At 64.3% G+C, this 55,517-nt stretch carries 54 protein-coding genes (2 of these 54 only partly in view); 29 read left to right on the forward strand and 25 right to left on the reverse strand.

Features of this window, described 5'->3' with window-relative positions:
- Positions 1–565, forward strand: partial view of a YebC/PmpR family DNA-binding transcriptional regulator gene (locus BMI85_RS14815; protein WP_078522874.1) — the 3' portion only. The gene continues 176 nt to the left of window position 1, outside the view; 565 of the gene's 741 nt are visible here — the last part of the coding sequence; the start codon falls outside the window, past its left edge; the stop codon is at positions 563–565.
- Positions 566–759: 194 nt separating this feature from the next.
- On the forward strand, positions 760–1,191 hold the full coding sequence (locus BMI85_RS14820; protein ID WP_078522873.1) for a peptidylprolyl isomerase: 432 nt from the start codon (positions 760–762) through the stop codon (positions 1,189–1,191).
- 50 nt (positions 1,192–1,241) lie between these two features.
- Here the strand turns inward: BMI85_RS14820 and BMI85_RS14825 are convergent, their stop codons facing one another.
- Positions 1,242–2,144 (reverse strand): Stf0 family sulfotransferase, encoded by a 903-nt coding sequence (locus BMI85_RS14825; protein ID WP_078601815.1) that lies wholly within the window; start codon positions 2,142–2,144, stop codon positions 1,242–1,244.
- A 207-nt stretch (positions 2,145–2,351) separates the two neighbouring features.
- Here BMI85_RS14825 and BMI85_RS14830 point away from each other — a divergent pair, with 207 nt between their 5' ends.
- Complete coding sequence (locus BMI85_RS14830) at positions 2,352–3,125, forward strand: transglutaminase family protein (RefSeq protein ID WP_078601816.1); 774 nt, start codon at positions 2,352–2,354, stop codon at positions 3,123–3,125.
- Positions 3,126–3,135: 10 nt separating this feature from the next.
- On the opposite strand, the gene BMI85_RS14835 is transcribed toward BMI85_RS14830, so the two are convergent.
- Together BMI85_RS14835 and BMI85_RS14840 are read right to left on the reverse strand one after the other, a co-directional pair.
- Positions 3,136–3,471 carry a cupin domain-containing protein gene (locus BMI85_RS14835; RefSeq protein ID WP_078601817.1) on the reverse strand — a complete coding sequence of 112 codons (336 nt, stop codon included), beginning with the start codon at positions 3,469–3,471 and terminating at the stop codon, positions 3,136–3,138.
- A gap of 135 nt (positions 3,472–3,606) precedes the next feature.
- On the reverse strand, positions 3,607–4,461 hold the full coding sequence (locus BMI85_RS14840; protein ID WP_078601818.1) for a LysR family transcriptional regulator ArgP: 855 nt from the start codon (positions 4,459–4,461) through the stop codon (positions 3,607–3,609).
- 95 nt (positions 4,462–4,556) lie between these two features.
- Here BMI85_RS14840 and BMI85_RS14845 point away from each other — a divergent pair, with 95 nt between their 5' ends.
- On the forward strand, positions 4,557–5,168 hold the full coding sequence (locus tag BMI85_RS14845; RefSeq protein WP_078601819.1) for a LysE/ArgO family amino acid transporter: 612 nt from the start codon (positions 4,557–4,559) through the stop codon (positions 5,166–5,168).
- Between the two features lie 54 nt (positions 5,169–5,222).
- Positions 5,223–6,128, forward strand: a complete 906-nt coding sequence (locus tag BMI85_RS14850; RefSeq protein ID WP_078601820.1) for a DMT family transporter — start codon at positions 5,223–5,225, stop codon at positions 6,126–6,128.
- A gap of 117 nt (positions 6,129–6,245) precedes the next feature.
- Here the strand turns inward: BMI85_RS14850 and choV are convergent, their stop codons facing one another.
- From choV to BMI85_RS14870, 4 genes are read right to left on the reverse strand one after another with little or no spacing between them, the layout of a single operon-like run.
- The gene (gene choV, locus BMI85_RS14855) at positions 6,246–7,298 is read right to left on the reverse strand and encodes a choline ABC transporter ATP-binding protein (RefSeq protein ID WP_078601821.1); all 1,053 of its coding nucleotides are present in this window, start codon (positions 7,296–7,298) and stop codon (positions 6,246–6,248) included.
- The gene (gene choW / locus BMI85_RS14860) at positions 7,295–8,131 is read right to left on the reverse strand and encodes a choline ABC transporter permease subunit (protein WP_075775542.1); all 837 of its coding nucleotides are present in this window, start codon (positions 8,129–8,131) and stop codon (positions 7,295–7,297) included. The genes choV and choW overlap by 4 nt, the downstream gene beginning before the upstream one ends.
- 18 nt (positions 8,132–8,149) lie before the next feature.
- On the reverse strand, positions 8,150–8,791 hold the full coding sequence (locus tag BMI85_RS14865) for a hypothetical protein (protein WP_078601822.1): 642 nt from the start codon (positions 8,789–8,791) through the stop codon (positions 8,150–8,152).
- Positions 8,792–8,826: 35 nt separating this feature from the next.
- Positions 8,827–9,771 carry a choline ABC transporter substrate-binding protein gene (locus BMI85_RS14870; protein WP_078601823.1) on the reverse strand — a complete coding sequence of 315 codons (945 nt, stop codon included), beginning with the start codon at positions 9,769–9,771 and terminating at the stop codon, positions 8,827–8,829.
- A gap of 116 nt (positions 9,772–9,887) precedes the next feature.
- On the opposite strand from BMI85_RS14870, the gene betI reads away from it, so the two are divergent.
- The 3 genes from betI to betA all read left to right on the forward strand — a co-directional run bounded on the left by betI (position 9,888) and on the right by betA (position 13,677).
- Positions 9,888–10,469, forward strand: coding sequence for a transcriptional regulator BetI (gene betI, locus BMI85_RS14875; RefSeq protein WP_078542703.1), 582 nt, complete (start codon positions 9,888–9,890; stop codon positions 10,467–10,469).
- Positions 10,466–11,917, forward strand: a complete 1,452-nt coding sequence (betB, locus tag BMI85_RS14880) for a betaine-aldehyde dehydrogenase (protein ID WP_078601824.1) — start codon at positions 10,466–10,468, stop codon at positions 11,915–11,917. The genes betI and betB overlap by 4 nt, the downstream gene beginning before the upstream one ends.
- 104 nt (positions 11,918–12,021) lie before the next feature.
- The gene (betA, locus tag BMI85_RS14885) at positions 12,022–13,677 is read left to right on the forward strand and encodes a choline dehydrogenase (RefSeq protein ID WP_078601825.1); all 1,656 of its coding nucleotides are present in this window, start codon (positions 12,022–12,024) and stop codon (positions 13,675–13,677) included.
- 1 nt (position 13,678) lies between these two features.
- Here the strand turns inward: betA and BMI85_RS14890 are convergent, their stop codons facing one another.
- Positions 13,679–14,062, reverse strand: coding sequence for a DoxX family protein (locus tag BMI85_RS14890; protein ID WP_078601826.1), 384 nt, complete (start codon positions 14,060–14,062; stop codon positions 13,679–13,681).
- Positions 14,063–14,142: 80 nt separating this feature from the next.
- On the opposite strand from BMI85_RS14890, the gene BMI85_RS14895 reads away from it, so the two are divergent.
- A complete protein-coding gene (locus BMI85_RS14895; RefSeq protein ID WP_078601827.1) occupies positions 14,143–14,793 on the forward strand; it encodes a thermonuclease family protein in 651 nt (216 codons plus the stop codon).
- 71 nt (positions 14,794–14,864) lie between these two features.
- Entirely contained in the window at positions 14,865–15,110 is a 246-nt protein-coding gene (locus tag BMI85_RS14900; RefSeq protein WP_078542708.1) for a YdcH family protein, read from the forward strand.
- Between the two features lie 60 nt (positions 15,111–15,170).
- Here the strand turns inward: BMI85_RS14900 and BMI85_RS14905 are convergent, their stop codons facing one another.
- Positions 15,171–16,565 carry a helix-turn-helix transcriptional regulator gene (locus BMI85_RS14905; protein ID WP_078522857.1) on the reverse strand — a complete coding sequence of 465 codons (1,395 nt, stop codon included), beginning with the start codon at positions 16,563–16,565 and terminating at the stop codon, positions 15,171–15,173.
- Positions 16,566–16,800: 235 nt separating this feature from the next.
- Between BMI85_RS14905 and BMI85_RS14910 the strand changes: the two genes are divergently transcribed.
- The 6 genes from BMI85_RS14910 (at position 16,801) to BMI85_RS14930 (ending at position 22,857) form a co-directional block, all read left to right on the forward strand.
- The gene (locus BMI85_RS14910; RefSeq protein WP_078522856.1) at positions 16,801–18,333 is read left to right on the forward strand and encodes an acyl-CoA carboxylase subunit beta; all 1,533 of its coding nucleotides are present in this window, start codon (positions 16,801–16,803) and stop codon (positions 18,331–18,333) included.
- 8 nt (positions 18,334–18,341) lie between these two features.
- Positions 18,342–18,863, forward strand: coding sequence for a DUF6497 family protein (locus BMI85_RS14915; RefSeq protein WP_246832571.1), 522 nt, complete (start codon positions 18,342–18,344; stop codon positions 18,861–18,863).
- A gap of 484 nt (positions 18,864–19,347) precedes the next feature.
- On the forward strand, positions 19,348–19,689 hold the full coding sequence (locus BMI85_RS21150; RefSeq protein ID WP_108722403.1) for a hypothetical protein: 342 nt from the start codon (positions 19,348–19,350) through the stop codon (positions 19,687–19,689).
- Positions 19,690–19,752: 63 nt separating this feature from the next.
- Complete coding sequence (locus BMI85_RS14920) at positions 19,753–20,145, forward strand: hypothetical protein (RefSeq protein WP_078601828.1); 393 nt, start codon at positions 19,753–19,755, stop codon at positions 20,143–20,145.
- Between the two features lie 349 nt (positions 20,146–20,494).
- Positions 20,495–20,701: a hypothetical protein gene (locus BMI85_RS14925; protein WP_078571734.1), complete on the forward strand. Its 207-nt coding sequence runs from the start codon at positions 20,495–20,497 to the stop codon at positions 20,699–20,701.
- A 152-nt stretch (positions 20,702–20,853) separates the two neighbouring features.
- The gene (locus BMI85_RS14930; protein ID WP_078547480.1) at positions 20,854–22,857 is read left to right on the forward strand and encodes an acetyl/propionyl/methylcrotonyl-CoA carboxylase subunit alpha; all 2,004 of its coding nucleotides are present in this window, start codon (positions 20,854–20,856) and stop codon (positions 22,855–22,857) included.
- 95 nt (positions 22,858–22,952) lie between these two features.
- On the opposite strand, the gene BMI85_RS14935 is transcribed toward BMI85_RS14930, so the two are convergent.
- Complete coding sequence (locus BMI85_RS14935; RefSeq protein WP_078601829.1) at positions 22,953–23,429, reverse strand: DUF4174 domain-containing protein; 477 nt, start codon at positions 23,427–23,429, stop codon at positions 22,953–22,955.
- A 178-nt stretch (positions 23,430–23,607) separates the two neighbouring features.
- On the opposite strand from BMI85_RS14935, the gene BMI85_RS14940 reads away from it, so the two are divergent.
- The 5 genes from BMI85_RS14940 to BMI85_RS14960 all read left to right on the forward strand — a co-directional run bounded on the left by BMI85_RS14940 (position 23,608) and on the right by BMI85_RS14960 (position 29,036).
- Complete coding sequence (locus BMI85_RS14940) at positions 23,608–24,537, forward strand: hypothetical protein (protein WP_078601830.1); 930 nt, start codon at positions 23,608–23,610, stop codon at positions 24,535–24,537.
- Entirely contained in the window at positions 24,509–26,638 is a 2,130-nt protein-coding gene (gene scpA, locus BMI85_RS14945; protein WP_078601831.1) for a methylmalonyl-CoA mutase, read from the forward strand. Before BMI85_RS14940 ends, scpA begins: the two co-directional genes overlap by 29 nt.
- Positions 26,639–26,869: 231 nt before the next feature.
- The gene (locus BMI85_RS14950; protein WP_078601889.1) at positions 26,870–27,556 is read left to right on the forward strand and encodes a TerB family tellurite resistance protein; all 687 of its coding nucleotides are present in this window, start codon (positions 26,870–26,872) and stop codon (positions 27,554–27,556) included.
- Positions 27,556–28,563, forward strand: a complete 1,008-nt coding sequence (locus BMI85_RS14955; RefSeq protein ID WP_078601832.1) for an endonuclease/exonuclease/phosphatase family protein — start codon at positions 27,556–27,558, stop codon at positions 28,561–28,563. Before BMI85_RS14950 ends, BMI85_RS14955 begins: the two co-directional genes overlap by 1 nt.
- A 44-nt stretch (positions 28,564–28,607) precedes the next feature.
- Positions 28,608–29,036, forward strand: a complete 429-nt coding sequence (locus BMI85_RS14960; RefSeq protein WP_078571740.1) for a hypothetical protein — start codon at positions 28,608–28,610, stop codon at positions 29,034–29,036.
- Here the strand turns inward: BMI85_RS14960 and BMI85_RS14965 are convergent.
- From BMI85_RS14965 to BMI85_RS14980, 4 genes are read right to left on the reverse strand one after another with little or no spacing between them, the layout of a single operon-like run.
- Positions 29,033–30,583 (reverse strand): Ppx/GppA family phosphatase, encoded by a 1,551-nt coding sequence (locus BMI85_RS14965; protein ID WP_078601833.1) that lies wholly within the window; start codon positions 30,581–30,583, stop codon positions 29,033–29,035. The genes BMI85_RS14960 and BMI85_RS14965 overlap by 4 nt on opposite strands.
- A 39-nt stretch (positions 30,584–30,622) precedes the next feature.
- Entirely contained in the window at positions 30,623–32,788 is a 2,166-nt protein-coding gene (locus BMI85_RS14970) for an RNA degradosome polyphosphate kinase (protein ID WP_078601834.1), read from the reverse strand.
- Between the two features lie 50 nt (positions 32,789–32,838).
- Positions 32,839–33,513 carry a DnaA/Hda family protein gene (locus BMI85_RS14975; RefSeq protein WP_078542719.1) on the reverse strand — a complete coding sequence of 225 codons (675 nt, stop codon included), beginning with the start codon at positions 33,511–33,513 and terminating at the stop codon, positions 32,839–32,841.
- Positions 33,514–33,515: 2 nt separating this feature from the next.
- A complete protein-coding gene (locus tag BMI85_RS14980; protein WP_078601835.1) occupies positions 33,516–34,658 on the reverse strand; it encodes an AI-2E family transporter in 1,143 nt (380 codons plus the stop codon).
- Positions 34,659–34,895: 237 nt separating this feature from the next.
- Between BMI85_RS14980 and proS the strand changes: the two genes are divergently transcribed.
- The 5 genes from proS to BMI85_RS15005 all read left to right on the forward strand — a co-directional run bounded on the left by proS (position 34,896) and on the right by BMI85_RS15005 (position 39,173).
- Positions 34,896–36,233 carry a proline--tRNA ligase gene (proS, locus tag BMI85_RS14985; protein WP_078601836.1) on the forward strand — a complete coding sequence of 446 codons (1,338 nt, stop codon included), beginning with the start codon at positions 34,896–34,898 and terminating at the stop codon, positions 36,231–36,233.
- On the forward strand, positions 36,220–36,738 hold the full coding sequence (locus BMI85_RS14990) for a hypothetical protein (RefSeq protein WP_078542722.1): 519 nt from the start codon (positions 36,220–36,222) through the stop codon (positions 36,736–36,738). The genes proS and BMI85_RS14990 overlap by 14 nt, the downstream gene beginning before the upstream one ends.
- Before the next feature lie 146 nt (positions 36,739–36,884).
- Entirely contained in the window at positions 36,885–38,177 is a 1,293-nt protein-coding gene (locus BMI85_RS14995) for a lipoprotein-releasing ABC transporter permease subunit (RefSeq protein WP_078601837.1), read from the forward strand.
- Positions 38,170–38,853, forward strand: coding sequence for an ABC transporter ATP-binding protein (locus tag BMI85_RS15000; RefSeq protein ID WP_078601838.1), 684 nt, complete (start codon positions 38,170–38,172; stop codon positions 38,851–38,853). The genes BMI85_RS14995 and BMI85_RS15000 overlap by 8 nt, the downstream gene beginning before the upstream one ends.
- The gene (locus tag BMI85_RS15005; protein ID WP_078601839.1) at positions 38,850–39,173 is read left to right on the forward strand and encodes an ArsC/Spx/MgsR family protein; all 324 of its coding nucleotides are present in this window, start codon (positions 38,850–38,852) and stop codon (positions 39,171–39,173) included. The genes BMI85_RS15000 and BMI85_RS15005 overlap by 4 nt, the downstream gene beginning before the upstream one ends.
- A 91-nt stretch (positions 39,174–39,264) precedes the next feature.
- On the opposite strand, the gene BMI85_RS15010 is transcribed toward BMI85_RS15005, so the two are convergent.
- The 5 genes from BMI85_RS15010 to phaC all read right to left on the reverse strand — a co-directional run bounded on the left by BMI85_RS15010 (position 39,265) and on the right by phaC (position 45,034).
- Complete coding sequence (locus tag BMI85_RS15010; RefSeq protein WP_075775516.1) at positions 39,265–39,471, reverse strand: cold-shock protein; 207 nt, start codon at positions 39,469–39,471, stop codon at positions 39,265–39,267.
- 228 nt (positions 39,472–39,699) lie between these two features.
- Positions 39,700–41,649 carry a threonine--tRNA ligase gene (thrS, locus tag BMI85_RS15015; protein WP_078601840.1) on the reverse strand — a complete coding sequence of 650 codons (1,950 nt, stop codon included), beginning with the start codon at positions 41,647–41,649 and terminating at the stop codon, positions 39,700–39,702.
- Between the two features lie 300 nt (positions 41,650–41,949).
- Positions 41,950–42,498: a polyhydroxyalkanoate synthesis repressor PhaR gene (gene phaR, locus BMI85_RS15025; RefSeq protein WP_078522837.1), complete on the reverse strand. Its 549-nt coding sequence runs from the start codon at positions 42,496–42,498 to the stop codon at positions 41,950–41,952.
- 150 nt (positions 42,499–42,648) lie between these two features.
- A complete protein-coding gene (locus BMI85_RS15030; protein ID WP_078542726.1) occupies positions 42,649–43,098 on the reverse strand; it encodes a phasin, PhaP in 450 nt (149 codons plus the stop codon).
- Positions 43,099–43,240: 142 nt separating this feature from the next.
- Positions 43,241–45,034 carry a class I poly(R)-hydroxyalkanoic acid synthase gene (gene phaC, locus BMI85_RS15035; RefSeq protein WP_078601841.1) on the reverse strand — a complete coding sequence of 598 codons (1,794 nt, stop codon included), beginning with the start codon at positions 45,032–45,034 and terminating at the stop codon, positions 43,241–43,243.
- 110 nt (positions 45,035–45,144) lie between these two features.
- Here phaC and phaZ point away from each other — a divergent pair, with 110 nt between their 5' ends.
- Entirely contained in the window at positions 45,145–46,455 is a 1,311-nt protein-coding gene (phaZ, locus tag BMI85_RS15040) for a polyhydroxyalkanoate depolymerase (protein WP_078601842.1), read from the forward strand.
- Positions 46,456–46,584: 129 nt separating this feature from the next.
- Positions 46,585–47,364, forward strand: a complete 780-nt coding sequence (locus tag BMI85_RS15045; RefSeq protein WP_078601843.1) for an NERD domain-containing protein — start codon at positions 46,585–46,587, stop codon at positions 47,362–47,364.
- Here BMI85_RS15045 and BMI85_RS15050 read toward each other — a convergent pair.
- The 6 genes from BMI85_RS15050 to pepN all read right to left on the reverse strand — a co-directional run bounded on the left by BMI85_RS15050 (position 47,350) and on the right by pepN (position 54,818).
- A complete protein-coding gene (locus BMI85_RS15050) occupies positions 47,350–48,060 on the reverse strand; it encodes an alpha/beta hydrolase (RefSeq protein WP_078522832.1) in 711 nt (236 codons plus the stop codon). The two genes, BMI85_RS15045 and BMI85_RS15050, sit on opposite strands and share 15 nt — an antisense overlap.
- A 97-nt stretch (positions 48,061–48,157) precedes the next feature.
- Positions 48,158–48,901 (reverse strand): alpha/beta hydrolase, encoded by a 744-nt coding sequence (locus BMI85_RS15055; RefSeq protein WP_078601844.1) that lies wholly within the window; start codon positions 48,899–48,901, stop codon positions 48,158–48,160.
- A 72-nt stretch (positions 48,902–48,973) separates the two neighbouring features.
- Positions 48,974–49,945 (reverse strand): DUF808 domain-containing protein, encoded by a 972-nt coding sequence (locus BMI85_RS15060; protein ID WP_078542732.1) that lies wholly within the window; start codon positions 49,943–49,945, stop codon positions 48,974–48,976.
- Between the two features lie 143 nt (positions 49,946–50,088).
- A complete protein-coding gene (gene gatB, locus BMI85_RS15065; RefSeq protein ID WP_078571756.1) occupies positions 50,089–51,606 on the reverse strand; it encodes an Asp-tRNA(Asn)/Glu-tRNA(Gln) amidotransferase subunit GatB in 1,518 nt (505 codons plus the stop codon).
- 86 nt (positions 51,607–51,692) lie between these two features.
- Positions 51,693–52,106 (reverse strand): hypothetical protein, encoded by a 414-nt coding sequence (locus BMI85_RS15070; RefSeq protein WP_078547441.1) that lies wholly within the window; start codon positions 52,104–52,106, stop codon positions 51,693–51,695.
- 141 nt (positions 52,107–52,247) lie between these two features.
- Positions 52,248–54,818 carry an aminopeptidase N gene (pepN, locus tag BMI85_RS15075; RefSeq protein ID WP_078601845.1) on the reverse strand — a complete coding sequence of 857 codons (2,571 nt, stop codon included), beginning with the start codon at positions 54,816–54,818 and terminating at the stop codon, positions 52,248–52,250.
- A gap of 515 nt (positions 54,819–55,333) precedes the next feature.
- Here pepN and BMI85_RS15080 point away from each other — a divergent pair.
- Positions 55,334–55,517 carry the beginning of a malate synthase G gene (locus tag BMI85_RS15080; RefSeq protein ID WP_078601846.1) on the forward strand. The gene runs 1,982 nt beyond the window's last position, so 184 of the gene's 2,166 nt are visible here — the first part of the coding sequence; the start codon lies at positions 55,334–55,336; the stop codon falls past the right edge of the window.

Raw genomic sequence — 55,517 nt, forward strand, 5'->3', positions numbered from 1 at the left:
GTCGATGCCGAAAGACGTGATCGACCGCGCGATCAAGAAATCGCAAGCGGGCGATGGCGATGACTATACCGAGATCCGCTACGAGGGCTACGGCCCCGAGGGCATCGCGGTGATCGTCGAGGCGATGACCGACAACCTCAACCGCACCGCGTCGAACGTGCGCTCCACCTTCACCAAGAACGGCGGCAATCTGGGCACCACCGGCTCGGTGTCCTTCATGTTCGACCGGATGGGCGAGATCATCTATCCCGCCTCCGTGGGCGATGCCGAAACCGTGCTGATGGCCGCGATCGAGGCGGGCGCCGAAGACGTCGAGAGCGATGACGAAGGCCACTGGATCTATTGCACGATGGAAGACCTCTCGGATGTCTCCGACGCGCTGGAGAAGGAACTGGGCGAGGCCGAGGAAGCCAAGCTGATCTGGAAACCCCAGAACCGCACCGAGGTCGATCTGGAGACCGCGCAGAAGCTGATGAAGCTGATCGACACGCTCGAAGACGATGACGACGTGCAATCCGTCACCGCCAATTTCGACGTGCCCGAAGAGGTCGCAGCGCAGCTGTAAGGCCCAATGCCCTGAAAATCGTCAAAAGCGCCCTCCGGGGCGCTTTTTGCGTCCCAAACGGCCCAAAACCACCCGAATTCCGGCCCCCCGGTTTACATTCCGGGTCAGAACCCCCAGTTTGTCGCGTGACGCTCCGAGCACCCGCGTAACCCCGTGGCCTCGGCAAATTCATCTCCCCGCGAAAGGATATCACCATGACCCAAGCAAAGGCTGGCGACACCCTGCATCTTCACTACACCGGCAAGCTGGACGACGGCTCCGTCTTCGATAGCTCGGAAGGCCGCGACCCGCTGTCCTTCACGCTCGGCTCCGGCCAGATCATCCCCGGCCTCGACAAGGGCGTGACCGGCATGGAAGAGGGCGAAAAGCGCACCGTGCGCGTCGAGCCCGCAGAGGCCTATGGCGAGCATCACCCCGAGCGCATGCAGTCGGTCGACCGCGCGAACATCCCCGACGACATCCCGACCGAGCCGGGCACCCAGCTTCAGGTTCAGACCCAGGACGGTCAGACCGTGAACGTGACCGTCGCCGAGGCGAACGAGAAAGAACTCGTCCTCGACGCGAACCACCCGCTCGCCGGCAAGGCGCTGACCTTCGACGTGGAACTCGTCAAGATCGACGCGTAAGCCTGCGTTTGCTTCCAGAGCTTGAGAAGGCGCCCTCGTGGCGCCTTTTTTCATGCGCGCGAGCGTGCGCCGCGTCGCAGGAGCCTGCTCAGGCCGCCAGTTCGTTTCGCGCTGCGGGTGCCGTGACCTTCCTGCGCATTGCGGGCCCGGCACAGCGCGAGCAGGTCCGCATCGCTGCTCTCCGGATCGGCCCCCAGATAGGCGGCAAGTTTCGTCCGCAGAACGGTGAGATCCGCGGTCTTGGTCACCTTAGTGTGGTCCGTGCGCAGGGGCGTCTCGAAATCACCCCAGCCGAAAAACTGCCAGATGGCCTGAAACTGTCGCTCCGGGTCTTCGATCAGGTCTTCATAGGTGAGGGCGAAAACGGGCTGGTCGAGTTGCGCGAGAACCGCATCGAGATGGGCTTCGTCCTGATCGATCCGAAAGATTTCGTGGGCAAGGTCCGCCCCGGTGATCTCGTCGACCGGATCGCCGCTGCCGGCTTTGTGGTTCGGCGTGCGTTGCGCCTCTCCGGCTTTCACATGGGCGACGCCGCTCTTTCGATGCACGAGACGCGAGACCGCCTGCGCGACGCGGTCGCTGCGAGAGATGCGCAGATAGGCGCTCGACCCGAAGATATTTGCATAGGCGTCGATGAACTGTGCGTGAGCCGCCACCGGCTCCAAAGCCTCATAGGCCGGTTTGCCGAAAAAGGCTTCCGCGATCGGAGCAAGCTGGTTCGACATCACGTTGATCGCCGAGGTTCCGTTTTCGCCACGCCCCATTTCAGCCGCGGCGAAGAAATCCGCAGGCGTGATCTCATTGCGGGGTTTGCTGCGCATCAAAAGCAGGAAAAATTCGCCCGCTTTTCCCAAACCCGCGCGTTGCAGATAGTCGCAAAGCAGCGAGCTGCCGGTCCTCTGGGTGGAAAAGACGAGCAGGCAAGCCGGTCTGTAGCTATCGTTGGGCGCCATTACTCACCTTTTTGTCCCGGGGCGTTTTCGCACCTGTATCATGGACGGTCTCGAGGCGCACGACCAGCCCGGTCCAGCGGGTTCGGCTTTCCGGCGTGCGATAGGGAACCAAACCCTCGGCGCCCCCCTTTCCCCACCGACGTGTCTCTGTTACGCGGCGCGCTCCATCCCAGTGACACCACCTGAATCCCGAGAGAAGGAGCCGCCATGCGCATTTCGGTCGACGTGCAGATGCAATACCAGTTCCCGCAGCCGAATACGGTCGCGCTGGTGCTCGAAGCGGCGCAGGCTCCGGGGCAGGAAATCGTCAGCGCGTCGATGAATCTCGGCGATGCGAGCGTGGGCCGCATCGCGGGCGATTGCGGCGTGGGCGAGCGGATCTGGGCGCAGGTGGGCACGCAGATGACGCTGCATTATCAGGCGCTGATCGACATCACGCGTCCGGCGATCGACCTCACCCAGATGCGGGCGGCACAGCTGCACGAACTGCCCGCCGAGGCCGCGCCCTATATCCGGCCCTCGCGCTACGTGCAGTCGGACAAGTTTGTCTCCTTCGTGAGCAAGCGCTTCGGCGATCTGCAGGGCGGGGCGAAAGTCGCCGCAATCCGCGACTGGATCGAGAAGAACCTGTCTTACGTGCCCGGCGCGTCGGACAGCGACACCAACGTGCTCGAGACCTTCGCGGGCCGGGCAGGGGTGTGCCGCGACTACGCGCATCTGTTCTGCGCGATGGTGCGCGCGGCTCAGATCCCGGCGCGCATGGCGTCCTCCTACGGGCCGGATGTGTGGCCGCAGGATTTCCACGCCGTGGCCGAGGTCTGGCTCGATGGCGCGTGGCACCTCGTCGATGCGACCGGCATGTGCGGGGCCGAGAATATGGCGCTGGTCGCGGTGGGGCGCGATGCCTATGACGTGGCCTTCATGGAATCGCAGGCCCCCGCGATGCTGATCAACCAGAGCGTCTCGGTGGTCCGGGTCTGAGCGTGGTCCCTCAGGCTTTCAGCGGATAGCGATCGGCCTCCTCGAAGGCGTCGATCACTTTCGTCCCCGCCTTGAGCCGCGCCGAATGTTCCGCGCCGGCGGGGATTTCATAGCTCTCGCCGGGGCGATAGACCCGGGTCTCGCCTGCGATGGTCAGCTCCGCCTCGCCTTCGAGCACCGTACCCCACTGGCCCTTATGGGCATGGGCCGGCAGGTCGAAATCGGTGAGGAAGTGCAAGAACACCACCAGCCCCGTCTCCGATCGGATCGCGTGGCTGCGTACCTGATCTTCGGGAAAGGGCAGGTCGAGGGCGGGGAAGGCCTGAATGAAATCGGGTAGCTCCATGGGCGTCTCTCCTCCTGACAAGCCTGCGGGACATCCATCACTATGCGCGCCGCGCAGGCCGCGGGCAACGCGCGCTCAGGCCGGGGAGCCGCTCTGGCCGGAACGAGCCGCGCGCAACGCCCTGTAATCGGCCCCTTACAACAACACCGCTTTCGCCGCCTGCCGCAGCGCTTTGGTCAGCGGCGCGAGCGGGGCTTTCAGCCGCCTCGCGCTTTGCCAGTAGAGCGGCACGTCGATCGGCGCCGGGCCCAGCCGTTCCAGCGCGCCGCTTTCCAGATGCGCGCGCACCAGCGCCTCGGGGTTCAGCCCCCAGCCCATGCCGCGCAGACAGGCCTCCACGAAACCTTCGGTCGAGCCGATACGATGCGCGCGCAGCCCCATCGGCATGCCCGCGATCATCGAGGCCCAGCGGTCCTGCAGCCGATCCTTGGCGTTGAACTGCAGGGCAGGGGCCGCGCGCAAGGAGTGCCGGTCGATCCGGTCCGGGAAATAGCGCGCGACGAAATCCGGGCTCGCCGTCGCGATATAGCGCAGCCGCCCGAGGCTCACGCTGTCGCAGCCCGCAATCGGCCCCTCATCGGCAGTGATCGCGCCCGCGACCTCACCGCGGCGCAACAGCCCCGCCGAATGGTCTTGATCGTCGATCACCAGATCGAAACGCACACCCTCGACCTCGGCCAGCGCGGGCAGCACCCAAGTCGCGAGGCTGTCCGCATTCACCGCGATGCGCAGAACCGGCGGGGTCTCGGAGGGCGCAAGCTCGGTTTCCAGAAGCGCCACCTCGCGCAGATGGGCGATCAGCCGCGCGCCATCCTCGGTCGCGCGGCAGGGCGTGGCGCGGATCACCAGAACCGCGCCCATGCGTTCCTCCAACTGGCGGACCCGTTGCGAGACGGCCGATTGCGATACCCCGAGCCGCGCGCTGGCGGCCTCGAAGCTTCCGGTCTCGATCACGGTGGCGAGCGCATCCAGCGCGGCATAGTCGAACATAAGTTTTACTTATACAGAGTTAGTTTAATTAAGTTGAACTTATACGCACGCCCCGGCACTGAGAAGCGTCTCTGAGCAGACTGGGGGTGAGGCGGATGGAATTGGTGGCATTCTGGGCAGGGTTGAAGCTGGGGCTCGGGCTGATCGTGGCGATCGGCGCGCAAAACGCCTTCGTGCTGCGTCAGGGGCTGCGGCGCGAGCATGTCTTCGCGGTGGCGCTGTTCTGCGCGCTCTCCGATGCGGTGCTGATCGCGCTTGGCGTGTCGGGCTTCGCTGCCGCCTCCACCGCGCTGCCATGGCTGCCGGAGACGCTGCGCTGGGGCGGTGTCGCTTTTCTTAGCTGGTATGCGATCCGCTCCGCTTTGGCGGCGATCCGCGGCGGCGAGCATCTCGACCCGAGCGCAGGCAGCGCGCCGTCCTTACGCGCCGTCCTCGTGACGGTGGCCGCCTTCACCTGGGCGAACCCGCATGTCTGGCTCGATACGGTGGTGCTGCTGGGCGCGGTCTCGGCGCAGTTCGCGGGCGCGCGGATCAGCTTCGCCTCGGGCGCGATCTTGGCCTCCTTCGTGTTCTTCTTCGCGCTGGCCTATGGCGCGCGGCTTCTGGCGCCGCTTTTCGCCAAGGAGAGCGCATGGCGGGTGCTCGATGCGCTGATCGCGGTGCTGATGGGCTCGATCGCCTGGAAGCTCGCGGCGGGCGCATTATAACCGACACAAAGCCGCCCCTTGCGCGCGGTGCCGAACCAGCGTCCAAGAGGTGTCATGACCGCGCAAGACAAACCCAACAAACCGCTGATCGGCATCCTGTGGATGCTCGCCACCACCGCCTGTTTCGTGATGGTGAACATCATCGTTCACTGGCTGGGCGATCAGGTGCCCGCCGCGCAATCGGCCTTCGTGCGCTTCATGTGGGGGCTGATCTTCTTCGCGCCCGCGTTGGCCCGCATCCTGCGCCAGAAGTTTCCGCCTCAGGTCTGGGCGCTGTTCGGGGTGCGCGGGGCGCTGCATGCGGTGGCGGTGGGGCTTTGGTTCTTCGCGATGAGCAATATCCCGATCGCCGATGTCACTGCGATCAACTACCTCAACCCGATTGTGGTGACGGTGGGCGGTGCGCTCCTGCTGGGTGAGGGGCTGGCTTGGCGACGCGTGACGGCGGTGATCGTCGCACTGATCGGGGCGCTGATCATCCTGCGCCCGGGGATGCGCGCGATCGAGCCGGGCCATCTCGCCCAGCTTGGCGCGGCGCTGTTCTTCGGCGGCGCCTATCTCGCGGCGAAGCGGCTGACGGATTACGTGCCCGCCGGCACGGTGGTCGCGATGATGACGCTGGTGGTGACCGTCGCGCTCGCCCCGGTGGCGATCTGGAAATGGGAGCCGATCACGCTGTCGGAGACGCTCTGGCTGGGCGCGGTGGCAGTGTTCGCCACGGGTGGGCATTATTGCATGACGCGGGCCTTCGCCGCGGCGCCTGTGACGGTGACGCAGCCGGTGATCTTCCTGCAGCTGGTCTGGGCGGCGATTGCGGGCTGGACGATTTTCGGCGAGCGTCCCGACCCTTACGTGATCCTGGGCGGTGCGATCATCATCGGCGCGGTGAGCTACATGACCTTCCGCGAGGCGCAGCTCAAACGCCGGGTGACGCCGCCTCCGCCTGCCACCAAGATCTGATAGCGCGGCGCTTTCCTGCAAATGTCGGATGCCTCCGGCGGGGATATTTGAGCCAAGCCGAAGGGGCGCGCGCGCCTTGGTTTCGGCTTGGTCAAAATATCCTCCGCGAAGCGTCCCTCAGCTCGCCTCGGCGCTGCGCTGGGGGTCGATGAGCCGCGTGATGACGCCCTCGCGGGTCACGACACGGCCATCGGTGAGCGGCACGGCGGGCTCGTAGCGCAGCCGCTCCATCACGTCGCGCACGGGCGCGTCGGCGGGCATGGGCGCGCCGGTGGCGTCGCCGGTGGGCGTGCCGACCGGGTCGGCGATGTCTTCTGCGGTCAGCACGCCGAGCGGGTTCATATGGGCCACGAAATCGGCCACATAGCCGTTGGCGGGCTTGGCGATGATGTCGCGCGCGGTGCCGCATTGCACGATCCGCCCGCCTTCCATCAGCGCGATCCGGTTGCCGATCTTGAAGGCTTCGTCGAGGTCGTGGCTGACGAAGATGATCGTGCGCTTGAGCTTGTTTTGCAGCTCCAGCAACTCGTCCTGCAGCTTGGTGCGGATCAGCGGGTCGAGCGCGGAGAAGGGCTCGTCCATCAGAAGGATCGGCGCGTCGGTCGCGAAAGCGCGGGCGAGGCCCACGCGCTGCTGCATGCCGCCCGACAGCTCTGCCACCTGACGGTCGGCCCAGTCCGACAGGCCCACCAGTTCCAGCTGGGTGTCGACCTTCTTGCGGCGTTCCGCCTTGCTCATGCCGGCGAGTTCGAGGCCGAGGCCCACATTCTCGCGCACGGTCCGCCAGGGCAGCAGGCCGAATTGCTGGAAGACCATCGCGATCTTGTTGAGGCGCATTTTGCGCAAGGTCGCGGGGTCGGCATGGGTGACGTCGACGAGACGCTCGCCGTCATGCACCTCGACCTGACCGCGCACGACCGGGTTCAGCCCGTTCACCGCGCGCAGCAGCGTCGATTTGCCCGAGCCCGAGAGGCCCATCAGCACGAGAATCTCGCCTTCGGGCACCTCGACCGAGCAGTCATGCACGCCCAGCACCTGATCGGTACGCTCCTGAATCTCGGGGCGCGAGAGCCCTTCATCCATCAGGGGCAGCGCCTCTTGCGGGCGGTCGCCGAAGACGATGGAGACATTGTCGAATTTGACGGCGGTTTTGGCTTTGGTCTGGGTCATTTCGAACCTCCGCGGCGCAGCATGCGGTCAAGGATGATGGCGACGACGACGATCACGAAGCCGGACTCGAAGCCGAGCGCCGTGTTGACGGTGTTGAGCGCGCGCACGACTGGCACGCCGAGGCCGTCAGCGCCGACAAGCGCGGCCACCACGACCATCGAGAGCGAGAGCATGATCGTCTGGTTCAGACCGGCCATGATCTGCGGGGTGGCATAGGGCAGTTCGACCTTCCACAAGAGCTGGCTCTTGGTGGCGCCGAAGGATTGGGCGGCCTCGGTCAGCGTGTCCGGCGTCGAGGAGACGCCCAGATGGGTCAGGCGGATCGGCGCGGGCAGCACGAAGATCACGGTCGCGATCAGGCCCGGCACCATGCCGATGCCGAAGAAGACGATGGCCGGGATCAGGTAGACGAAGGCCGGCAGCGTCTGCATCAGGTCCAAGACCGGCTGCAGCACCGAATACAGGCGCGGACGGTGGGCGGCGGCAATGCCGATCGGCACGCCGATGCCCATGCAGACCACGCAGGCGGCGATCACGAGGGTGAGGCTCTCGGTGGTTTCCTCCCAGTAGTCCTGGTTGAGGATGAACAGGAAGCCCACGATCACGAGAAGGGAGATCTTCCAGCTGCGCTGCAGCAGGTAGGCGATCACCGCGAAGGCGAGGATCACGAGAAGGGGCGGGGGGCCTTGCAGCACCCAGAGCGTTGCGTCGATCAGCGCTTTGAGCGCCACGGAGAGCGCGTCGAAGAGCGGCGCGGCGTGGTCCTGCAGCCAGTCGATCACGATCTTGGCCGTCTTGCCCACGGGGATTTTGGTTTCGGTCAACCAGTTCATAACTGTCCTTGCGAGTTGTTATTTCTGGCGCGTTTCGATGCGGTCGAAGGCGACTTGCGATTGTGCCTTGCCGGTTTCGGGGTCGAGCTTGGTGACGCGCAGGACCAGCCCGGCCTTGGGGGAAAATTCCTTGAGGAAGGCGGTGCGCAGCTTGCCCATCGCGATCCGTTCGACGACCTGCCAGACATCGTAGCGGCACGCGCCGATCTGCACCGAGCCGGTGCCGCGATAGGCGTAGGAGATGGTGCCGCGATCCTTGGTCTCGCCGTCGACTTTCAGGCTCACCGGGGTGCGCCAGTTGCCCAGCTGCGGCAGTTGGTCGAGCCGCGTGGGGTCGTCGTCATAGATGAGCGCGAAGCTGCGCCCGTCCATTTCCTGCAGGCTCACCGCCAGCGGATGGTCGTAGCGCTCGCGCTTGGGCGGCCGGCCAAGCTCGGGATCGTCGACCCGGTAGGAGGTCAGCGTGCCGTTCTCGTAGCGATAGGCCTGCGCCATTTTCGGGCTGTTGCGGGTAAGCGTGACGCCCGCCGCGTGCAGGGCCTCGGCATCTGGGCAATCCGCGGCGCGCGCCGGGGTGAGGGGCGCTGCGATCATCCCCGCGAAGAGAAGGGCCGCGCCGGTGAGGGCGCGGACCGAGGGGAAGCGGGGGCGGAGGGTCATGCCCTGTCGCCCGCGCGAATATTTCGCCCAAAGGCTCACGAGTTCAGCGCTTTCTCGACCGCTGCCTGCGCGTCGCCGCCGTCCTTCGCGGTCACACCGTCGAGCCAGGCTTTCCAGGCATCGGGATTGGCTTTGAGCCAAGCCTTCGCGGCGTCCTTGGGATCGTCGCCATCGTCGAGGATCTTGCCCATGATCTCGTTTTCCATCCCGAGGGTGAACTTCAGGTTGGAGACGAACTTGCCCGGGTTCGGGCATTCGTCGACATAGCCCGCGCGGACGTTGGTCATGACCGTCGCACCGCCGTAGTCGGGGCCGAAGAAGTCATCGCCGCCCGAGAGATAGGTGATGTCGAAGTTGGAGTTCATCGGGTGGGGCTCCCACGCGAGGAAGATGATCGGCTTGTCGGCCTTGTCGGCGCGCGCGACCTGCGCGAGCATGCCCTGCTCGGAGCTTTCCTTAAGATCGAAGTCCTTCAGACCGAACGCGTCCTTGTCGATCATGTCGAGGATCAGCGCGTTGCCGTCATTGCCCGGCTCGATGCCGTAGATCTGGTTGTCCAGTTCGTCGGCATGCTTGGCGATGTCGGAGAAATCCTTGATGCCGGCCTTGGCGCCGGCGGCGTTGGTCGCGAGCGTGTATTTCGCGCCCGTCAGGTTGGTGCCGAGCGTTTCGACCGTGCCGTCCTTGGTGTAGGGATCCACGTTGGCGGCCATCGAGGGCATCCAGTTGCCGAGGAACACATCGACATCGCCCTTCGAGAGCGCCTCGTAGGTCACCGGAACCGAGAGCACCTTGGTGTCGGTCTCGTAGCCGAGCGCTTCGAGGATCGTGGTCGCGACCGCGGTGGTCGAGGTGATGTCGGTCCAGCCGACATCGGAGAAGGTCACTTTCGAGCAATCGGCGGCCTGTGCGGGTGCGGTACCTGCCAGTCCGAGCGAGAGCGCAGCCCCCATTGCGAGGAGCGTGGAACGAAGTTTCATGCTTTTTTCTCCCTGTGCAGCGTTAAGAAAAACCGCGGGATGCGGTTGTTGATTGACGAGTCAATAAACATGTTCTAGCTCGACATGCAAGCAAGCCACCCGGAAGGAGGCCGAACATGCCGAAGCTTGGAGCAGAGCCTATACGGCGCGCAGCCTTGGTCAAAGCCACTATTGAGACAGTGGGCGAGGCGGGATCGCTCGACGTGACGGTCGCGCAGATCGCGCGGCGCGCAGGTATGTCCTCGGCGCTGGCGCACCATTATTTCGGGTCGAAAGACCGGATTTTCCTCGCCGCGATGCGGTCGATTCTGTCGATCTATGGCGCGGAAGTCCGTGGCGCGATGGCGATGGCGCAGACCCCGCACGAGCGTGTTCGCGCAGTTGTGATGGGCTCTTTCGCGGCTGGCTCGTTCCGTCACGAGGCGATCGCCGCGTGGCTGAACTTTTACGTTCTCGCGCAGTCGAGCGCCGAAGCCCGGCGCCTGCTGCATATCTATCAGCGCCGTCTGCGCTCCAACCTCATGCACGGGCTGCGCCCTTTGGTCGGCGACCGTGCGGGCTCCGTGGCCGAGGGTTTGGGCGCGATGATCGACGGCGTCTACATCCGCGCGGCGCTGGTCGCGGGCGAACCCGACCGCGAGGCCGCCTGCGAACTGGTGCTGGCGCATCTGGAAAAAGAATTGGAGGTCCACCAATGAGGGCACAGCCGAAAGCAAGCCATTTCGTGAATGGCGACTGGATGGAAGACACGGACGGCGACGAGCTGATCGTCACCTATCCCGGCACCGGCGAGGTGATCGCCAAGCTGCACGCGGCGACCCCTGCGGTGATCGACGCCGCGATTTCCGGGGCAGTTGAGGCGCAGAAGGACTGGGCCGCACTGCGCCCGGTCGAGCGCGGTCGCATCCTGACCCGCGCCGTCGCGATCATCCGCGAGCGCGGTGAGGAACTGGCGCTGCTGGAAACCCTCGACACCGGCAAGCCGATTCAGGAAACGCGCGAGGCCGACTGGCCCTCGGGCGCCGAGGCGCTGGAATATTTCGCAGGTCTGGCGCCGACGCTGACTGGCGAGACGATGCCGCTGGGCGGTGATTTCGCCTATACGATCCGCGAACCGCTCGGCGTCTGCGCAGGGATCGGCGCGTGGAACTATCCCAGCCAGATCGCCTGCTGGAAATCCGCGCCCGCGCTGTCGACCGGCAACGCGATGGTGTTCAAGCCTTCCGAGATGACGCCGCTGGGCGCGCTGAAGCTCGCGGAGATCTTCATCGAAGCCGGGATGCCCGCGGGGATCTTCAACGTGGTGCAGGGCTTCGGCCGGGTGGGGGCGGCGCTCTCGACCGATCCGCGTATCGCGAAAGTCTCGCTGACGGGCTCGGTGCCGACGGGCGCGAAGGTCTATCAGGCGGCTTCGGCGGGCATGAAGCACGTCACGATGGAGCTTGGGGGCAAATCCCCGATGATCGTGTTCGACGATGCCGATATCGAGAGCGCGATCGGGGCTGCGATGCTGGGGAATTTCTATTCTTCGGGTCAGATCTGCTCGAACGGGACGCGGGTCTTCGTGCAGAAGGGCATCAAGGAGAAATTCCTCGCCCGGCTGAAAGAGCGCACCGAGACCATCGTCGCGGGCGATCCGCTCGATGAGGCGACGCAATTCGGCCCGCTGATCTCGCAGGCGCAGTTCGACAAGGTCATGTCCTATGTCGAGAGCGCGAAATCCGAGGGCGCGCGGCTGGTCTGCGGTGGCTCTGCGGGCAACGAGGGAACGCTTTTCGTGCAGCCCACGGTCTTCGCCGATGTCACCGACGACATGACCATCGCGCGGGAAGAAATCTTCGGCCCCGTCATGTCGGTGCTGGATTTCGAAACCGAGGAAGAGGCGATCGCGCGGGCCAATGACACGCAGTTCGGCCTCGCCGCGGGTGTGTTCACCGGCGATCTGGCGCGCGGCCACCGCGTCGTCGGCCAGCTTCAGGCGGGCACGACCTGGATCAACGCCTATAACCTGACGCCGGTGGAGATGCCCTTCGGCGCGGTCAAGCAATCGGGCTTCGGGCGCGAGAATTCCCGCGCGGCGGTGGAGCATTATACGCAGCTCAAATCCGTCTATGTCGGCATGGGACCGGTCGAGAGCCCGTACTGAGTTCGAATTTGACGAGGCTTGGGGGCGCTGCCCGTTGCCGGTTGGTCCTCGGACCGATGGCGCACCAACCGGCGCCCCCGGGATATTTCCGCCAAGGGGAAGATATGAGTGTTTCGGCAGAATTTGTGATCGTAGGCGCGGGCTCGGGTGGCTCGGCGCTGGCGTATCGGCTCGTGGAAGCGGGGCGCGACGTGGTGGTGATCGAGCATGGCGGCTCGGATGCGGGGCCGTTTATCCAGATGCCCGGCGCGCTGAGCTATCCGATGAATATGGGGATCTACGACTGGGGCTTTCAGTCGGAACCCGAAGAGCATCTGGGCGGGCGCCGTCTGGCGACCCCGCGCGGCAAGGTGCTGGGCGGCTCGTCGAGCATCAACGGCATGGTCTATGTCCGGGGCCACGCGCGCGATTTCGACCATTGGGAGAAAAGCGGCGCGACTGGCTGGGGCTATGCGGATGTGTTGCCCTATTACAAGCGGATGGAGCATTGGCATGGCGGCGAAGAGACCGAATGGCGTGGCCGTTCGGGGCCGCTGCATGTGACGCGCGGACCGCGCGCCAACCCGCTGTTCGACGCTTTCGTCGCGGCGGGCAAGGCGGCGGGCTATCCGGTGACCGAGGATTACAACGGCCAGCAGCAGGAAGGCTTCGGGCCGATGGAGGCCACGATCTACAAGGGGCGTCGCTGGTCGGCGGCCAATGCCTATCTGCGCCCGGCGCTGAAGACCGGCAAGCTGCGGATCGTGCGCGGTCTGGCGCGGCGCGTGGTCTTCGACGGCAAGAAGGCTGTCGGCGTCGAGATCAAGCGCAAGGGGCAGATCGAGGTGGTCCGGGCGAGCTCGGAGGTCGTGCTGGCGGCCAGCTCGATCAATACGCCGAAGCTGTTGATGCTGTCGGGCGTGGGCCCGGCAGAGCATCTGCGCGAACATGGTGTCGAGGTGCTGGCGGATCGCCCCGGCGTGGGTGCGAACCTGCAGGATCACCTTGAGATCTATATGCAATTCGCCGCGAAGCAGCCGGTGACGCTGTTCAAATACTGGAACCTCTACGGCAAGGCGCGGGTGGGCGCGCAGTGGCTCTTCACCAAGGGCGGGCTCGGCGCGTCGAACCAGTTCGAGAGCTGTGCTTTCATCCGCTCGGATGCCGGGATCGATTACCCGGATATCCAGTATCACTTCCTGCCGATCGCGGTGCGCTATGACGGCAAGGCTGCCGCCGAGGGCCACGGCTTCCAGGCGCATGTCGGGCCGATGCGCTCGAAATCGCGTGGGCATGTCCGGCTCAGCTCGGGCGATCCCGAGGCCAAGCCCGAGATCAAGTTCAACTACATGAGCCATCCCGACGATTGGGCCGAGTTCCGCAAATGCGTGCGGCTCACGCGGGAGATTTTTGCGCAAGGACCGATGGCCGCGCATGTAAAGCACGAGATCCAGCCGGGAGCTGCGGTCGAGACGGATGAGCAGATCGACGCTTTCATTCGCGAACATGCCGAGAGCGCCTATCACCCCTGCGGCACCGCGAAGATGGGGGCGGCGGACGATCCGAGCGCCGTCGTCGACCCTGAAGGCCGCGTGATCGGGGTGGAGGGGCTGCGGGTCGCCGACAGCTCGGTCTTCCCGCGGATCACCAATGGCAACCTGAACGCGCCTTCGATCATGGTGGGCGAGAAGATGGCCGATCACCTGCTGGGCCGCGCGCCGCTCGCGCGCGAGAACCTCGAGCCGTGGGTGGCGCCGAACTGGCAGGTGGCGCAGCGCTGATCTAACGGTTCTTGCGGCGCGGGAGGCTGAGGGCATAGCGTCCCGGCCCCTGCGCCGCGAGGATCAAGAGCCCGCCGGCGATCGCCCAGTTCTTCACGAAGATCGTCACCTGCCACGGGTCGGCGCGCAGCTGCCAGTGAAACCAGCTGGTGAAGATGCAATAGGCGGCAAGGATGAGGGCCCAAGCCCGCACCTTCGGGCCGAAGATCAGGCCGAGCGCCGCGATCAGGTTGAACAGCGCCACAGGCCAGACCAGCCAGCCGGGCAGGCCAAGCCAGCCGATCATCTCCTCGACCATTTGCGGATCGGTGACTTTCTGCACCGCGCCGCCGAAGAACAGCAGAGCGATCAGGATGCGGCCGATCAGGTTGAGTGCGTCGGACATGTGGGGCTCCCAAGTTTCGCGTTTACCAATCGGCTACGAAATCTGTTGCGTGCGAGATCAGTTCCGCCGATATCTGGGGCATGTTAAGGATTTGTTCACTCCTCGTTCTTCTGGCGGTGCCCGCCGCATCGCAGCTCTCGGCGGCCACGGTGACCGGTCTGCCGCGCGTCGTCGATGGCGATACGCTGGTGGTCGCGAATACGCGGGTGCGGCTTTTCGGGATCGACGCGCCGGAGGCGAAGCAGAGCTGCAAGACGGCGCAGGGTGTGCGCTGGGCCTGCGGCCGGGCGGCCACGGCGGAGCTGCAGCGGCTTGTGGGGCAGGGGGTGCGCTGCTCGGGCGATGAGGAAGATCGCTACGGGCGGCTGATCGCGGTCTGCCGGGCAGGCGGGCGCGACCTGAATGCCGAGATGGTCGCGCGCGGGGCGGCCTTCGCCTATCGGAAATATTCGCGCGATTACGTGTCGCAGGAGGAGCGGGCGCGGCGCGCGGGCCTCGGTGTCTGGCAGGGCGCGGCGCAGCGCCCCGCAGAGGTGCGGGCAGCGGCCAAAGTTCAGAATCCGCCGGGAAATTGCGCGATCAAAGGCAATATTTCCGGGCGCGGACGGCTCTATCATCTGCCGGGCACGCGCGCTTATGCCGCCACGCGGATCAACGAGGCCAAGGGCGAGCGGTGGTTCTGCTCGGAAGCCGATGCAAAATCGGCCGGATGGCGTCGCGCGGGCGGCTGATTTGATGCGCATCAAGGTGGGACGAGTCGCGCTGGCCTAATGTCGACCCGACAGCAAGGAAAGGGAGCGACATGGCCAATACGCCGCACACGCTGCAAGAAGAATTCCCGACGAAACTCGATCGGATTCACGAGTTGAAAATCTCCAACGCGCATTTTGCAAAATTGTTGGACGATTACGACGCGCTCAACGATCGCGTGCACCGGGCCGAGACGAATGTGGAGCCGATGGACAGCTTGGCCGAGACCGACCTGCGCAAGCAACGCGCCGCAGTGAAGGACGAAATCGCGCGGATGCTGGGCACCGCCGACGCCTGAGTTGTAGGGTAACGAGTGATTTGGTGGGACGCCTCGAGGCTTCGGCCCCGGGGCGTTTTTCTATGCGATGTCGTAGGGCAGAAGGCCGCGATGGTCGGGGTCGACATGCAGGCGGCGTTCCAGCGGCGGAACCGAGCGCTGGTGGCAGTCCTTGCGCTCGCAGATCCGGCAGGAGATCCCGATCGGCTGGTAGGCCTTCGGATTGCCGAGCTCCATATCGTCGGCATAGACGAGCCCTTTCGCGTGGCTCACCTCGCAGCCCAGACAGATCGCGTAGCGCCGCACAGGCGCGGTGAAGCTGCCACCCGACTTCGAGACGTCGCGCGCGAGGCAGAGATAGCGAACGCCATCGGGGGTCTCGGCGAGTTGGCGCAGAAATTTCGTGGGTGTCTCAAAGGCTTGGTGGACGTTCCAGAGTGGGCAGGCGCCGCCGAACCGGGCGAATTGCAGTCGCGTGGCAGAGTGACGCTTGGTGATCGTGCCGGCCTGATCGACGCGGACGAAGAAGAAGGGGATGCCCTTCGCGCCGGGCCGCTGAAGGGTCGAGAGGCGGTGGGCGACCTGCTCGGTCGAGGCGGTGAAAATATCGCAGAGCCGCTCCAGATCGTGGCGGGTGTCCTGTGCCGCCTCCAGAAAGGGGCGATAGGGCAGAAGCGCCGCGCCCGCGAAGTAATTGGCCAGACCGATCTTGGCGATGGCACGGGCGGTGTCGGACTGAAAACGCGCGAGGTCGAGCGTGGCCTCCAGCAGGTCGTTCTGGGTCATCAGCGCGACCTGATGGAGCAGTTGGAACGCCTGCGTCGGGCGGCCCGCATGGGCGTTGATCAGAAGGCGATTGCCATCGCGCTCGCGCAGCTGCGAAATGTCGGAAAACTGCACGTCGATGCCCCGTTTCGCGAGGGTGTCGATCGCATGAGGAATCGGCTCCAACCTATTGCCATCGCGGCAGGAATAGCGCTCGGCGGCGCGGTCGACGGCATCGATGTAATTGTCGCAATAGTGGAAGAAGTCGCGGACCTCCTCCCAGGGGGAGACCACCGTTTGCGCGCCCTCGCGGCCCAGGGCTTCGTCGAGCGAGGCGAGGCGTTCATGGGTTTGGCGATAGGCGCGGTGCAACTCGAGGAAAGACCGGGCGAGGGCGGGTGCATTGGACGCCGCGAGCCGCAGATCTGCCAAGGGCGGCGCGCCATCGGAGAAGATCGGATCGGCCAGCGCCTCGCGCATGTCCGAGACCAGCCGCTCCGCATCGCCTGCCGATAGCTCGGTCACGTCGAGGCCAAACTCGCTCGCCAGCGCCAGCACGACTTGCGCCGAGACCGGGCGGTGGTTGTTCTCCATCTGGTTGAGATAGGGCAGCGACACGCCGAGCCGCTCGGCGAAGGCTTTCTGGGTCAGGCCGAGCCGCGTGCGGGTTTCGCGTAGTTTCACACCGGCATAGAGTTTCTGAGTCGCCATCTGCCCCTCCCTTTGCAAATGAATTTGTAGCTTTGCAAAAATCCTGCGTCAAATTTTCCCGGGTCAGAAACGGCGCCACGCCGTCAATCGGCAATACGCTTCGATCAGCAACGAACTTCGCAGTTATGCAATTCGCTATCCGTTGCTTGCCAATTATTTGCAAATTTTCTCGAATCCCCTTTGTAAGATTGTTGCGTTCGGAATAGTGTGCCGGGAAATTATGCGGAGGACCCTCATGAGAGACATCCTGAAGGAGCTGGAGCATCGGCGCGACGAAGCCCGCCTTGGTGGCGGCGAGAAACGCATCGAGGCGCAGCACAAGAAGGGCAAGCTGACCGCGCGCGAGCGGATCGAATTGCTGCTCGACGAGGGCTCTTTCGAAGAGTTCGACATGTTCAAAACCCATCGCTGCACCGATTTCGGGATGGAAGAGAGCAAGCCCTATGGCGACGGCGTCGTCACCGGCTGGGGCACCGTGAACGGGCGCATGGTCTATGTGTTCAGCCAGGACTTCACCGTCTTCGGCGGCTCGCTGTCGGAAACCCATGCCGAGAAGATCTGCAAGATCATGGATATGGCGGTGCAGAACGGTGCGCCGGTGATCGGGATCAACGATTCGGGCGGTGCGCGGATTCAGGAAGGCGTGGCGTCGCTTGCGGGTTATGCGGACGTGTTCCAGCGCAACATCATGGCCTCGGGCGTGGTGCCGCAGATCAGCCTCATCATGGGCCCCTGTGCTGGTGGCGCGGTCTATTCGCCCGCGATGACGGACTTCATCTTCATGGTGAAGGATACGTCTTACATGTTCGTCACCGGCCCCGACGTGGTGAAGACGGTCACGAACGAGCATGTGACGGCCGAGGAGCTGGGCGGCGCGTCCACCCACACCAAGAAAAGCTCGGTCGCCGACGGCGCCTATGAGAACGACGTCGAGGCGCTGTTCGAGACCCGCCGCCTGATCGACTTCCTGCCGCTGTCGAACCGCGAGAAGGCTCCCGTACGGCCCTTCTTCGACGAGGTGGACCGGATCGAGGCGTCGCTCGACACGCTGGTGCCGTCGAACGCGAACACCCCCTACGATATGAAGGAACTGATCCTGAAGATCGCGGATGAGGGGGATTTCTTCGAGATCCAGAAGGATTTCGCAGGCAACATCATCACCGGTTTCATCCGTCTCGAAGGGCAGACGGTCGGCGTGGTCGCGAACCAGCCGATGGTGCTGGCGGGCTGTCTGGACATCGATTCCAGCCGCAAGGCGGCGCGCTTCGTGCGCTTCTGCGATGCGTTCGAAATCCCGATCCTGACGCTTGTCGACGTGCCGGGCTTCCTGCCGGGCACCAGCCAGGAATATAACGGCGTCATCAAGCACGGTGCGAAGCTGCTGTTCGCCTATGGCGAGGCGACCGTGCCGAAGGTCACCGTCATTACCCGCAAGGCTTACGGTGGCGCTTACGACGTTATGTCCTCCAAGCACCTGCGCGGCGATTTCAACTACGCCTGGCCGACCGCGGAAATCGCGGTGATGGGTGCCAAGGGCGCGGTCGAAATTCTCTACCGTTCGGAGCTGGGCGAGCCTGAGAAGATCGCCAAGCGCACCGCCGATTATGAGGACCGTTTCGCGAACCCGTTCGTGGCGGCCGAGAAGGGCTTCATCGACGAGGTGATCCAGCCGCGCTCGACACGTCGCCGGGTGGCCCGTGCCTTTGCGGCGCTGCGCTCGAAGAAGCTGTCCAACCCGTGGAAGAAGCACGACAACATCCCGCTCTGAGGAGGCGCATGACGGGCAGGCCGAGGATCACGACGCTCTTGCCCGGCGCTCTCGCCGGGATGGTGCTGGCGTCTCCGGCGCCGGCTCAGGAGCTGCGGGAGGTGACCCCGGTGCCCGATTACGGGGCGGTGATGCATCCGGGCAATCTGGGTGAGGATCTGGGGCCGGGCGATGGGCCGGAGGGGACGAAGGGCGATGCGATCCCGGTCCCGTCGGGGCAAAAGGTCTGGTGGATCGACGTGATCCATAACGAGGCCGGGCCGGACGGGCTGACCTATCGCTTTCGCTTCCTTGCGCCGCAGATCGGAGGGCGCAGTCCGCTGTCCTCCGATATCGCGCTGAAGGATATCGAGGCGCTGTGCAACGGGTGGGTGGTGCCGCGCCTGCCGCAGCCCGGTCCGGAGCCCGCGCAGGTGATGGTGAGCCTGTCGGACCAGATCGTGCCGTTCGGCGATGCCGCCCCCGAGGTGGTGCAATATTTCGACAGCTTTTCCGTCGAGGACGGAAACTGCGTTTGGGAGTTTTTCTGATGGCTTTGGCCGGAACCGCAGATCACAGCTTGGAGGGCATAATGCCGGGGCGCGCGCAAGCGCAGCCGCTCACGGCTAAATCGCGCTTTCGTGAGCGGGATTTGCAGGCTAACCTGCCCTTGGGGAAAGCAATTTTGGTCCCCGCATTGAAACGGGTCGTGCCGGACCTCGCCGAGATCGGGGCGGGCGCCCCCTTGGACAGGAGAACGACATGTCGAAAGCTCTCATCGCGCTTGGCCTCGTGGCCTTCGTCGCAGCCTGCGCACCCAAGCCTGAGCCCGCGCCGGTGGCCGTCACCACCGAGCCGACCTACACCGGCAAGTACAAATAATCTGCGTGCGGGGCGGGGCGGCAGCCGTCGCCTTGCCCTCGCGATCCCTGCGGGAGCCGTGGCGCTGTGTGATACGCCATACGGTTACCTAGCGGCAATTATCCTTCCAGAGTACGCTCTTAGCCATTCCAACAATGAGTGGGGGAGAGTGAAATGGTCCGAATTTCTCTGGGCGCGGTTGCCTGCGCGGCTTTGCTTGTGGGCTGTGCGCCCAAGCCGGAGCCTGCACCTGTCACCGTGGAGCCGGTCTATACCGGCAAATATGGCGGCCCCGTCGCCAGTGGCGGCTCGTGCCGACCGACTGGGCGGCTCGTCGACTCGCAATACCCGGCGTCCGTGCCCGACTGTCCGCTCGAATGCGGACCGCTCGAGACCGCGACTGCCGCAACAGCGCAGCGACCGGCACAATGTGTGCCCGAGCCGCGCGGCGGATCAATGCGTCAGCCGACGGGAACGCCTCGCTCGACAACTCCGAACGACCCGACGCGCGGGTAACAGTGTTGCACCGCTAACGCTCAGCACGCGCCGTCCCAGCAACTTTAAAGGGGAGGGCGCGTCATGCTGAAGCATCGCGGTTTCCCGTCGCGGTTACCCTCGACGGATTATCAATTCACCATTCGCCGTGCCAACAAGAAGGGCGCGACGAAGCTCATCCGGCGTGAACGCTTTGCCGATCGCGGCCACGGCGATCGCAAGGCCGATGCGGGCTTCATGGCCGCGCTCTGGGCGCAGTTCGGCGAAGAGCCGTTCGAGCGCGGCAATCTCGATGCGGGCCGGTTGAGCTGGCTCTTCGGGCGCGAGGTGGTGGCCGCCGAGGATCCGTTCGATCCCGAAAGCTACGAGGCGCTTCTGAAAATCGACGTGAAACGCGCGGAAGCCTCCTTCCCGGAGGTCTTCGCCGATCCCGACGCCTTCGCCTTCGATGATGACGAGGATGAGGATTGGGCATGATTTCGCTGATGTCCTGCGCGAAATGGCGGCATGCCGCCGAACCTCATGGTTGCAGGGATTTCGCCTTTGCAATCGCCGGTGCGCGCGGTCACATTGAGCGGGCAAGCCGTACTGTCCCCAACACCCGCGGCTTGTTTAATATCCCTACCCCTTCCCTATTCCTGCGGCCTGATCTTATGGTCGGGCCGCAGCTTTTTTCTTTCGGGGGTCAAGGGGGGCTCCGCCAAGATGTGAAGGGGAGCGGCGATAGCTCGCCGATGGGGCTTCAGCTCGCGTTTTCGCCGTTGGCTTTTCACGGCGCCGCGATAAACTCGCGTCCAATCATAACCGCTATTGGAGGCAGTTTCCCATGCGTAAAACCCCGATCCTTCTTGTCCTTGCCGGCCTCGCTCTCGCAGGCTGCATGCAAACCGACGGCCAGCGCGCCCTCGCCGGTGCGGCCGGCGGCGCGATCATCGCGGATGCGACCGACAACAACGCGCTCACCGGTGCGGCCCTCGGCGCGCTCGCAGGCACGTATTGCGACGACGCAGGCGTCTGCCAGCGCTCGTACTAAGCACATCTGCGCGGCTCTGACCGCGTCCGATCGCTATTCGACCGCCATCGGGGCTGTACGCCCCGGTGGCGGTTTTTCTTTTGTCTCACATCATGAACACGACACGCGGGGCGGGGGGATGCCCCTCCCGCACCGGAAGGGAAGGGCCTGACATGTTCAAGAAAATCCTGATCGCCAACCGTGGCGAGATCGCTTGCCGCGTCATCAAGTCGGCGCAGAAGATGGGGATCAAGACGGTCGCCGTCTATTCCGATGCCGATGCGCAGGCGCTGCATGTCCAGATGGCCGACGAGGCGATTCATATCGGCCCGCCGCCCGCGAACCAGTCCTATATCGTGATCGACAAGATCATGGATGCGATCCGCCAGTCGGGCGCCGAGGCGGTTCACCCGGGCTACGGCTTCCTGTCGGAGAACAAGAAGTTCGCCGAGGCGCTCGAGAAAGAGGGCGTCGCCTTCATCGGTCCGCCCTCGGGCGCGATCGAGGCGATGGGCGACAAGATCACCTCGAAGAAGCTCGCGAAAGAGGCGGGCGTGTCGACCGTGCCCGGCTACATGGGCCTGATCGCGGATGCCGATGAGGCGGTGAAGATCTCCGACGAGATCGGCTACCCGGTGATGATCAAGGCCTCCGCAGGTGGCGGCGGCAAGGGGATGCGTATCGCGTGGAATGCCGAAGAGGCGCGCGAGGGCTTCCAGTCGTCCAAGAACGAGGCCGCGAACAGCTTCGGCGACGACCGTATCTTCATCGAGAAATTCGTGACGCAACCGCGCCACATCGAGATTCAGGTGCTCGCCGACAAGCACGGCAACTGCGTCTATCTGAACGAGCGTGAATGCTCGATCCAGCGCCGCAACCAGAAGGTCATCGAAGAGGCGCCGTCGCCCTTCCTCGACCCCGAGACGCGCAAAGCGATGGGCGAGCAGGCCGTGGCCCTGTCGAAAGCGGTGGATTACTGCAGCGCGGGCACGGTGGAATTCATCGTCGATGGCGAGAAGAACTTCTACTTCCTCGAGATGAACACCCGCCTTCAGGTGGAGCACCCGGTCACCGAGCTGATCACCGGCATCGACCTCGTCGAGCAGATGATCCGCGTGGCCGATGGTGAGAAGCTTCCTATGAAACAGGAAGATATCGGCATCAACGGCTGGGCGATCGAGAGCCGCCTCTATGCCGAGGACCCCTATCGCAACTTCCTGCCCTCGATCGGGCGTCTGACCCGCTACCGCCCGCCGGTGGAAGGCAAGACCGCTTCGGGTGGCATCGTGCGCAACGATACCGGCGTCTTCGAGGGCGGCGAGATTTCGATGTTCTACGATCCGATGATCGCCAAGCTCTGCACTTGGGCGCCGAGCCGTGGCGAGGCTATCGAAGAGATGCGTCTCGCGCTCGATATGTTCGAGGTCGAGGGCATCGGCCACAACCTGCCGTTCTGTGCTGCGGTGATGGATCACGAGCGTTTCGTGACCGGCAACATCACCACCGCCTTCATCGAAGAGGAATATCCTGAAGGGTTCAACGGCGTGACGCTGGACGAGGGGATGCTGCGCAAGGTCGCGGCGGCCACGGCGGCGATGGAGCGCGTGGCCGAAATCCGGCGCACGAAGATCTCCGGCACGCTCGGCAATCACGAGCGCAAGGTCGGCGTGGATTGGGCTGTCTCGCTTCAGGATGAGGATTTCAAGCTCAAGGTGAACGCGGATCGCCATGGTTCGACCATCATCTTCGAGGATGGCGAAGAGATGCGCGTCGAGAGCGACTGGACCCCGGGCGACCCGCTGGCCGAGCTGAGCGTGAACGGTGCGCCCCTGGTGCTGAAAGTCGGCAAGATCCCGATGGGCTTCCGCATCCGGGTGCGTGGTGCCGATCTGAAGGTCCATGTCCGCACGCCGCGCCAGTTCGAGCTTGCGCAGCTGATGCCGGTGAAACTGCCGCCGGATACCTCGAAATTCCTGCTTTGCCCGATGCCGGGTCTCGTCGTGAAGATTTCGGTCGAGGAGGGCGCGGAAGTGCAGGAGGGTCAGCCGCTGGCCACCGTCGAGGCGATGAAGATGGAAAACATCCTGCGCGCCGAGAAGAAGGGCACCGTGAAGAAGATCAACGCCGAGGCGGGCGCGAGCCTTGCCGTCGACGACATCATCATGGAGTTCGAATAAGTGACGCCCGCGCCGTGGCATAGGGAGGCCGGGCGACCGGCTCACCCCGCCACGGCGGGGCGCGATCTATTGGCGTGTGCGCATCGGGAGAGCGGTCAGAAGCCGCGTTGTTCGCGGATCTCGTCGCGCCGGATCGGCATCTTGTCGATCGAGCGGACGATCTCGCGCGCGTCCCACGGGGCGGGCTTGCGCAGGTTCACCGTGCCGTCCTTGGCGATGATGACGAGGGAAAACCCGCGCGGGCGCAGCGTGCGCCGCACGTCGCTGGCCGGATCGGGCGTGGTGTCGGTGATGACGACGACGTCGCGCCGGGCCAGTTCCGCCCAGTGGTCCTTCAGATACCGGATCTGTTCCTTGAAAGCCGGGTCGAGCGGGCTGTCGGCGAAGACCACGATGGGCCGTTTCTGCCAGACGAACGCGTCCAGATCCGCATCCGCCCCATCGACCGGTGCGAAGGGGGGCGTGACCTCGGGCTCTTCCACGGCGAGATCGACGGTGCTCTCTTGGGCTGCGGCCGCGAAGGGCGTCAGCGCAAGAAATGCAGCGAGTCCAAGGGATAATAGTCGGGTCATGGGCTCCTCTCTCGTTCCTGATATATGCGCGCGAGCCCCCTCGCACCATGCCGGACCGTGCGAATTTTCGCCAAATGCGGCCTTTAAGCGCCCCGCAAGGACTCGCGGTGCAGACTGGCGCCGGGTTTTCGGGGCCGCGGCGGGGTGCCGCTTGGATCCGGGGCCGTGGGGGCCGGGCATGGATGTCATTCTGCATATCGGGGCGCATCGCACCGCGACGACGACGTTTCAGGCATGGATGCTGCAAAACGCCGATGCGTTGGCGGCAAGCGGGATCGCCTATTGGGGGCCGGACCGGACACGGGCGGGGCTGTTCTCGGGGCTGGTGAAGCGCCCCGATCTGGTGACACCCGAGGATGGGGCGGCGCTGTCGCGGCTGCGAACCGCGCTGGCGTTCGAGCTGGACCGGCTCGCCGATCAGGGGATGCGCCATCTGGTGATCTCGGAGGAGAACCTGCTGGGCGCGATGCCGCAATGCGTGGATATGCTGACGCTCTACCCGGATGCGGCGGGGCGGTTGGAGCGTGCGCGGCAGGTGCTGGGCGGGCATCTGGGCGGCGTGGCGCTGTCGATGCGGCGCTATGATATGTGGTGGTCCTCGGTGCTGTCGGTGATGGCGGGGCGGGGCGCTGGCCTGCCCAATGCGCGCGGGCTTGCGCGGCTTGCCGATCATCCGCGCGGCTGGCCGGAGGTGATCGCGCAGGCGCAGTCCGCGCTTGGGGCGCCCGTCACGGTCTGGAGCCATGAGGCGCTGGGGGCGGAGCCGCAGGCCCAGCTTCAGGCGCTTGTGCCGGGCGAAGGCCTGCCTGCCGGGCTGTTCGATGCCCGCAAACGGCGAAACGCGGCCCCGGGACGCGCGGCGCTGCGCGAGGGGCTGCTGCGCGCCGGGCACCGCGTCGCGGCGGGGCCGGGGCGCTGGATGCCTTTCGATCAGGTGCAGCGCGCGCAGATGACCGCCCGCTATCTGGAGGATCTGACCTGGCTGCGCAGCGCGCCGCAGGGACTGAATTTCGTGGAAATGACGGCCGAAGACGCGGGGAAGACACCCGCCGCGGCGACAGTGGAAGAAGGATTTGGCCATGACGGACAAGAAAGAGGACTGGCGTAACCTCGCCGAGAAGGAACTGCGTGGCAGGCCGTTCGAGGACCTGACCTGGAACACGCTCGAAGGGATCGCGGTCAAGCCGCTTTACACCGAAGAGGACGTGGAGGGGCTCGATCATCTGGGCACCATGCCGGGCCTGTCGCCCTTCACGCGCGGCCCGCGGGCTACGATGTATGCGGGCCGTCCGTGGACGATCCGGCAATATGCGGGCTTCTCGACCGCCGAGGAGTCGAACGACTTCTACCGCAAGGCGCTCGCCGCCGGGCAGCAGGGCGTGTCGGTGGCCTTCGACCTCGCGACGCACCGTGGCTATGACAGCGATCACCCGCGCGTCGAGGGCGATGTCGGCAAGGCGGGCGTGGCGATCGATAGCGTCGAGGATATGAAGATCCTGTTCGACGGTATCCCGCTCGATCAGATTTCTGTCTCGATGACGATGAACGGCGCGGTGATCCCGATCCTCGCCAACTTCATCGTCACCGGCGAAGAGCAAGGCCATGACCGCAGCGTTCTGTCGGGCACGATCCAGAACGACATCCTCAAGGAGTTCATGGTCCGCAACACCTATATCTATCCGCCCGAACCCTCGATGCGGATCATTGCGGATATCATCGAATACACCTCGAACGAGATGCCGCGGTTCAACTCGATCTCGATCTCGGGCTACCACATGCAGGAAGCCGGCGCGAACCTCGTGCAGGAGCTGGCCTACACGCTGGCCGACGGGCGCGAATATGTCCGCACCGCGATCAAGGCGGGGATGGATGTCGACAAGTTCGCAGGCCGTCTGAGCTTCTTCTTCGCGATCGGGATGAACTTCTTCATGGAGGCCGCCAAGCTGCGCGCGGCGCGCCTGCTGTGGAGCCGGATCATGGAAGAGTTCGAGCCGAAGAAGCCGCAAAGCTCGATGCTGCGCACGCACTGCCAGACTTCGGGCGTCTCGCTGGCCGAGCAGGACCCCTATAACAACGTGATCCGCACGGCGTATGAGGCGATGTCGGCAGCGCTTGGCGGCACGCAGTCGCTGCACACCAACGCGCTCGACGAGGCGATCGCGCTGCCCACCGAGTTCTCGGCCCGGATCGCGCGCAACACCCAGCTGATCTTGCAGGAAGAGACCGGGATCACCAACGTGGTCGATCCGCTCGCGGGCTCCTATTACGTCGAGAGCCTCACGGCGGAACTGGCCGAGAAGGCTTGGGAGCTGATCGAGGAAGTCGAGGAGATGGGCGGCATGACGAAGGCCGTGGCCTCGGGCATGCCCAAGCTGCGCATCGAGGAGACCGCCGCCCGGCGTCAGGCGCTGATCGACCGGGGCGAGGATGTCGTGGTCGGGGTGAACAAGTATCGCCGCGAGACCGAGGACGAGCTGGATATTCTCGATATCGACAATGCGAAGGTGCGCGACAACCAGATTGCGCGGCTCGAGAAGATGCGCGCAAGCCGCGACGAGGCGGCCTGCGAGGCGGCGCTGACGGAACTGACGCGCCGCGCCTCCGAGGGTGGCAACCTGCTCGAGGCGGCGGTGGAAGCTGCCCGCGCCCGGGCCTCTGTGGGAGAAATTTCTATGGCGATGGAAAAGGTGTTCGGACGTCACCGCGCCGAGGTGAAGACTTTGGCTGGTGTTTATGGCGCGGCCTATGACGGCGACGAGGGCTTCGCCCAGATCCAGAAGGACGTCGAGACCTTCGCCGAGGAAGAGGGTCGCCGTCCGCGGATGCTGGTGGTGAAGATGGGTCAGGACGGCCATGACCGCGGCGCCAAGGTGATCGCGACGGCCTTCGCCGATATCGGCTTTGACGTCGATGTGGGGCCGCTGTTCCAGACGCCGGAAGAAGCAGCGCAGGACGCGATCGACAACGACGTGCATGTGGTCGGGATTTCGTCGCAGGCGGCGGGTCACAAGACGCTGGCACCCAAGCTGATCGAGGCGCTCAAGGAGAAGGGCGCGGAGGATATCATCGTGATCTGCGGCGGCGTGATCCCGCAGCAGGATTACGACTACCTCAAGAAGGCGGGCGTGAAGGCGATCTTCGGGCCGGGGACGAACATCCCGCTGGCCGCGCGCGAGATCCTCGACATCGTGCGTCAAGCGCGGGCCTGAGGGCGCGGGGGAGGTGGCACGGGCGAGGGGGCTCTGCCCCCGCGCTGACGCGCCCCCCGGGATATTTTGACCAAGGCGAAGTTCGGGCTTTGCTTTGAATTTGGGCGGCGCGCGGGGGAACTCTGCGCGCCGCCAGTCATTTCAAAACATTACAACGATTTAATCACAGGGCGGATTTGCGCGGGTGCATTTCCGCCGCAGCGCGGCTAGACTTGAACCATGGACAAGCCCATCTCCCTTTGGTCGCGTATCGCGCAGGCGCTCTCCGCTCTCGGGCGGGGGGAGGCGCTGTCGACTGTTTTCGACAATCTGCGCCAGCCGCCGGAGCGCTCGGTCGCTTTCACCATCGCGGTGATTGCGCTCGGGGCGAAAATGGCGAAGGCCGACGGGCAGGTCACGCGCGACGAGGTCGCGGCGTTCCGGCGCATTTTCCAGATCCCGCCGGAAGAGGAAGCCAATGCCGCGCGCGTCTTCAACATGGCGCGCACCGATGTGGCGGGCTTCGACGCCTATGCCCGCAAGATCGCCAATATGTTCGGCCCCGGCGCAGATGTGCTGAAAGACGTGCTCGAAGGGCTGTTCTTCATCGCGCTGGCCGATGGCGATTACCACGAGGGCGAGGATGCCTTCCTGCTGGAGGTCGCGCGGATCTTCGGGCTGGAGGAATGCTGTTTCCACGGCATGCGCTCTGCCTTCGTGGAGGATGCCGATCCCGATCCGTGGACCGTGCTGGAAGTCGAGCCCGGCACACCGCTTCCCGAGGTGCGCAAGGTCTGGCGCAACAAGGTGCGCGAGGCGCATCCCGACCGGGCGATTGCCCGCGGTCTGCCTGAGGAGGCCGTGCAGCTCTCCGAGGCGCGGGTGATCGCGCTCAACAAGGCCTGGGAGGAAATCCGCGCCAGCCATGCGGAGGCGTGATGCGGATCGCCACTTGGAATATCGAGTGGTTCAACAGCCTTTTCGCGCGCAACGGGACGCTTCTCGACGATAGTGAATGGTCGGCGCGCTACAACGTGACGCGCAGCCAGCAGACCGGCGCGATCGCGATCGTGATGAGCGCGCTGGAGGCCGATGTGCTTCTGGTGGTCGAGGCGCCCGACGACAATCATCGCCACAAGACGGTGGATATGCTCGAAGGCTTCGCGGAGCGGTTCGGGCTGCGCCAGCGCCGGGCGCTTCTGGGCTTTTCCAACGACACGCAGCAGGAGCTGGCGCTGCTCTACGATCCCGATGTCGTGACGGCGCAGCACGATCCGCAAAGCTCGGAGGCGTGGCCGCGCTTCGATGGCAGCCTGCGGATCGACCTCGATATCGATGCGCGGATGGACACGGTCACCTTTTCCAAGCCACCGCTCGAAGTCACGCTGGGAACGCAGAGCGGGGAAGTGCTTCGGCTGATCGGCGTGCATGTGAAGTCGAAAGCCCCGCATGGCGCGACGAGCCTCGAGACAGCCACCCGCATGGCGATCGAGAACCGGCGCAAGCAATTGGCGCAGTCGATCTGGATCCGGGGCCGCGTGGAGGAGCATCTCGCGGCGGGAGACAGTCTGATCGTGCTGGGCGATTTCAACGACGGTCCGGGGCTTGATGAATACGAGAAGCTGTTCGGACGCTCGGGCGTGGAGATCGTCGCGGGCGAGGGTGGCCCGGAAGCGGAACGGCTGCACGATCCCCATGCGCGGCTGTCGAAAGCGCATCATACGGCCGCAGCCCCCAGTTCCGCGCGGTTCTACCTCGTCGATCAGAAGCAGTATTTCTCGGCCATGCTGGATTATGTGATGCTCTCGCCCGATCTGGCAGCCCGGGCGAGGAAGTGGCGTATCTGGCACCCGTTCGACGATCCGCATATCTACCGCGTGCCCGAATTGCGCGAGGCGCTTTTGCAGGCCTCGGATCATTTTCCCGTCTCGGTCGATATCGATTGATCGGGGGCGTGATTTTCGCGCCGCTTCAGCGTAGGATCGGAGCTATGAAACAGCCGCTTGTCCTCGCTTTGTCGCTCGCCCTTCTGGCAACGCCCGTCTCCGCGCAGGAGGAGGGCGGCGACGCTGGCGGCGATGTCGATCGCGGATTCTCCTTGCTGCAGGAGGGCGCGCAGTCGCTGTTTCGGGGGCTCATGGGCGAGATGAAGCCGCAACTCGACGAGATGCAGAAAGGCTTGGGGGAGGCCGCGGCCCAGTTGGGGCCGAAGCTGCGCCAATTCCTCGCGCTGGTCGACGACATGTCGAATTACGGCGCGCCCGAGCGGCTGCCCAATGGCGATATCATCATGCGGCGCAACGCGGACGCGCCGCCGCCGCCGCCCCTAATGACCGAGCCGCCCGAGGATGCGCCGCAGAAAGACGGCCCGAACCAAGGCGGGCCGATCGAGATCCCGGAGGGCGGGATCGAGCTTTAATCGGTGATGATCGGCTCGGCCTTCAGCGCATTCGCAAGTGAGCGGAAGCGCGACTCGGCGACTTCGCCCATCAGCGCCTTGCCGCGCTTGGTCAGTTTCAGTTCCAGCTCGCCCTTCTTGGCCGAATATTTCAGCTCGCCCGCATCGGCGGGGCTGTGGGTCGCGAACATCGAGCCGAAGCGCATCGCTTTGCCCAGAACCTCGGCCTCCTGAATCTGCTCTTCCGTCAGCAGCGGCAGGAACGGTTCCAGCCGCGAGCCGCCGCGCGAGTTCTTGTAGCGATGCAGCAGCGCCACGCCGAGCCAGATCCGCTCGGGGTGGGACATGGCGGAATAGTTCGCGCGGGTGACGTTCTCGAAACAGGCCTCGGCGCGGTAATCGGGATGGGTGCGCCATGTCGTGTCATGCAGCAGACAGGCCGCGCGCACGAGACGGAATTTCTCGGGCGGGAGCGGCCCGAAGATCGGCTCGATGAAGGCGTGGAGCTTCTTGCCGAAACCGGGCATCCGGCTCATCACGCGCTCGGTATGGCGCGCGGCTTCCACCAGCGGATCGCGGCGGCGCAGCCGTTCGGGCATCTGTTCGTAAAGCAGCCCTTCGCGGATCCCATAGGCAGAGACGTCGATCTCCTTGGGCTCGAAGGTGGCGATCAACTCGCGCAGCACCTGGCTTGCCAGCGGGACGAGTTCCATCCGCGCCGAGGAGGTGCCGGTTTTCGCGCGCAGCTTCTCCATGTCGGATTTCCCGATCCACTCGATCGTCTCGCCCAGCTCGTCGGGCTTCATCCGGTATTCGTGCTGCACGAGGAGCGGGTAGTCGCGCCGCTCCATGTCGAGACGTGCGATGGCGCGCCACGAGCCGCCGACGAGGTAGATGCGTTCGTGTTCGGTGCCGACCTTCTCGGCCAGATCCTTGATCGTGGCCTGAATATGGGCGGTGATCGCCTTTTTGCCGCCGGAAATCTGCTGCAGGCGGAAAGGGCCGAGCTGTGAGGTGGCGCGACGCCAGACCTTGCCGCCGCGAATCTCGGCCAATTCCATCGAGTTGCCGCCGATATCGCAGACGAGGCCCTCTGCCTCGGGCCAGCCTAGGAGCACCCCTTGCGCCGAGAGGCGCGCCTCTTCGAGCCCGTCGACGATATGGACCTTCAGGCCGGTCTCTTTCTCGATCTTGCGGTGAAACTCGGGGCCGTCCTCGGCATCGCGCATCGCGGCGGTGGCGACGCAGGTGAGCGGGCCGATGTCCATCCCCTCGGCGAGCGCGGCGAAGCGTTTGAGCGCGGTCAGCCCGCGTTCGCGCCCCTCGGGATTGAGTCTGCCGGTTTCCGCCAGACCTTGGCCGAGACCCGCCATGACCTTCTCGTTGAAGAAATAGGCGGGACTGCGCGCCGCGCCGTCGAAGACGACCATCCGGATCGAGTTGGAGCCGATATCGACGACGCCGACGCGCGAGAGCGCGCGCACGGATGGGTCATCGAAGAGAGGCTGGCCGAACGGATCCCAATCGTCGCTGTCATCAACTGCCGGCGCCGCTTTGTCTTTGCTCATCTGCCCGTCCGTTCGAGTCGTTCGCACCCAAAGCTAGGGCTAGTCGAAGCTATGGGCAAGTTCGGGAACGTCGCTTGCCCCAGCGGAACCCCGGCCCGAGAGCGAGGGATATTCCATGAAGAACCGGTGGCAGGAGAACAGGTCCTCGCGGTCGTCGGGCAGGTGGCGGATGAACTTGCCGTCGGGCTGCAAAATCCAGCTCTGCGCCTCGTCGGCCATGTTCGCCGCCATGATCTGGCTGACGATCTGCGCCTTCACCGTGGGGTTCTTGGCCTCCACCAGCGTCTCGACCCGGCGATTGAGGTTGCGCCCCATCCAGTCGGCGGAGGAGAAGAACACCCGCGCGTCGTTCGACGGCAGGGCGTGGCCATTGCCGAAGCACACGATGCGCGAATGCTCCAGGAACCGTCCGACGATGGATTTGACGCGGATATTCTCGGACAGGCCCTTGATGCCGGGGCGGATGCCGCAGATGCCGCGGATCACGAGCGAGATTTTCACCCCCGCCTGCGACGCCTTGTAGAGCGCGTCGATCACGTCGGATTCGATCAGCGAATTCATCTTCGCCCAGATCGCCGCGGGTTTGCCCGCCTTGGCGTGCTCGATCTCCCGGTCGATCAGGTCGAGCAGGCGCGGCTTCAGCGTTATCGGCGAGATGGCGAGGTTCTCCAGACCCTCGGGCTGCACGTAGCCCGAGAGGTAGTTGAAGACCTTGGTGGCATCGCGCCCCAGCGCCGCGTCGCAGGTGAAGAAGCTCAGATCGGTATAAATCTTCGCCGTGATCGGGTGGTAATTGCCCGTGCCGTAATGGGTATAGGTCACGAGATGATCGCCCTCGCGGCGCACCACCGTCGAGATCTTGGCGTGGGTCTTGTAGTTGATGAATCCGTAGACGACATGGGCGCCGGCGCGCTCGAGCCGGCGCGACTGGCGGATATTGGCGGCCTCGTCGAACCGGGCCTTCAGTTCAACCAGAGCGGTCACCGACTTGCCGTTCTCCGCCGCCTCACACAGCGAGGAGACGACGGGGCTGTCTTTCGATGTCCGATAGAGCGTCTGCTTGATCGCCAGCACGTTCGGGTCGTTCGCCGCCTGATCGATGAAGCGCACCACGAGATCGAAGGTCTCGTAGGGGTGGTGCAGAAGGATGTCCTTCTGCTTGATCGCGGCGAACATGTCGCCCTCGTGGTCCTGCACGCGTTCGGGCACGCGCGGGGTGAAGGTTGGCCAAAGCAGATCGGGCCGCTCGTTCAGGATCAGTTCCTTTACATCGGCAATGCCCACGAGGCCCTTTTCCTCGACAACCTCGTCGGGGTCGACATGCAGTTCGCGCATCACCAGCGCCTGCAAGTCCTCGGGCGCGCCCGGGGAAACCGACATCCGGATAACCTGACCGCGGCGGCGGCGCTTGAGCGCGGTCTCGAATTCGCGCACGAGGTCTTCGGCCTCGTCCTCGACTTCCAGATCGCTGTCGCGCAGCACCCGGAACGAGCACGACCCCACATCCTTGTAGCCCGGGAAGAGCGAGCTCAGATGCAGCATGAGAAGCTGTTCGAGCGGCAGGAACCGCGCCTCGCCCGGGAGGCGCACGAAACGGTCGATCTGCGCGGGGATCGGCAGCAGAGCCTGCAACCGGCGCTGATCGCTTTCGCGCTCCAGCTCCAGCGCGAGGCAGAAGCCGGTATTCGGGATGAAGGGGAAGGGGTGCGCGGGGTCGATCGCCAGCGGCGAGAGCACCGGGAAGACGTTGTTGAGGAAGTGATCCGAGAGGAAGTCGAGATCGCGCTTGGTCAGCCGCGAACGGCTCACGACATGGATGCCTTCGCGCTCCATCTCGCGCTTGAGCGCCGACCACGTCGCCTGCTGGGTGTCCATCAGCCGCCGGGCATTGGCGTTGATCTTCTCCAGCTGCTCGGCCGGGGTGAGCCCGTCATCGGAAGCGTTCACGTTGCTTTCGCGCACAAGCTCCATCAGGCCCGCCACGCGCACGGTGTAGAATTCGTCGAGATTGGTGGCCGAGATCGACAGGAAGCGCACGCGCTCCAGGAGCGGCACACGCGGATTGCGCGCCTCTTCCAGAACCCGCCAGTTGAAGGCCAGCCAGCTCAGTTCCCGGTTGAAGAACCGGCCCGGTCCGCTGATCTCCGACTCGGGCAGCGCGATTGGCGTGGGGAAGGGGGTCTTGAGGAAATCTGCTTGGGTCATGGCGCGCTTATCGTTGGATTTTGTAATGGCTCCGTGACAGTTTGCGCGGCTCAGTCGAGACTGTCCAGAACCTCCGCCGCCAGTCTTTGGGTGATCGCACGGCGCTGCGCCAGAGCCTGCCGATCGAGCGCCGCGACCAGTTTGCGCGCGGTCGCCAGAGAGCGGTCCATCCGCGTGACCAGCCAGCCGATCAGGTTGGGCGGAACGGTCAGTTGCCGGTCCGAGAACAGCTTCACCAGCACGGCCGCCAGCAGCGCGTCATCGGGCGGTGTGATCCGCACCGTCGCGGTCGCCTCCATCCGGCTGATCAGATCGGGGAGGGTCATCCCCCAGTCGCGCGGCGGTGTGCGCGCGGTCAGCAACAGCCGCCCGCCCTCGGCCTGCATCAGATTGTGCAGGTGAAACAGCGCGCGCTGGCCCGCCTCATCCGCGCCGATCCTCTCGGCGCGTTCGATCACGGCGGCCCCTTTCGCGACTAGTGCGGGGGCCATCTCTTCGGTCAGCTCGCGCGCGGGCAGGATGTCGGCGCCTTGTTCATCGGCCCAGATCGTCGCGAGATGCGTCTTGCCCGCGCCTTCCGGCCCGATCAGGATCATCCGGCCCAGCGGCCATGTTTCGGGTGCATCGAGGGTCGTCACCGCCAGCGCATTGGCTGGCGAGATGAAGAAGTCTTCACGCCCCTGCGCGGAACGCAGGTGCAGCGGGAAGGTCAACTGCTCGGCCATTCTCAGCTCTCGTGTTCGGTCGTCTCGGTCGCGCCCGTCACTTCCCCGGTCTCCTCGTTGATGAGAGAGATCGGCGAATGGGCTGTCGGCTCGCGCTCCGTTTGCCCTCGGTAAAGCGCCCCTTGCAGATATTGGTCGATGAAGAAGCGCGCAACCACTCCGATCACCGCAGCGACGGGAACGGCGACCAACATGCCAACAAAACCGAACAAAGTGCCGAAAGCGGACAGCGCGAAGATCAGCCAGAGCGGATGCAGCCCGACCGAATCGCCCACGAGTTTCGGGGTGACGAAGTTGCCTTCGAGAAATTGACCGAGCACGAAGATACCCGCGACGATGCCGATATTGAACCACTCGCCCCAGAACTGGAACAGCGCAAGGCCGATGGCGAGCGCGCCGCCGATGATCGCCCCGATATAGGGGATGAAGGTCAGCGCGCCTGCGACCGAGCCTACCAGCAGCCCGAAATCGAGCCCCGCCGCCATCAGCGCGATCGCGTAGAAGCCGCCGAGCACGAGGCAGACCGTGACCTGACCGCGCACGAAGCCCGAAAGCACCCGGTCGATATCGCGGGCGATGGTGCGGATCGTGTGGACGTGATCGCGCGGCAGCCAGCCGTCGACCTTCGCCACCATCCGATCCCAGTCGAGCAGCATGTAGAAGGCCACGACCGGCACCACGACGATGAAGATGATGACGTTTACCAGCGTCATCGCCGAACTCAGCAGGGTCGCGGCCAATTCTCCGCCCCGTGCCTTGATCGCGGTGCCGAGCGTATTGAGCGTGTCGTTCACGACCGAGTTTTGCAGGAGATTGGGGAAACGCTCGTTCAGGAAGGCCTGCAACGAGGCAAGAAGATCGGGGGCGAGGGCGACGAGCTGTCCCAACTGCCGCGCCAGCATCGGCACCACGGCCAGCGCCAGCACGACGAAAATCAGAACCGTCACCAGCCCGATGATCGCGGTCGAGGCCGCGCGGCTCAGCCCCAGCTTCTCCAGCCGGTCTGCGAGCGGGTCGAGGAAATAGGCGATCGCGCCACCCATGATGAAGGGCAGGATGACATTGCCCAGCCACCACAGCGACAGGACCAGCACCAAGGCGGCGACGGACCAATAGGTGACTTGCTGGCGGGCAGGCAGGGCCATGCGCGGTCCTTCGTCAGTGATGCGTTCGCTTTAACGTGGCGAAATGCGGTGGGAAATCAAGGCTAGGATCGCGCACGCCCCTTCCTCTTGGCGGAAATATCCCGGGGGAGGCGCGGATGCGCCGGGGGCGGAGCCCCTCATAGGCGACAGTCGCAACCTGCGCCACCATCTTGCCCAACGCCCCCGTTTCCTCTAGGCCAAACGCAACGTCTGACACCAACCCTCGAAGGACCGCTCATGCGCCTGTCCCGCTATTTTCTTCCCGTTCTCAAGGAAACCCCCGCCGAGGCGCAGATCGCCTCGCATCGGCTGATGCTGCGTGCGGGTATGATCAAGCAGCAGCAGGCCGGGATCTATTCCTGGCTGCCGATGGGCTTCAAGGTGCTGCGCCGGATCGAGCAGATCGTGCATGAAGAGCAGGCGCGCGCCGGCCATCTCGCGATCCAGATGCCGACGCTGCAATCGGCCGATCTGTGGCGCGAGTCGGGCCGCTATGACGGCTATGGCGAGGAAATGCTGCGGATCACCGACCGTCAGGGGCGCGATATGCTGTATTCGCCCACCGCCGAGGAGATGGTCACCGACATCTTCCGCGCGCATGTGTCGAGCTACAAGCAGCTGCCGCTGACGCTCTATCAGATTCAGTGGAAATTCCGCGACGAGATCCGTCCGCGCTTCGGCGTGATGCGCGGCCGCGAATTCCTGATGAAGGACGGCTACAACTTCGACCTGTCGAAGGAAGACGCGCTGCACGCCTATAACCGCCACCTCGTCAGCTACCTGCGCACCTATGAGCGCATGGGGCTGCAGGCAATCCCGATGCGCGCCGATAGCGGCCCGATCGGTGGCGATTACACCCATGAATTCCTCGTGCTGGCCGAGACGGGCGAGTCGGAAGTGTTCTACGACAGCGAGATCACCGATCTGACCTTCGGCGACCGCGAGATCGATTACGACGACGTGGCGCAGTGCCAAAGCGTGCTGGAGGAGTTCACCTCGCGCTATGCTCGCACCGACGAGACCCATGACGAGGCGGCCTTCAACGAGGTCCCGGAAGAGCGTCGCCGCGTCGCGCGCGGCATCGAGGTCGGTCAGATCTTCTATTTCGGCACGCAATATTCCGAGGCGCTGGGCGCGAGTGTCCAGACCCCGGACGGCTCGAAAGTCCCGGTCCATATGGGCTCGCACGGGATCGGCGTGAGCCGTCTCGTCGGCGCGCTCATCGAGGCGAACCACGACGACAAGGGTATCATCTGGCCCGAGGGCGTGACGCCGTTCCATGTAGGTATCGTCAATCTCAAGCAGGGCGATGTCAGCTGCGACAGCGCCTGCGAAGCGCTCTACCGGGCGTTCCTCGATCACGGGCTCGACCCGCTCTATGACGACCGCGAAGAGCGCGCAGGCGCGAAATTCGCCACCATGGACCTGATCGGTCTGCCGTGGCGCATCACCGTCGGTCCGCGCGGGATCGCGGCCAACAAGGTGGAACTGACCTGCCGCCGCACCGGCGAGAGCGAGGAGATGCCGGCGGAAGAGGCGGTCGAGAAGATCGTGGGCATCTATGCGGGGCTTTGATCTGATCGTTGCTGCGGTCGCGGCGGGCCTGCTCGCCGGGCCCGCTTTGGCCGAAGGCTCGGGGCAGGGCGCCCGGCAGGGCCTCGTGGCGTGGTCGAGCGACGCGCTCGGCATCTCGGCGAAAGTGCCGCAGGGCTGGACGTCGGACGAGATGCCGGGGGGCGGGATCCTGTTCTCCGCCCCCGATATCGATCCGCACAAGACCGCCCATGTCGCGCTGCGCGCCCATGCCGATCAGGGGTCTGATCTGGCGGCTGCGCATGATCAACTGCTGCACACGATCCTGCTCGATGGCGATACCGTGCTGTCGGACGATGTGACCGAGGACGGGTTCGCAATCCGCTCCAAGGACACGTTCGGCAAGGTGACGCTGCGCAAGACCGAGCGGCTCGATTGCGCGGGTGGGGCGGTGCTCGCCTCCGTCCAGACCGATTACCCCGCCGATCTGGCCGAGGGCATGGCGCCGCTTCTGGCGGATGTGCCCGGCACGTTGGGCTGCAAATAGGGGGCTCTGCCCCCGCCCGTTCCGGGCTCCCCCGGGATATTTCGACCAAGCCGAAACAGGCGCGCTCTCGCCGCTATGACCGGGCGCAGGCTTGACCTTTCGACCCCGCCGCGCCAGCTTGCGCCGAATTTTCGTGGATGGAGCCGATGGCCGCACGCACTGCCCCGTTTTCCCGTTTCGAGTTCATGATCGCGTGGCGCTATCTGCGCGCGCGCCGCGCCGAAGGTGGCGTCTCGGTCATGACATGGATTTCCCTGATCGGTATCGCGCTTGGCGTGGCCGCGCTGATCGCGACGCTTGCCGTACGCGCGGGCTTCCGCGCCGAGTTTGTCTCGACCATCGTCGGCTCGAACCCGCAGATCACCGTCTATTCCGCGCCGATGGAAGTGGCCGAGGGCTCGGGCGTCTATTCCAAGCTGATCCGCGACTATGCCGAGCGCACCGAGCGGATCAAGGCGATCCCCGGCGTGGTCAGCGCCGCGCCGGCGGTGCGCGGACAGGCGATGGTCAGCTTCGGCGACCGCTCCAACGTGGCGGATGTCTACGGGCTGGCGCTGTCGGATCTGAAGAACATCCCCAATATCGCGCATTCCGACGACGCGCAGGGCGATATCGACAATTACGGTGAAGGCATAGCGATCGGCATCGGGATGGCGCGCGATCTGGGCGTGACGGTGGGCGACACGGTCAAGGTGATCTCGCCCAACGGGGCCAAGACGCCGTCGGGCACCAGTCCGCGTGTGAATGCCTACAAGATCTCGTATGTCTTCTCGGCCGGGCGGTATGACATCGACCAGACGCGGCTTTATATGCCGTTCAAGGAGGCCCAGGGCTTCTTCAACCGCGAAGGCGGGGTGGACGAGATCGACGTCGACGTGGCCGATCCCGAAGGCATCGCCGAATGGGAGCCCGCGATCATGGATGCGAGCGGCAAGGGCACGCTTTTGTGGACGTGGAAGGACGCGTCCTCGAGCTTCCTGCGCGCGCTTTCGGTCGAGGATAACGTGATGTTCATCATCCTCTCGATCCTCGTGCTGATCGCCTCGATGAATATCACCTCGGGGCTGATCATGTTGGTGAAGAACAAGGGCCGCGATATCGGCATCCTGCGCACGATGGGTCTTAGCGAGGGCTCAATCCTGCGTGTCTTCTTCTTGTGTGGGGCCTTTACCGGGGTGATCGGGACGCTAGCCGGGCTGGCGATTGGGGTGCTGTTCGCGGTGAATATCGACCATGTCATGGGCTTCGTGAACTGGCTCAATGGTGGCGATGCCTGGGACCCGTCGATCCGCGGCATCTATCATCTGCCCGCGAAATTGCAGCCCTGGGACGTGACCAAGGCGGTGGCGCTGTCGCTGTCGCTGAGCTTCATCGTGACCATCTTCCCGGCGCGCCGAGCTGCGCGCATGAACCCGGTGGAGGCGCTGCGCTATGAGTGACGTTCTGATCTGCGAACAGTTGGAAAAGTGCTACAACCGGGGCAAGCCGAACGAGATCACGGTGCTCAAAGGTCTCGATCTGACCATTCCGAAAGGGCAGGTCGTGGCGCTGGTCGCGCCTTCGGGGGCGGGGAAATCGACGCTTCTGCATATCGCGGGGCTGTTGGATACACCCGATTCCGGTCGGGTTCTGATCGATGGCGAGGACCTGACCGGTGCGCGCGATGGCAAGCGCACGGCGGCGCGGCGCGAGAAGCTGGGCTTCGTCTACCAGTTTCACCACCTGCTGCCGGAGTTCTCGGCGGTCGAGAATATCGTGCTGCCGCAGCTGGCCAATGGCGTCAGCCGCAAGGCGGCGGAAGAGCGAGCCAAGGACCTCTTGAGCCGCGTCGGTATGGCGGGCCGGATGGATCACCGCCCCTCGGCGCTGTCGGGTGGCGAGCAGCAGCGTGTGGCGTTCTGCCGGGCGCTCGCGAACGGGCCGAGCCTGTTGCTGGCCGACGAGCCCACGGGCAATCTCGATCCGGCCACGTCTGATACCGTGTTCGACGTGCTGATGGGGCTGGTGCGCGAGACGGGCCTGTCGGCGCTGATCGCGACGCATAACATGGAGCTCGCCGCCAAGATGGACCGCGTGTTGCATCTGGATAACGGCGCGCTGGAGGAGGGGATATGATCGTTTACGGGATTTCGACCTGCGACACGGTGCGCAAGGCGCGAAAGGCGCTGGAGGCGGCCGGGCGCGACGTGGAGTTTCGCGACGTGCGGGCGGAGCCTCTGACGGGGACCGAGGTCGCGGAGTTCGAGGCGGCCTTCGGCGACAAGATCGTCAACCGCGCCTCCACGACGTGGCGCAACCTGCCCGAAGGCGAGCGCGAGAAGCCTGTTGCAGATCTGCTGGGCGAACATCCCGCGTTGATGAAGCGCCCTGTGATCCGCGAGGGCGACAAGCTCACGCTGGGCTGGGCGAAGGCCACGCAGGCCGAGTGGCTCTGACCGGACACCCCTTCGTCATAGGCTGAGACAATAAAACGGCGCGCATCCCGCGATGCGCGCCGTTTCAAATCCTTACCGTCCGATCAGCGGATCAGAGCAGGACCAGATCCGATGCCGAGGAGCGGCCGTCGCGACCCGACTGCAGCTCATATTGGATCTTCTGATTGTCATCGAGCCCCTTGAGACCCGCACGCTCGACAGCAGAGATGTGCACGAACACGTCCTTGCCGCCTTCGTCGGGCGCGATGAAGCCATAACCCTTGGTGGAATTGAACCATTTCACGGTGCCAGTGGCCATTACCGTCTTCTCCTTCGTAGTCTCCCGGCGCGATATTGCGTCCGGGCCGTGCAGCCAGTCTCTTTCGGGTCTTCCGGCTGCCTTTTTCAGAAGCGAGGCGGTAGGAAAGTCTGTAACACACGCATATTCAAGTCTCTCCGAGAATTGCGAAAATGCAATGACATTCCATGAGGGGCGTAAGCCCCTCACAGGTCTGTGAAAATTCGAGATAGGTCGTTGAATTGGCGATTATTCGCGCAAATCGGGCGGCGTCGATTCGGTGATCAGCTGCGCCACGATCTCGTCGATTGCCACCGTGGAGGTGCGGGTGTCGCCGAGTTTGCGGACAGACACGGTGCGTTCCTCGACCTCTTTCATCCCGATCGCGAAGATATAGGGGACCTTGCCGAGCGAGTGCTCGCGGACCTTGTAATTGATCTTCTCGTTGCGGGTGTCGGCCTCGGCGCGGATGCCGGCGGCGCGCAGCTTCGACGTCACTTCCAGCACGTAGTCGTCGGCATCCGAGACGATCGAGGCCACGACCACCTGACGCGGCGCGAGCCAGAGCGGCATCTTGCCGGCGAAGTTCTCGATCAGCATGCCGATGAAGCGCTCGAACGAGCCCAGCACCGCGCGGTGCAGCATCACGGGACGGTGGCGTTCGCCATCCGAGCCCACGAATTCCGCATCCAGCCGCTCGGGCAGGTTGGTGTCGACCTGCAGCGTGCCGCATTGCCAGTCGCGCCCGATCGCGTCGGTCAGCACGAATTCCAGCTTCGGCCCATAGAACGCGCCTTCGCCTTCGAAGATCTCGTAATCATAGCCAGCGGCCTTGCAGGCATTGCCGAGCGCGGCTTCGGTGTAATCCCAGCTTTCATCGCTACCGATGCGCTTCTCGGGGCGCGTCGACAGCTTGATGCGCCAGTCGGTGAAGCCGAGATCGTCATAAATCCCCGAGAGGAACTTGATGAACTTCTCGGTTTCCACCTCGATCTGATCCTCGGTGCAGAAGATATGCGCATCGTCCTGCGTGAAGCCGCGCACGCGCATGATCCCGTGCAGCGCGCCCGAGGGCTCGTAACGCGCGCAGGAGCCGAACTCGGCCATGCGGAGCGGCAGGTCGCGATAGGATTTGACGCCCTGATTGAAGATCTGCACGTGGCAGGGGCAGTTCATCGGCTTGAGCGCGTTGACCGTCTTTTCGCGCGCATGATCCTCGTCGACTTCGACGATGAACATGTTCTCCTGATAGTTCTCCCAGTGGCCCGAGGCTTCCCAGAGCTTGCGGTTCACCACCTGCGGCGTGTTCACTTCGACATAGCCGTCATCGCGCTGCTTGCGGCGCATGTAGTCCTGCAGCGCGGTGTAGATGGTCCAGCCGTTCGGGTGCCAGAAGATCTGGCCCGGCGCCTCTTCCTGCATGTGGAACAGGTCCATCTCGCGGCCGAGCTTGCGGTGGTCGCGCTTGGCGGCCTCCTCCATCATCGTGACCCAGGCGTTGAGGTCCTTCTTGGTCTTGAAGGCCACGCCATAGATGCGCTGCAGCATCGGACGGCTGGAATCGCCCAGCCAATAGGCACCCGCGACATGGGTCAGCTTGAACGCATCCGCGGGAACCTGACCGGTATGCTGCAGGTGCGGACCACGGCAGAGATCCTGCCAGTTTCCGTGCCAATACATCCGGATGTCTTCGCCTTGCGGGATCCGGTTGATCAGCTCGACCTTGTAGGGCTCTTCCGTCGCCAGATAGTGGTCGATCGCGTGTTTGCGGCTCCAGACCTCGGTCTTGATGGCGTCGCGCGCGTTGATGATCTCGCGCATCTTCTTCTCGATCGCGCCGAGGTCTTCGGGCGTGAAGGGCTCTTCGCGGTCGAAGTCGTAGAACCAGCCATTGTCGCGGACCGGGCCGATCGTGACCTTCACGCCGGGATAGAGCTCCTGCACGGCGCGGGCCATGATATGGGCGAGGTCGTGGCGGATCAGCTCCAGCGCGGGGCCGTCATCCTGCATCGTGTTGATGGCGATCTGCGCGTCTTCCTGGATCGGCCATTGCAGATCCCAATGCGCGCCATTGACCTGCGCGGAGATCGCTTTCTTCGCCAGCGACGGTGCGATCGAGGCGGCCACTTCGGCCGGCGTCACGCCCGCGTCGTAGTCGCGCGAATTGCCATCGGGAAAGGTGAGGGAGATCTGGGACATGTCGTCCTCCTCGTCGGTTTGGCGCCCACGGAACGCCCGGTTGCGGGATATATGCTTCCCGAGCCTTTTGCGCGGCTCGCGCGCGGCTGTCAATGGGGCCGGGCAGGGGGAGATGTCGCAGGGGGGGCTCCGCCCCCGCGCTGGCGCGCTCCCCCGGGATATTTTGGCCAAGCCGAAGCTGAGAGCCTCGTGCGCGTTCGTGTTGGCGAAAATATCCCGGGGGTGAGGTGCGCAGCACCGAGGGGGCAGAGCCCCCTTGGCTATGGGCCAAGAAAAAGGCGCCGCTCGGGCGCCTCTCGCTTACATCTTGTTGAGCTTGCTCTGGAGATCGGCGAGCTGTTTCTTGATCGAGTCCAACTCGCCGCGATCGTCGCCGTCATCGGGCGCGGGGCCGGACGAGCCTGCCGTGCCCCAGCCTGCCATCATGTTCTGCAAGAAGGCCTGTTGCTGCGCCTGCAGCGCCTCGAAGCCCGGCATCGAGGCCATGGGATTCGGCATCTTGTTCATGTTCTCGAGCATATGCGAGTGCCCCTCGCGCAGCATCTCGAAGCTGGCTGCGAGGAATTGCGGCACCACCGATTGCGCCGCCCCCGTGTAGGAGCGCACCAGATCGGTCAGCACATCGACCGGCAGGACATTCTCGCCGCGGCTTTCGTGCTCGGCCACGATCTGCAGCAGATATTGCCGCGTCAGGTCGTCGCCCGATTTCAGATCGACAATCTGCACCTCGCGCCCGTCGCGGATGAATTTCGCGATGTCTTCGAGCGTCACGTAATCGCTGGTCTCGGTGTTGTAGAGACGGCGGCTGGCGTAACGCTTGATCAGCAAGGGCTTTTCGTCTTCGGCCATGTGATGCGATCCTCCCCGGATTGTGCTTGTGCAGCGATTGTGTGACGCCGCGCTGCCAAAAGCAATAAAAGAAAAAGGGCGCGCCACGAGGGCGCGCCCGAGATACGCGAGGCCGACTGGGAGGAGGAAGCCGGTGCCCGCGGTGAATTCTTACTTCGCAGCCGCCGTGGCTTTCTTCGTCGCAGCGGTCATGTCGGCGGTCGCCTTCTTGACGTTTGCGGAGGCTTCTTCCGACATGTCCTTGCCGGCAGCCATCATCAGTTCGACGGTGTCCATCTGAACCTTTTTCGCGATTTCAGCGAAAGCGGCCATGTTTTCGGCAGCCATCTCGGCCGAAGCCGACGCGAAGTCGCTCATCGCCTTGGCGTAATCGGCGGGCTCTTCTTTGGTTTTGGTCAGGTCGCCCATCTTGTCGATGGTGCCCTTGGTCCATTTGGTCGAGATTTCGGTCGACTTGCCGGCAGCTTCAAGCGCCACCTGCGACATCTTCTCGCCCAGAGCCGCTTGCGATTTGAAAGCGTCTTGGAATTTCGAGGTGTCGACGGGGAAGGACGCCATCATGTCCTGCATGATCTTGGTGTAGTCTTGGGTCTTAGCCATGTGAGTGCTCCGTTGGGTTGGGGCCCGTGGTCTGGAACGTTGGCGGGGCCCTTTGGGTTACGCAACGTATATACATGCTGCGGCGCAGCATTTCAAGAGAGGAATTGCTGCGCCGCAGAAATTTTCAACCCGAGCGGGAAAGTTATATCTTAACCATCTCTTTGACATAAGTGCCGGGCGCATCAGCCAAAACCGGGTGCTCCGCGTCACCGGGCTGGCGTGCGGGGACCATCGCGCCGGACTTCTTGGCCAGCCATTCGCCCCAGCGCGGCCACCAGCTTCCCTCGTGGAACTCCGCCTGCGCTTTCCACTCGTTGGGATTCGCGACCGGGGCTTCGGAGGTGTAGTGGCCGTATTTCTTCTTGCTGGGCGGATTGACGATCCCGGCGATATGGCCCGATTGCGACAGGATGAAGGTCTTGTCCTTCGATCCCATCTTCGCGACGCCGTTGAACGAGGCGACCCAGGGCGCGATGTGGTCGGTCTCGCAGGCGATCGCCATCAGCGGCACGTTCACGTCCGAGACCTTGACCGTCTCTCCCAGCACCTCGAAGCCGTCGCGCGCGAAGCGGTCCTTCTGGCAGAGCCCGCGCAGATACTCGACCGCCATCTTGCCCGGCAGGTTCGTCGAGTCGCCGTTCCAGAACAGCAGATCGAAGGCGGGCGGGGATTCCCCCATCATGTAGCTGCGGATCGCGGGTCGGTAGATCAGATCGTTCGAGCGCAGGTAGGAGAAGGTGCGCGACATGAAGTAGCTGTCTAGCACGCCGTCGGCCTTGCATTGCCGCTCGATCCCGTCGACGAAATCGTCCTGCAGGAAGACCGCGAATTCGCCCTGATCCGAGAAGTCGGTGAGCGTGGTGAAGAAGGTGGCCGAGTTGATCGACTTGTCCTTGCGCTTGTTCAGCAGGCCCAGCGTCAGCGACAGCGTGGTGCCCGCGATGCAGTAGCCGACCGCGTTGACCTTCTTCTCGCCGGTGATCTTCTTCACCTCGTCGATCGCGGTCAGATAGCCTTCCTGCACGTAGTCATCCATACCGACATCGGCATAGCTCTGGTCGGGGTTCTTCCAGCTCACCACGAAGAGGGTGAAGCCCTGATCGACGATCCAGCGGATCAGCGAGTTCTGCGGCTTCAGGTCCATGATGTAGAAGCGATTGATCCAGGGCGGGAAGATCACGAGCGGGGTCTTGTGAACCTTTTCGGTGGTCGGCGTGTACTGGATCAGCTCGAACAGGCGGTTGCGATAGACCACCGCGCCCTCGGCGGTGCCGATATTCTCGCCCACGGTAAAGGCGTCCTTGTCGGCCAGTGTCACCAGCAGATCGCCGCGGTTCGCTTCAATGTCGCGCACGAGGTTCTCGAGCCCTTTCACGAGGCTCTCGCCCTCGGTCTCGATCGCCTTCTCCAGCGCGTCGGGGTTGGTGGCGAGGAAATTCGTGGGCGCCATCAGGTCGATGATCTGGCGCGAGAAGTAGTTCAGTCGCTGACGGTCCACCGGGTCGAGGTCGTCGAGCTTGTCGACCGCCTCTTTCACGCCTTTGGCCGCGATCAGATACTGCTGTTTGATGTAGTTGAAATAGGGGTGGCTGTCCCAGAGCGGATTGACAAAGCGCGGGTCGGACGGGCCGGGATCTTCCGGCGGGCGGAACGCGCCCTTGGCGAGCGCCTCCTGCGCTTCGAGGTAATGCTTCATCGCCTGACCCCAGTAATTCACCTGGGCTTCGAGGATTTTCGAGGGCTTTTCGAGCCACTCATTCATCATGGCTGCAGAGGACGTCATGTAGAGATCGGCGCCGGGGCCTTCGAGGGCCGGGTTCATCGGTCGCTTATGGGCGATCGCATCGACCATGCGCTCGGTCAGCTCTTCGATGCGCGCCAGATTGTCTTGCATCTTCTGCGATGCAGCAATTTTGTCCGTCTCCTCGGTTGTCATAAATGATATTCCTCCCTATCCTCTGCACCAGCATAATATCGCCGCAGTCTTGGGGTAAAGCGGCGTTTCCATTGCCGAGTGAGTGCGTGGCCCGCCCCGAGGAGTTGTATATGAAAACGATCATGTCCTACGACCTGATGGAGACCTTCAGGAACACGAACGAGTGGATGGGCGCCTCGGCGCGCGCCATGGCGTCCTACCCGGTCTGGGGGCTCGCCCCGCATCCGATGTTCAAGATCATGTCGGCCTGGGGCCGGGTGACGGAGCGTTCGTTCGCACGGATGGTGATCAAGCCCGATTGGGGCATCCATTCGATCGCGGCCGAGGACGGGCGCGATCACCTCGTCGAGGTCGAGACCGTGCTCGACAAGCCCTTCGGCAGCCTCGTGCATTTCAACGTCCACGGCCGCGAGCCGATGGAGCGGCGCATCCTGCTGGTGGCGCCGATGTCGGGCCATTACGCGACGCTTCTGCGCTCGACCGTGGCCTCGCTGCTGCCCGATGCGGACGTGTGGGTGACCGATTGGCATAATGCGCGCGACATCCCCGTCTCTGAGGGCAAGTTCGATATCGAGGACTACACCCTCTATCTTGTCGATTTCATGAAGAAGATGGGCCCTGACTGCAACGTGATCGCCGTGTGTCAGCCCGCGCCGCTCGCGCTGGCCGCGACCGCCTATCTGGCAGCCGAAGACCCGGCCGCGCAGCCGCGCACGCTGACCCTGATCGGCGGGCCGATCGATCCCGACGCGAAAGCGACCGAGGTCACCGATTTCGGGCGCCGCGTCACGATGGGCCAGCTCGAGCAGATGGTGATCCAGCGCGTCGGCTTCAAATACAAGGGCGCGGGCCGTCTGGTCTATCCGGGCCTGATGCAGCTCGCCTCGTTCATCTCTATGAACATGGACAAGCACGCGCAGGCCTTCCAGGAGAAGATCTGGAGCGAGGCGCAGGGCGAAGGCTCCGAGCATGACAAGCATTACCGCTTCTACGACGAATATCTCGCGGTGATGGATATGACGGCGGAATTCTACCTCTCGACGGTGGAGCGCATCTTCAAGGGCCTCGAGATCGCCCAGAACCGCTTCGAAGTCGCGGGCAAGATGGTCGATATCTCGAAGATCACCAAGGTCGCGGTGAAGACCGTGGAGGGCGAGAAGGACGACATCTCCGCCCCCGGCCAATGCGTCGCCGCGCTCGACCTGTGCTCGGGCGTGCCGGATTCGATGAAGCAACAGCACCTAGAGCCCGGCGCAGGCCATTACGGCATTTTCGCAGGCTCCAGCTGGCGCAACAACATCCGCCCGCTGGTCCTCGATTTCATCGACGAGAACGCGGACAACCCCGCGCCCGGGAAGGGCAAGCCCGCCACCGTGACGCCGATCCGCAAGAAGAAGGTGAAGACGGCCGAGGCGGGGTGATCTCACTCCACGCGAGAGTTTTAGGAAAGCGCTGCTCCGGCAGCGCTTTTTTATTCGCGACTTCGCCATCGTTTTGACGGGTTTCGGCGCATGATCGGAAAATCACTTTGATTTTTTGAGACCGAGATTATGGACGCATTGTTTTTCCCCGTTGTACTGCTTCTCCTCCTCTTAGTTGCGATCGTAAAATCCCCCCGTTTCAAGGGGTTCATCGGAGAGGCGTACGTCAGCAAAGGACTTAAGAAACTGGCTGAAGAAGGTGACATGCATCTCTTCGATGATGTGACCCTGCCCGTGAAGGACGGGACGACGCAGATCGATCATGTCCTCATATCGCGGAGCGGCGTGTTCGTGATCGAGACCAAGAACATGAGCGGTTGGATATTCGGTGCCGAGAGGCAATCTCAGTGGACGCAGGTTCTCTATAAGAAAAAGACCAAGTTTCAGAACCCACTGCGGCAAAACTACAAGCACATCAAAGCGATCGAAGAGTGTCTTGGTGTAGATGGCAGCAAGGTTCAGGGGGGTGTCGTCTTCGTTGGTGGGGCGGTCCCGAAAACCGAGTTTCCTTCCAGCGTTTACTGGCGGCGGAACTCGATGCTCAGCTTTCTGAAGTCTCCGCACCAAGTGATACTCACGGAGAGTGAGGTTGCGGCGCTATGTCAGGCTTTGGAAAATCGGCGGTTCGAGCGCGGGTTGAGGACCACGCAGCAGCACATCAAGAACGTCAGGACGCGAGTGGAAGCGCAGGCTTCGGCAGATGCGTGCCCGCGATGCGGATCCGCGATGGTCGAGCGTCGTAGCAAGAAGACGAATGACGTCTTCATGGGCTGTACGAATTTCCCCAAATGCCGTGGGACCCGGAAAGTCGAAGCGTCCAAAGTTGTTGCGTTCTCACGCCAACAATAACGGCGCCTCCAGCCAGTCGCGCAGGCCTTGGGTGATCTTCTCGGGTTGCTCGAGCGGGCTCAGGTGACCTGCACCGAGGATCAGGCGGAATTCGGCGTGCGGCATCAGCTCTGCGAGGAATTCGTGGCGGCGCGGTGGGCAGATCTTGTCGTATTCGCCGCACATCAGCAGCGCGCGGGTTTTCGTGGCGCGCAGCGTGCGTTGCAAGTCGGGGCGGCGCATCAGGGCGCGCGATTGCGCTTCGAACGTGTCGGCGCCCAAGCCTGCCGCCATCTCCAGCATCATCGCCTGAATTTCCGCACGACCGGGATCGGGGGCGAGGCTTTCGGCGGGGATTTCTTCCAGCATCATCTCGTCGAGCCGCCCGGTGAGCGCCTTCACGATCCGGGTTTCGCGCGCGGCGGCGATCTGCGGCATCTCGGGCAGGGGGGAGACGTCGAGCAGCGCGACCTGGCTCACCCGGTCGGGGGCGCGGCGCAGGATCTCGATTGCGACGACCGCGCCCAGCCAATGCCCGACCAGCGCGAATTGCGGCGGGGCCTCGTCCAGCACGGTCTGCGCCATCTCCTCGATCGTCGCGCCGCGCAGCCGCGCCACCATCACCGAGCGCTCGGAGGACAGCTCCTGCAGCGGGTGCCAGAACAGCCGTGCGTCGCACATGAATCCGGGTAGAAAGACCAGCGGGTCGCTTGGCATCGCTCGAAACCTCAATCGCGGCGCGTTTTCGCGCTTCTCGCGTCGAGTGTGCCGCAAGGGCCGAGGTCAAGCAAATCGAAATGCCGCAAGCAGCGGATCACAGCCGGGCGAGTACCTCCGCCAGCGCGGTCTCGATCAGCGCGAGGCAATCGGGGTCCGAGAAGCGGTGATCGGCGCCCTTCACAAGGGTCAGGCGCATGTCCGCGCCCTCGGCATGCTCCAGCAGTCGGATCGCGGTCTCGGTGCTGACGGCTTCATCGGCGGTGCCCTGCAGGAAGCGCGTGGGGAAGGGCAGCGACAGCGGGCTGCGCAGCACCAGCCGCTCGCGGCCCTCGTTGATCAGGCGGCGCGTGATGACATAGGGCTCGCCGTAATCCGAGGGAATGGCGATGGAGCCTTCGCTTTCCAGCTTGTGCCGGGTTTCCTTGTCGAAGCTCGCCCAATAGCCGTCTTCGGTGAAATCGGGGGCGGCGGCGATGGTGACGAGGCCAGCGACTTTCTCGGGATGTTCGCGCGCCATCAGGAGCGAGATCCAGCCGCCCATCGAGGAGCCCACGAGGATCTGCGGGCCTTCGGTCTTGGCCATGATCACGTCGCGCGCATCTTCGAACCAGTCACCGATCGCGCCGTCCTCGAATTCCCCGCCCGAGACACCGTGGCCGGAATAGTCGAAGCGCAGGAAGGCGCGGCCTTCGCGCTTGGCCCAGTCCTCGAGCGCCAGCGCCTTCGTGCCTTCCATGTCGGATTTGAACCCGCCGAGGAACACCACGCCCGGCCCTTTGCCCGGCGTCAGGTTATAGGCGATGCGGCGGCCTTCTTGGGTCTCGAAATACTCGGTCATCTGCGCTCCCTGCGATCTGTTCGCCCCCAGCCTATCGGGCGGCGCGGGTGGCCTCAACCTGTCCGCTTGCGCTCAGTGCGCGGGCTTTTCCTTGCCGGTGACGGCGCGGTAGATCGGCTGGATGATCCGGGTGACGACAGGGATCAGGACCAGCCCGTAGATCAGCCCGAAGATGCCGTCGAAGAATGCGGTGACGGCCCAGCTGACGAAGCCTTCGGCGGTGCCCGCCGCATGGGCTGCGGCCTCGGCCTGATGGTGGATCCAGTCGTAGGGCGCGTGCCAGCCAAGCTCTGCCAGACCGTGCAGCACGATATTGCCGCCGACCCAGATCATCGCGGCGGTGCCGACGATCATCAGGGTCTTCATCAGCCACGGCATGACTTTCACCATGCCGCGCCCGAAGGCTCGGGTCGCAGCAAGGTTCGCGTTCTCGGCCAGCCAGAGCCCCGCATCATCGGCTTTCACGATCAGCGCGACCGAGCCATAGACCACCACCGTCACGCCGATCCCGATGATCGCAAGCGCAATCGCCTCCATCCAGATCGGCTGGCCCGAGGGCAGGGCGGCGAGGCCGATGGTCATGATCTCGGCGGAGAGGATGAAATCGGTCTTCACCGCGGCTTTGACGCGCTTTTCCTCGAGATGGTCAGCGGTTTCTGCGGCGACATGGCCCTCGGCATCGGGCTCATGCGGTTTGAACAGGTGATAGACCTTCTCCGCGCCCTCAAAACACAGGTAGGAGCCGCCCAGCATCAGCAAGGGCGTGATCAGCCACGGCGCGAAGGCAGAGAGCAGCAGCGCCGCTGGCAGCAGGAAGATCAGCTTGTTCTTGATCGAGCCGAGCGCGATTTTCCCGACGATCGGCAATTCGCGGGCGGGCTTGAAGCCGTGGACATATTTCGGCGTGACCGCGGCATCGTCGATCAGCGCGCCAGCGGCTTTCGAGCCTGCCTTGGCCGCCTGACCTGCCGCGTCGTCGATCGAGGTCGCCGCCACCTTGGCGATCCCCGCCACGTCATCCAGCAATGCCAGCAAGCCACTCATCGCAAACCCTTTCCCAATCACGCCCGCGTGAGCCTAGGGCGCGTCTCCCCAAGCCACAAGCGCGAAGACTTGTTCCCGAATTCTTTCCGGGCGGACATGAAAAAGGCGCCCGAAGGCGCCTTGATCGGAATTGTTCGCGACGCTTACAGCCCCAGCTTCTGCGCCACGATCTGGTTGACCGCCTTGGGGTTGGCCTTGCCGCCAGACGCCTTGATGACCTGACCGACGAACCAGCCAGCCAGCTTCGGATTGGCCTTGGCCTTCTCGACCTGATCGGGATTGGCGGCAATCACCTCGTCCACGGCGGCTTCGATGGCGCCCGTATCGGTGACCTGGATCATGCCGCGCTCTTCCACGATCTTCTCGGGGTCGCCGCCTTCGGTATAGACGATCTCGAAGAGGTCCTTCGCGATCTTGCCCGAGATCTTGTCGGACTTGATGAGCCGGATGATCGCGCCAAGCTGCGCGGCATCGACCGGGCTCGACGAGATGTCGTGATCTTCCTTCTTCAGGCGACCGAACAGCTCGTTGATGACCCAGTTCGCGGCGAGCTTGCCGTCACCGGCCTCGGCCACCACGGCCTCGAAGTAATCCGCGTTCTCGACCTCTGCGGTCAGCACCGAGGCGTCATATTCCGACAGGCCCAGCTCCTTGACGAAGCGCGCTTTCTTCTCGTCCGGCAGTTCGGGCATCGAGGCGCCGATATCGTCGACCCAGGCCTGCTCGATTTCCAGCGGCAGCAGGTCGGGGCAGGGGAAGTAGCGGTAATCATGCGCCTCTTCCTTCGAACGCATCGAGCGCGTCTCGCCCTTGTCCGGATCGTAGAGGCGGGTCTCCTGCACCACTTCGCCGCCGTCCTCGACGATGGCGATCTGGCGACGGGCCTCGTATTCGATGGCCTGCTGAATGAAGCGCATCGAGTTCATGTTCTTGATCTCGCAGCGGGTGCCCAGATGGCTGAAATCCTGCGTTTCCTGATATTTCTCGTAAGCGCCCGGCTTGCAGATCGAGACGTTGACGTCGGCGCGCAGGTTGCCGTTCTGCATGTTGCCGTCGCAGGTGCCCAGATAGCGCAGGATCTGGCGCAGCTTGCCGACATAGGCCGCAGCCTCTTCCGGGCCGCGGATGTCGGGGCGCGAGACGATTTCCATCAGCGCGACGCCGGTCCGGTTGAGGTCCACGAAGGACATATGCGGGTCCATGTCGTGGATCGACTTGCCCGCGTCCTGCTCGAGGTGGATGCGTTCGATGCGGACCTTTCGGGCGACGCCCGGGCCCATGTCGACGATGATTTCGCCCTCGCCCACGATGGGGTGGTAGAGCTGGCTGATCTGGTAGCCCTGCGGCAGGTCCGGGTAGAAATAGTTCTTCCGGTCGAAGGCCGAGCGCAGGTTGATATCGGCTTTGAGGCCCAGCCCGGTGCGCACGGCTTGCGCCACGCAGAACTCGTTGATCACCGGCAGCATGCCGGGCATCGCCGCGTCGACGAAGGCCACGTTGGAGTTCGGCTCTGCGCCGAATTTGGTCGAGGCGCCCGAGAACAGCTTGGCTTTCGAGGCCACCTGCGCGTGGACTTCAAGCCCGATCACCAGCTCCCAATCCGATTTGGCACCGGCAATGACCTTGGGTTCGGGGGCTTGGAATTCGAGATGGTCGAGCATGTCCACATCCTGTCAGTAAAGGCTTGGGCAAGCTTCTAGGACAGGGCAGGGGCGGGAGCAAGAGGGCGACCGCCCCGGATTGGGGATCAGACCACCGGCACCCCATAGGATTCGAAAATCGCGCTGAGCCGGTCGAGCGGCGGCGTGGCCTCGCGCGGCAGGTAGGCGCGACGCCCGTCGCGCAGCGTGACCATGCATTCGTCGCCCGCAAGCTTGCGCCGCCGCAGCCGCGCCGAGTCGATCTGTGCGAGCGGGAACGTGCCCAATTGCCGTCCGTTGCGATAGACTTCCATCCGCGCAGGCGTGATCCGCAGCAGCCCCGAGCGGTTGCGCATCAGCTTGTACAAAGTGAGGGCGAGATAGATCCACGCAGCGACATGAATCCATGTCGTCGCGGTCAGTTTCATTGCACTGTAAAGCAGCGCCATCCCGAAGGCGAGGGCGAGATACCCTCCCGCCCGGCGGGCTTGGTGTCGGTATTCAAATTCATTGTCGTCCATGGTCGAGCCCATCCGCGAAATTGCGTAACGCCCGCAAGGCGCAGGCGTCCGCGTTTCGTAGCTCGCGAACCCGGCACGGATGGGCCGAAAATACGGCCAATCCGTGGTGAGATGGGCGCGCCTGCGGGCGCTGAGCGGAAATCAGCCCAACAGACGCTGCGTCATCTCCGACAGGTCGCGGCTGAGGTCCGGCTGGGCGGCGATCCGCTCCAGCTCGCTGCGCATCTTCTCGCGCCGGCCTTCGTCATAGCGCGTCCACGTCTCGAAAGCGGTGGACATGCGCGCGGCGACCTGCGGATTGACCGGATCGAGCTCGAGCAGCCAGTCGGCATAGAAGCGATAGCTCGCCCCGTCCGCGCGGTGGAAGCCCGCGTGATTGCCCGACAGCCCAGCCATCAGCGCGCGGAAGCGGTTCGGCGTCTTCCATGTGAAGAGCGGATCGCCGGTCAGCGCCTCGGCGCGCTCCAGCGCCGTCTCTGGCGGGCAATTGGCCAGCTGGACGAGGAACCACTTGTCCATCACAAGCCGGTCGCCCTGCCAGCGGTCGCGGAATTCGGCCATGGCCGCGGCGTCCTGCCCGGTCTGCACCAGAGCTGCGAGCGCGCCGAGGCTTTCGGTCATGTTCTCGGCCGAGGCGAAAAGCGCCCCCGCCCGTGCCCCGCCGTCGATGCGGTTCAAAAGCCGCAGGACCGCAAGGCGCAGCGCCCGCGGACCGGCCTGCTCGGGATCGGAGCTATAGGGGCCTGTCGCTTCGGTGCTGGTGAAGATTTCGGCCAGAAGCGTCTTATGCGCGCTCGCCAGATCGCGGGCGAGCCCTTCGCGCGCCGCGTAGATCGCCGCGGGATCGGGCGTCTCGCCCTGATCGTAGAGCGCCTGCGCGATGCTGTCCTCGGAGGGCAGGTTCAGGCACAGTGCACGGAAGGCCGGATCGGCGGTCTCGTCGCGCAGGAGCGCCCCGATCGCATCGGAGAAGGACGCGTCGGTTTCCTGTCCCAGCACCCGGCCGATCAGCACTTTCTGGGCCAGCGCGCGGCCGGCTTCCCAGCGGTTGAACGGGTCGCGGTCGTGGGTCAGCAGGAAGGCCAGCTCGGACGTGTCGACGTCGCGCTCCAGCCGCACGGGGGCGGAAAAGTCGCGCAGCATCGAGGGCACGGGGCGCGTCGCGAGCCCGTCGAATGTGAAGCTCTGTTTCGCCTCGGTCATCTCCAGCACGGTGGAGGGCAGGACCTCGTCGCCATTCTCGGACAGAAGGCCGACTTCGATCGGGATGTGGCGCGGAAGCTTCTCCGAGTGGCCGGGAGTGGGGCGCGTTTCCTGTTCGAATTCAAGCGTGTACGTGCCGTCCTTGAAGCTGTCGCGCACCCGCAGGGTCGGCGTGCCCGCATCGGTATACCAGCGCTTGAACTGGCTCAGATCGCGGCCCGAGCTGTCCTCGAAGACCTTCAGCCAGTCTTCGATCGTGCAGGCCTGCCCGTCATGGCGCTCGAAATAGAGATCCAGCGCGGCGCGGTAGCCCTCTGCGCCCAGCAAGCGGTGCAGCATGCCCACGATCTCGGCGCCCTTCTCATAGACGGTCGCGGTGTAGAAGTTGTTGATCTCGCGGTAATGATCGGGGCGCGGTGGGTGCGAGAGCGGGCCGCGATCCTCGCGGAACTGTCGTCCGCGCAGCGAGAGGACATCGTCGATCCGCTTCGTCGCATGGCCGCGCATGTCGCCGGTGAACTGCTGGTCGCGATAGACTGTCAGCCCCTCTTTCAGGCACAGCTGGAACCAGTCGCGACAGGTGATCCGGTTGCCGGTCCAGTTGTGGAAATACTCATGGGCGATGATACCCTCGATACGCTCGTAATCGGCGTCTGTCGCGGTCTCGGGCGAGGCGAGAACCCATTTGGAGTTGAAAATGTTCAACCCCTTGTTCTCCATCGCGCCCTTATTGAAGTCATCGACGGCAACGATGTTGAAAATGTCCAAGTCGTATTCGCGCCCATAGGCCTCTTCGTCCCAGCGCATCGAGCTGTGGAGCGCCTGCAGGGCGAAGTCGCAGCGGTCCTCGTCGCCCGGACGGACCCAGATATTCGTCGCGACCTTGCGGCCCGACATCGTGGTGAATGTGCCCGAATGCGCGCGCAGGTCGCCCGCGACCAGCGCGAAGAGATAGGCGGGCTTGGGCCACGGATCGACCCATTCGGCATAGCCCTCGCGGCTCTCGACGAGATCGCCATTCGCCAGCAGCACCGGCTGGTCGCCGGTGATCGTGACGTGGAAGCGCGCCATCACATCGGGGCGGTCCGGGTAGTAGGTGATCTTGCGGAAGCCCTCGGCCTCGCATTGCGTGCAATACATGCCGTTGGACATATAAAGCCCTTCGAGCGCGGTATTCTTCGACGGTGCGATCCGCGTGACGGTTTCCAGCGTGAAGGGCTGCGAGGGCAGAACGTTCGCCGGGATCGTCAGGCCTGTCTTTGTCAGTTCATAGTCGTCCGGCGTCAGCGCCCGCCCGTCCACTGCAACCGAGACAAGCTCCAGATCTTCGCCATCGAGTTCCAGCGCGGCCGCCTCCTGCCGGGGCGAAAAGGTGAGGCGCGCGCGCACTTCGGTCGCGTCCGGGTCGAGCGTGAAATCAAGCCGCACGGTCTCGAGGGTGAAGGGGTAGGGGCGGTAGTCGCTCAGGCGCTTGGCAGGGGCGTCGGCAGCCGTCAGTTCAGCGGACATTCTAACGATATTCCTAATTAACTTCGGGTTATGTCAGGTGGCGCGCGCCCGTGCGAAAGCAAGTTCGCCTTTGCGTGAGCAGCACCTCTGATGTTCGGCGGGCGCGACCCGGTCTTGGCGTCGCTGTCCCGCAGCTGGCGGAACAGTATCTGCCCCGCTCGGGGTTTTCAAAGCGGTTTCGCGGACCGCTCTGAGAGACGCGTGGCAGGCCGGGAGAACCTGAAGGGGGTGGGTTGCGTTACCTAAGGTGAACGGGGCCTGTCCACCACGCAAGCGCCCGAGACCACCGGCGTCGGTACTGCTGAAAGAAATGGCGCGGCGACCGAGGCCGACCCGATCCAGCAGTGAGCTCGGTCGGGTCGCGCGCGGCTGCATCGCTCCCGTTTCCGTGAGCCGCTGGCCTTTTTACGCCCTTTCACCGTCTTAGCGTCTTCCCGCCCGCGACAGGCAATCCGCTGGACATTCACGCTCAGCGGTTTCATCTAGTACGCGTCTAAGAAAACCGGGAGGGCACAATGGCACAGCGGGTCGCACGTAACGAACTGCAGGTGGCGGTCGAACTGGCCGCCTTCATCGAGGATCAGGCTTTGCCGGGGACCGGCGTCGCGCCGGAGCGCTTCTGGGAGGGGCTGTCGGACCTGCTGCATACGCAGGGACAGAAGAACCGTGCGCTGCTGGAGACGCGCGAGGCGATCCAGT

Source organism: Thioclava sp. DLFJ4-1 (assembly GCF_002020145.1).
Taxonomy (GTDB): domain Bacteria; phylum Pseudomonadota; class Alphaproteobacteria; order Rhodobacterales; family Rhodobacteraceae; genus Thioclava; species Thioclava sediminum.

Bases quoted from the DNA above. Each gene is read 5' to 3' on its own strand.
- BMI85_RS15045 (WP_078601843.1), top strand. From the start codon at position 46,585: ATGGACGCATTGTTTTTCCCCGTTGTACTGCTTCTCCTCCTCTTAGTT.
- BMI85_RS14955 (WP_078601832.1), top strand. From the start codon at position 27,556: ATGCGGATCGCCACTTGGAATATCGAGTGGTTCAACAGCCTTTTCGCG.
- pepN (WP_078601845.1), bottom strand. From the start codon at position 54,818: ATGTCCGCTGAACTGACGGCTGCCGACGCCCCTGCCAAGCGCCTGAGC.
- BMI85_RS14910 (WP_078522856.1), top strand. From the start codon at position 16,801: ATGAGAGACATCCTGAAGGAGCTGGAGCATCGGCGCGACGAAGCCCGC.
- BMI85_RS14890 (WP_078601826.1), bottom strand. From the start codon at position 14,062: ATGTCCGACGCACTCAACCTGATCGGCCGCATCCTGATCGCTCTGCTG.
- BMI85_RS14895 (WP_078601827.1), top strand. From the start codon at position 14,143: ATGTTAAGGATTTGTTCACTCCTCGTTCTTCTGGCGGTGCCCGCCGCA.
- BMI85_RS14940 (WP_078601830.1), top strand. From the start codon at position 23,608: ATGGATGTCATTCTGCATATCGGGGCGCATCGCACCGCGACGACGACG.
- BMI85_RS14965 (WP_078601833.1), bottom strand. From the start codon at position 30,583: ATGAGCAAAGACAAAGCGGCGCCGGCAGTTGATGACAGCGACGATTGG.
- BMI85_RS15055 (WP_078601844.1), bottom strand. From the start codon at position 48,901: ATGACCGAGTATTTCGAGACCCAAGAAGGCCGCCGCATCGCCTATAAC.
- BMI85_RS15010 (WP_075775516.1), bottom strand. From the start codon at position 39,471: ATGGCCACTGGCACCGTGAAATGGTTCAATTCCACCAAGGGTTATGGC.
- BMI85_RS14845 (WP_078601819.1), top strand. From the start codon at position 4,557: ATGGAATTGGTGGCATTCTGGGCAGGGTTGAAGCTGGGGCTCGGGCTG.
- choW (WP_075775542.1), bottom strand. From the start codon at position 8,131: ATGAACTGGTTGACCGAAACCAAAATCCCCGTGGGCAAGACGGCCAAG.
- BMI85_RS14990 (WP_078542722.1), top strand. From the start codon at position 36,220: ATGCGGGGCTTTGATCTGATCGTTGCTGCGGTCGCGGCGGGCCTGCTC.
- BMI85_RS14905 (WP_078522857.1), bottom strand. From the start codon at position 16,565: ATGGCGACTCAGAAACTCTATGCCGGTGTGAAACTACGCGAAACCCGC.
- phaR (WP_078522837.1), bottom strand. From the start codon at position 42,498: ATGGCCGAAGACGAAAAGCCCTTGCTGATCAAGCGTTACGCCAGCCGC.
- BMI85_RS14920 (WP_078601828.1), top strand. From the start codon at position 19,753: ATGCTGAAGCATCGCGGTTTCCCGTCGCGGTTACCCTCGACGGATTAT.
- BMI85_RS15030 (WP_078542726.1), bottom strand. From the start codon at position 43,098: ATGGCTAAGACCCAAGACTACACCAAGATCATGCAGGACATGATGGCG.
- BMI85_RS14915 (WP_246832571.1), top strand. From the start codon at position 18,342: ATGACGGGCAGGCCGAGGATCACGACGCTCTTGCCCGGCGCTCTCGCC.
- betA (WP_078601825.1), top strand. From the start codon at position 12,022: ATGAGTGTTTCGGCAGAATTTGTGATCGTAGGCGCGGGCTCGGGTGGC.
- BMI85_RS14900 (WP_078542708.1), top strand. From the start codon at position 14,865: ATGGCCAATACGCCGCACACGCTGCAAGAAGAATTCCCGACGAAACTC.
- BMI85_RS14835 (WP_078601817.1), bottom strand. From the start codon at position 3,471: ATGGAGCTACCCGATTTCATTCAGGCCTTCCCCGCCCTCGACCTGCCC.
- BMI85_RS14925 (WP_078571734.1), top strand. From the start codon at position 20,495: ATGCGTAAAACCCCGATCCTTCTTGTCCTTGCCGGCCTCGCTCTCGCA.
- BMI85_RS21150 (WP_108722403.1), top strand. From the start codon at position 19,348: ATGGTCCGAATTTCTCTGGGCGCGGTTGCCTGCGCGGCTTTGCTTGTG.
- choV (WP_078601821.1), bottom strand. From the start codon at position 7,298: ATGACCCAGACCAAAGCCAAAACCGCCGTCAAATTCGACAATGTCTCC.
- BMI85_RS14975 (WP_078542719.1), bottom strand. From the start codon at position 33,513: ATGGCCGAGCAGTTGACCTTCCCGCTGCACCTGCGTTCCGCGCAGGGG.
- BMI85_RS14980 (WP_078601835.1), bottom strand. From the start codon at position 34,658: ATGGCCCTGCCTGCCCGCCAGCAAGTCACCTATTGGTCCGTCGCCGCC.
- BMI85_RS14820 (WP_078522873.1), top strand. From the start codon at position 760: ATGACCCAAGCAAAGGCTGGCGACACCCTGCATCTTCACTACACCGGC.
- BMI85_RS15000 (WP_078601838.1), top strand. From the start codon at position 38,170: ATGAGTGACGTTCTGATCTGCGAACAGTTGGAAAAGTGCTACAACCGG.
- BMI85_RS15060 (WP_078542732.1), bottom strand. From the start codon at position 49,945: ATGAGTGGCTTGCTGGCATTGCTGGATGACGTGGCGGGGATCGCCAAG.
- BMI85_RS14840 (WP_078601818.1), bottom strand. From the start codon at position 4,461: ATGTTCGACTATGCCGCGCTGGATGCGCTCGCCACCGTGATCGAGACC.
- BMI85_RS14960 (WP_078571740.1), top strand. From the start codon at position 28,608: ATGAAACAGCCGCTTGTCCTCGCTTTGTCGCTCGCCCTTCTGGCAACG.
- betB (WP_078601824.1), top strand. From the start codon at position 10,466: ATGAGGGCACAGCCGAAAGCAAGCCATTTCGTGAATGGCGACTGGATG.
- BMI85_RS15070 (WP_078547441.1), bottom strand. From the start codon at position 52,106: ATGGACGACAATGAATTTGAATACCGACACCAAGCCCGCCGGGCGGGA.
- gatB (WP_078571756.1), bottom strand. From the start codon at position 51,606: ATGCTCGACCATCTCGAATTCCAAGCCCCCGAACCCAAGGTCATTGCC.
- BMI85_RS14930 (WP_078547480.1), top strand. From the start codon at position 20,854: ATGTTCAAGAAAATCCTGATCGCCAACCGTGGCGAGATCGCTTGCCGC.
- phaC (WP_078601841.1), bottom strand. From the start codon at position 45,034: ATGACAACCGAGGAGACGGACAAAATTGCTGCATCGCAGAAGATGCAA.
- thrS (WP_078601840.1), bottom strand. From the start codon at position 41,649: ATGTCCCAGATCTCCCTCACCTTTCCCGATGGCAATTCGCGCGACTAC.
- phaZ (WP_078601842.1), top strand. From the start codon at position 45,145: ATGAAAACGATCATGTCCTACGACCTGATGGAGACCTTCAGGAACACG.
- BMI85_RS15005 (WP_078601839.1), top strand. From the start codon at position 38,850: ATGATCGTTTACGGGATTTCGACCTGCGACACGGTGCGCAAGGCGCGA.
- proS (WP_078601836.1), top strand. From the start codon at position 34,896: ATGCGCCTGTCCCGCTATTTTCTTCCCGTTCTCAAGGAAACCCCCGCC.
- BMI85_RS14850 (WP_078601820.1), top strand. From the start codon at position 5,223: ATGACCGCGCAAGACAAACCCAACAAACCGCTGATCGGCATCCTGTGG.
- BMI85_RS14830 (WP_078601816.1), top strand. From the start codon at position 2,352: ATGCGCATTTCGGTCGACGTGCAGATGCAATACCAGTTCCCGCAGCCG.
- BMI85_RS14935 (WP_078601829.1), bottom strand. From the start codon at position 23,429: ATGACCCGACTATTATCCCTTGGACTCGCTGCATTTCTTGCGCTGACG.
- BMI85_RS14870 (WP_078601823.1), bottom strand. From the start codon at position 9,771: ATGAAACTTCGTTCCACGCTCCTCGCAATGGGGGCTGCGCTCTCGCTC.
- BMI85_RS14825 (WP_078601815.1), bottom strand. From the start codon at position 2,144: ATGGCGCCCAACGATAGCTACAGACCGGCTTGCCTGCTCGTCTTTTCC.
- BMI85_RS14995 (WP_078601837.1), top strand. From the start codon at position 36,885: ATGGCCGCACGCACTGCCCCGTTTTCCCGTTTCGAGTTCATGATCGCG.
- scpA (WP_078601831.1), top strand. From the start codon at position 24,509: ATGACGGACAAGAAAGAGGACTGGCGTAACCTCGCCGAGAAGGAACTG.
- BMI85_RS15050 (WP_078522832.1), bottom strand. From the start codon at position 48,060: ATGCCAAGCGACCCGCTGGTCTTTCTACCCGGATTCATGTGCGACGCA.
- betI (WP_078542703.1), top strand. From the start codon at position 9,888: ATGCCGAAGCTTGGAGCAGAGCCTATACGGCGCGCAGCCTTGGTCAAA.
- BMI85_RS14970 (WP_078601834.1), bottom strand. From the start codon at position 32,788: ATGACCCAAGCAGATTTCCTCAAGACCCCCTTCCCCACGCCAATCGCG.
- BMI85_RS14865 (WP_078601822.1), bottom strand. From the start codon at position 8,791: ATGACCCTCCGCCCCCGCTTCCCCTCGGTCCGCGCCCTCACCGGCGCG.